The sequence below is a fragment of the Pseudovibrio sp. Ad37 genome (genome assembly GCF_001623075.1).
Lineage (GTDB): Bacteria > Pseudomonadota > Alphaproteobacteria > Rhizobiales > Stappiaceae > Pseudovibrio.
In genome coordinates, this window is record NZ_LMCF01000212.1 from 1 (window position 1) to 54,770 (window position 54,770).

The following is a 54,770-nucleotide window of genomic DNA, read 5'->3' on the forward strand; positions in this document are numbered from 1 at the left end:
ACTGACCGACCGGACACTTCGACCATCCCGTAAAACAAGACGGCGGATCTTGGCTGCACTTTCCATCAATATCACCCGTTCATGCCCCGCGCTAAATGCACGGATCCTAACAAACAGGTGGGTCAATCTTAAACGCTCATAACCCACCTAACCGGGTCAATTTTGCATGCCGATTCACAATTTTAAGGTTTAGCGCCATACGCCTTACAACAAAAAATTGTAGATCCTATCTAGCTGTTGCTAATGCTCTCTGCATCGCACGCCGGAAGTTGCGTTTCATCCGGGCATCCGCAGTCTTTCGCGCACCCTCTTCAAAACGCAGGCGCGGTTGATAGTCTGCGCTCTTCTCATAGGCAATCAGCAGCTTTAAACCCGTGCGGCCCTTAGTGCCCCGCGATCCGTTGCGCCGCTTGCCGCGCTTAGGCCGCTGCCAGATCCCCTCAACACCGTTGATCTCACCTTGAAACACATCCGGTCGCTTCAACAACCGGTCAATGCTACGCCGTGGCAGGTTGCCATACTTGTTGAGCCGCTGAGAGAATGGCACCGCCAGCGCCTTGCGCTTTGGCCTTCTGGTTCCACCTTTCTCCTGCAGCTCCAAATAATCCGCTTGCCTATCCTTGAAGAAGACAACAGCCGAGAGGTTACGCTTGCTTGCCCGCTTCAGTGCAAGGCCGCGCTTGGTGAAGGGTGTAGGACGGTCCAGCCGCCTACTCAGAGCTTTCTCACTATTGGCTTTGATATCCTGCGCAGTCTCATTCAGCGCCAAGCTGATCGCATAGGGCACCTGCCGCTCTTCCGCTTTGGTCAGCCCCTTGGCGACCTCACTAAAGTTTGCGGTGTAGCGGATCATAGCGCCCTCAACGAAAAAGCGCCCCAAGCCGTGCAGGCTTGAAGGCGCTAAATTCCAATGTAGAGGAGTATTGTGCTTTGAGTGCGCACACGTCAACCCCACCCGCTCACAACAACATCGGCTCAGCTATGTAATCTTTAAGATCCAGCCCGAAATAGAACTTCCTACGCCTATGAAATATCGTCGGTTTCTGGTTCTGAGCATCAAACCTGAACCAAGCTGAATTTCCTTTCTCATCATCTGGGGTTCCCTCAACCCAGCGCATCTTACCAATGGGAACAACATCAGAACAACAGCCCATAAACCTTTGAGATTGCAGAGAAAACAACCAATCCGAATCGAAAAGCAGCCATGTTGGAGCCAATTGGCACAAATGCAGTATCAGAGCGTGCAATAGTCGCCGGGTCCAAGGCGGGTTTGTGATGATCGCCTGCGCTCCCTGCAGGTCCTCTTTTGTCAGCCTGAAAGCGTTTTTCTTTATTATCCCCCGCCGCTTTGGGTCCAGATCATAGGCAGCCAGACACTCAAGCCCTAAAGCGTCCAGCTGCCCTATCAGATCCCCACGCCCCGCGCATGGCTCACAGTATGTCTCAACGCCCTCAAGAAAGGGCGCAAGCGCCTGCCCCGCCCGTGTATCCCAAGTGAAATACTGATCAAACTTGCGGCGCGGAAAATCTGAGTGCTTGCCCATGCAACACCTCTAAGCATCAACTAACACTAGCCATCGCCCCAGCAATCCAGCTCTTCATCAGCTAAATATTCAGCATCCGACTTGCCCCAGTGGTGATTTTCAGAGCCAAAGTCACACTTTTCAGCATCACAGAATGCATCTAGCGTAATGCGGGCATGCTTCTCAGCTTCCGCCTCACTCAACCCTGCCCGCAGCATAAATCGTGCAGCCATGCAGCTCACAAATTCGCTTTCAGAAAGGATATTCTGCAGGTCTTCCATGGGTTCACCTCCCAGGTTTCGCCAGATCCGCAGGCGCTTGCCAACAAGGGTATCCGGCGCGGTTACTGCCAAACCCAGGTGGAAGGCCGCACGGGTTAAACCATCCCGTAAAAGCTGCCTCACATAGTCCTGAGTTTTGCGAAGTGGTTTTGCGCTCTCCCGGTGCTCCCTGCTTTCCTCAAACAGCAAGGCCACCTCATTGGTGGACATGGAACGCCCGGCGATGGAGAACACGACAACGGCTTGATCTGGTCCAAGCGCCTTTGCAATTTCCTTGATTTTCCGGGTGGCATCGCTGGTACTCACAAACAGCCAATCACGGTCTGCACCGCCCCCGTCAACAACCGGCTGAGCATAGTCGATGGATCTTGTCTGCCCGCCTTGCTCAATCATCAAAGCGCTGATCTGGCACGCAACCCGGTATTGCAAATCAGAGAGCAATCCTTTGCTGCGCATGTGCTCCAATGCGCTTGCACGTGTGTAGCTGCGCTTGTCCTGCGCTGGCTTCCTCTTCTTCCGGCTTGGCTTACAACTGGTCATCTGCCACCTCTTCACGTGCCTCAATCTCTTTTGCGATCATTACGGCAAGCCTGTTCCTGCGGTTCGCAATCGAACTCGCCATGATTTGAACGCGATGATTTGCCGGTAGTTTTTCAAGCTTGCTGTTGTACTCACCTCTGAGAACGTCCAGCGCTTCTTCCATCTGCTTTGCTATGCGGGCATCACGCTGCATGGTGGCCACCACAAACGGTTCAACCTCCTCCATGGAAGGCACCCGTTTTTCTCTGCGCACAAAATCAATCAGATCAGCATGCCAACCAGCCAACGCCGCAGACGTGGCAAGCTTTGCATCCTGATTAATCAAAACCCGCACCGCCACATCCTCCGGCCACGGATACCCAGCCCGCACCGGGTTAGATTGCCCGGAATCCCTGGCTCTCAATCGCTCTTGTGCTGATTTGCAAGCTGCTGTGATTGTTCCCACATAAGGCCATGTTGAAGAGGTTGCCCGCTCAATCAGACTGGACGCCGCCGCCTTCAACACATCCTCAGAAAACCCCGAGAGCTTTGTCGAGAGGCTGGAAAAATACGCCTCCGGGTTGGTGCCGGGTGTTTTCTTAAAGCTGCCCTGCATCGGCTCAACAAAGCAGGTTTTCACAAGATCGCCGGGCGCTGCCATGGCTTCACCCTCCAAAAACGCGATCTATAGCGGCATTGGTTGCCCGCTCATCTGCAGCACATTTCCGCGCCCGCATTTGCGCCGCTTTGCGACCATCTGGAATGAACTTTGGATTGAGCTGACCCTGCGCTAAACGGCTGTTTTTGGCGGCTAACACAGCCCGCGTGAAATAATTTAAGCTTCTCACAGGGTCAGGCGCGGCCCCAAGAACCATGTGCAAGGTGGGCTTCACGTCTAACTCAAGGTCGCACCCATTCACGGCCCAGCCCCAGGCAGGCTCAAGGCCGCCACGCAAGCGCCCTGCAGCCGGATCTAGCCCAATTTTGCGTAAAAACGCCCGCAAAGGCACGATAAAGCGCTGCCCTATGCCCTCCACATCCTCAGTCGGGTGTTGGGTGTCCTCAGCATTTCTGCAAAAAGACCTACTCGCAGCCGCTTGTTCTTCTTCATCTTTAGTTATTAAAGACTCGTTCTTATAGGTGTCTAATTTTGGAGGCACCCCCTGCCTATTTTTGCATAGTTTTTGTTCCCCTCGGGCAGTCACATGTTCACCAATCGGGCCGCTCTCCATCAAATCCGGCTCTTCGCAGTCAATCAGATCCTTATTGATGACTTTGTAGGTGTGGGAGCAGTCACCGCCATCAGGCCGCTCACCGCGTAAAATCTTCAACCAGCCTGCAGCCACCAGATTGCTGATCGCCTTTTGAATTGTGTAACGCACAACCCCAAGCTGGCGGGCCATCTTCACTTGGCTGCGATACGTCAAACCATTGCCATCAGTGGAGCAGCACAGGACGCCCAACACCTGAATATCGCGCGGCCGCAAAGTTAAATCCCCAAACACACCGGCCGGGATAATAGACAAACGGGAACCGTCTCCGGGACTAGGCATTTTAAAACCTCCTGAGCAGTGCGGATAATTGGATAAGTGAGAACTAGAAAATCAGTGGCGGAATACGCGCTCTGATTACGCAGGGATTGAAGCTAACAAGGTGACTTGTAACTATACCCTCAGAACAGCCCTAGCGGCTTGTGGCGGTCACGGTCCCATAGCTTTCCGTCTCCCCTTACCACGTCTCCAATGAAAGAGATGGCGTGGCAGTTCTATATTGGCGGCAAGCGCCAACTGTTCCATCTCATGAAACCACGAAGCAGGAAATTGCCCTCGCACAACGGCAGCGCTTACAGCGCCCGACTTAACCCCGAGAGCATCTTGAATATTCTTCCTGCCAAGCGTTTGAGCGATTTCGCGTGCGTTACACATGTGATAAAAATCAACGTTTCATAGATTATAGTCAACACCATAAATACAACATAGTCTACATTTATTGGATTATGATAGAATGCGATCCATGACTAGAAGAGTGATTTCAGGACGTTACGCGGATTCCGCAATACGACTTAGAGCTGTGAGAAAATACTTCGGTATGAACCAGAAGGATTTCGCGGCAAATGCCGACATTCAATACAAATCCTACAATCAATGGGAAACCGGAGACTTCCGCGTCTCAATACCCGGCGCAATAAAGCTGCGTGAGCGATATGGGATCTCAATGGACTTCATATATTTAGGCAACATTGATGCATTGCCCACCAAAATGGCCAATGAACTCATGTCCATATTACGAGACAATACCTCTAATAAATCGAACGATAATGGGGACGATTGAGCCCCTTTTAACAACAACTGGAAGCGTTCTTCTTGGTCCAAAACGACCTCCCACATCCCCTAAGTGTCCGATATTTAACAACGATGATTCGTTTACTTGGCGTTAATAAACCAATTAGAATTGCAATGCACACAAGACCCTCGTTGAGCAATTCCAACGCATCAGTGAACTCTTTTCACCCTTCATCAGAACACTCTGAATTTTCTCAACACTAAAGATTCTTTCCATACAAAGAGCAGCTATTTAAGTGCGCAGCTCTATACCCCTGAGTGCGTCAAATATTTGCATCAATCAAAAGAAGGTCAACTAATAAATCTACGTTTCGTGGATTACATTGATTGACAATCCACATTTCATAGATTTATGCTTTCTGTATGTTCTGCATTTTGTGGATAATCTGCTTCGCAAAGCAAGAACCTGATTACGAGATTAATCTCTGCCATCAATGACAGGAGTAGTCATGCGTACTTTTGATTTGACGAATACCCATTGCCCTCAAAGCGAGCACAGCCTTTCAAGCTATTATGGCTTACTTCAGCCAGAAATATTCAGCCTCGAACGGTTGGTTGAGGCTGCGCCCCTCTCTTTGAGCGAGCGCGGCGAACTTGCGCAAATTATCGCCATCCGCTTTTCCAGCGGGGCAAACCGCGCCCTTTCCATTGCTCCAACTCAGTGAGGTTCAACATGGCACCTCGCAAAACCACCCCAGAAGCGGAAACAGCATCCGAAGATACCAAGCAAGCACAAACCACCAAAGCTGCAACCACCAAACCTAAGGCCAAGACCACCCCGGCAAAGACTGCCCCGAAAAAGGCAACACCAGCCAAAACACAAACCGGGTCTAACAGCTCCGGCATTGCCGCCGATCATCTGCAAAGTTTCTTTGATCGCATTGAGCGGCTGGAAGGCGAGAAGAAGGGCATTGCCGACGACATCAAAGACGTATTTGCGGAAGCTAAGGGTAACGGGTTTGATGTGCCGACCATGCGGGCAATTCTGAAAATCAAAAAGCAGAAGCCATCAGAGCGCGAAGAGAAGGAGTCCATGCTGGACCTCTACATGCACGCCCTTGGCATGCTGGAAGGCGATCTGGACGAAGCCCAACAACTTGGCATAGACGCAGCAAGCTCAGGCAAAGCAGTCACGGACAATCTCTATATGACCGAAGATCCACGCTTCAAAAAATGGGAACAAGGCTGGCAAATGCAAACCGCCTTTCTGGCAGCACAAGACAACCAGTAAGCCTCAGCGATCAAAGCCACGGGAGCGGCGCAGGTCATGCAGCCCAACAACCAAAATCAAATAAAGCTGCCTGCGGCCCCTCCTCTCCCCACACGGGAAGACCTAGAAACCGCCCTCAACCTCTTCGCCAAACTCGTCGACAAATACGGCACCGATTACCTCCCCTTCTTCTTACGCATAGAGCGGGAACTCACCGCACTGGAAGAAGAAAAAGACGCACTTTCACGCGCAAGAGCGCGGGCGCGTTTGCAGGGCTCTACAAGGCGAGCCTAAATTGGGTCAACTGGAAAGCAGCCGGACTGCGGACTTTGCTGACCTTCGCTGCGGCGCGAAAGCTCAGGCAACTGAGAAGCCTTTGCCAGCATCCAGGGCCATTAGCTGCCGTTCAGATCATTCTATCAGGAGTTGAGGTGGGCGACCATATGTTCGCTCATGAGTTAAATGCACAAGGCAATAATAGTCATCTTTATCCAACTTCTCACGGCTCTTGTATCAGTAGTTCGAGCATACTCTTACAGATAGCTGCGTTGTATCATAGAAGATCAAAATGAAATCTAGTTGCGTTTCGAAAAGGCTGCATAGAGGGATGTCTTGAAAGAGTGAAGGCGACACTATCGTGAGTTAAGAACTGTGTAGCTGCCATACAAAGTCAAAGACCTCCACCGGAGGTGGAGGTCTTTGACTACAACTAAAGCACAGCGAGAAAATCGTCGGGCTGTTTTACTCGCACCAAACCTTTAAACAAAGGCAAAATCGTCTTGATGTAGATCGGAAAGCGTAACACCACCAAGAGTGACGGAAGTACCTTCAGCAATCGTTATCATGGTATTAGCACCACTTTGAGCAGCTGCAGCTAATACCGCATCGAAATCAGAGAACAAAGATGCCTCAAATCTAATCACATCTGACGGCCCACTCCCGGCGGCAAAGTCGCCAATGAGATCATGACCAGTATCGCCAGAATTGAATACAAAGGTGTCATTGCCTTCCCCACCATAGATACTGTCATCCCCCATTCCTCCATCAATCGTATCATCGCCACCATTACCCAAAAGCCTATCAGCCAGATCTCCGCCCTGTAGAGTTTCACTTGCCTCACTCCCTCTAATCTCCACAGGAGACAAGCCAACATAACCAGTTTCTACAGTTCCTTGGGCCTCAAACACAGTGCCATCAGGACCAGTGTAAGAGCCATCGGCGTTCTGAGTGAAGATATAAACTGCGCCAGCATCATAAGCTTTGTCATCGTCATGATCTTCGCCAACGATAATAGTACCGTCCGCTGCGATGGACACACATGTGGTATACCCGTCAAATTCTTCCCCGTTAATGGGGGACAGATCATAACGGGTGTAAGCATTTGGCCCGTCTGGCACATAGACAGTAACAAACTCCTTTTTACCTGATGAATGTTGTCCAATTGCGATCACGCCCTTAGAGTTCATGGCAAGTGATCGAGCAGTATCATCTTCAAATTTTGAAATAGAGTAATTGCCCTCACCATCAGGTTTATAAACGAAAATTGCATCTGTGCCGCCCACAACAAAGCTACCATCGCTTTCAACTACTACTCGGCCGCCAAAATTGTTACTCATATCAGGATCTTTGAACACCTGCTCACGATATCCTCCCTCGCCGTCCTCTGTAAATATGCTCAATCGGCCTCGGCCTCCTACAGTTATTACTCCCTCATCATTTACTTGGACACCTATGTCATATGGATAACCAAAGTTTGGAATCCCCCGAATAGGAAGGCTAATTTGCGAATACTCACCCATCTCATCGGGCGTAAATATTACTATCCGGTTTTTGGAATTTCCAAAGGCCGAAGCAACGATAACTCCATCATCGTTGATTGCGAGAGTTCTACCGAGAAAGTCCTCTTTTCGCCCATCTGACGCGGTCAGCTTAAGTTGCTTAAAGCCAGTTTCACCAATCGGAGTTACAACATAAACTGAACCAGAATCTTCTCCCATATCGTCATCTTTATATGCACTTATCGCCATAATACCTGAATTGTTGATCGCAGTAGAACTGCCGAATAAATCACCTGCCGATCCGCGATAGGCCTGAAGTTTAGTCTCACTCAAACCACCCTCCTCATCTGGTGTGTAAACGTAGGCCGAACCAGAAAGATCACCCTTGACATCATCTCCGAAAGCCCCAACAACAATTGTGCCGTGATCATTTATCTGCGCTGAATGACCGAAATAATCCTGCGCCGCCCCGTCAGAGGCTATAATCTTAACTGGCTGAATGAGTGCTTTACTTTCCCCATTTACAGTCACAGTCACCGTCTCTGAAGAGGTGGCTCCAGCTTCGTCTTCTACCGTGTATGAAAAAGTGTCGATTGCACTCTCATTCCGATCTAGATCGTCGAAGGCCCCATTGGTATCATAAGTAAAGGTGCCATCTTCGTTTATGGTCACAGTGCCTTTGGTCGTGCTTGTTTGCACGGTTATTGTGTGAGTGTCGTTGGTGTCCGGATCCATAAAGTCTGGCGTGATCACAAGTGAGCTGCTTTCACTGGTGCTCACATTCATCGCGGAGGCAATTGGCCCATCATTTTCACCAGTGACGGTGATTGTAATCGTGGAGGTATGGCTTGCCCCAAAACTATCAGTGACCGTGTAAGTAAAGGTCTCAAGCTCGGTTTCACCTTCAGCCAAATAGTCAAGGGCTGCCCCGGGCACATAATCGAACACACCACTCTCAGTTTCGGTCAGTGTGCCTTTCAGCCCATCTGTATTAACCGTCCATGTATGGCTATCTCCCGCATCCGGATCATGATAGATCGCACGAAAGATGATCTTGCCGTCTTCCTTAGCAGAAAAAGCGAATGGAAAGGTGACCGGAGCGGTATTAGGATCCATCCCCGTCACAGTAACTGTTACGGTCTCAGTAGAGCTGTCTCCTGCGGCATCCGTTACCGTGTATGTGAAGGTGTCAGTTGCTGTTTCACCAGCATTAAGATGATCGAACTTTCCATCGGGATCATATGAAAAAGTGCCATCAGCGTTGAGGGTTACAGAGCCTACAGTACCAGTAGTATCAATAGTAACCCCATGGCTGTCAGATGCATCCTGATCTGTAAATTCAGGAGCAATCACAATTGCAGTCCGCTCATCCGTTTGCTGTTCCAATGCGGCTGCAACAGGAGCATCATTTTGGCCTGTGATGGTAAGCGTGACAGTCGATGTGGTGCTTTCCCCGGCACTATCAGTGATGGTATAGGAAAACGTATCAGTCGCTGTTTCACCTGCCTTTAGATAATCGAAAGCAGTTCCCGGATCGTAATGAAATTTATAATCGCTCATAACGGTTCCGGTACCGATCATTTCATCAGTATTCAGCGTAAGAGTATGAGTATCCAGGAGATCTGCGTCCTGGAAAATGACCCGGATCGCGATCACTCCATTTTCGTTTGTATTCATCTGAACTGGATAGGAAATTGGTGCGGTATTAGGCATTTGAATCAGTGTCCTCATAGAAATACACACTGATGTTGACAAATCCTTCCAAAGCTTACAATTGCACAATGAATACATTTCCACCCTAAATTGTGCAGAGCTCTAAGTTACCAGCGAGCAATTCAAGCAAGTGTGGCCTGCTTATGGTGAGAATGAATAAGGCAGCGAATACAGATTTTTGTATGAACCGATCATCAAACGCAAGCATGAGGCATAACTGCGATCAAGGTTAGAGCTGGTGTCGAATATCGAAAAACGAATTTTGGATGAGTGGTTGGTATGATCACTCGGTGACCAGCAAACCAAATCGACCTATGGTTGAAGGTCACGCGCAGACCGGAACCACTTGGATTTGCATGAATGTCAGCAATTGGTCACGAGCGGCTTGCTGCACCCGCGAAGGCAAATCGTGTGGCGTATGACTGCAATGGGCTCAAACAAGCAATTCTCGCGACTTAATCCGGCCAGCAAGAACTGGCACTATTTCCCCCTCAACCTCTCAAACACCTCCATAGAAAACCCAAGCTGTATCTTCCGCAGCTCCCCGGCACGATACGCCATTGACCCACCATCGCCATATTCCGGCCGGTCAATAGCGTGCCCCATCAACAGGCAGCGCAGCTCATAATCCAGCTTAGCTTCCTTCATACGGGTTTCAAAGGCATGGCGCAGCGAATAAATCCGGTGGTTCTCAGAGGGCAGTAACCCTGCCCGCCGGAAAGCCTTCATAGCCGTTGCGGAAAAGTTATTTTCCTTGTCCACGTAGCGCGGAAAGCCCTCAGGTGCCCGCCGCATTGCCTCATAAGACACGCCGATCAGAGGAATATCACGCACGCTGGATTCCGTTTTAATGGCGCGATCCGGCTTAAACTTGATGGAGATATAAGGCACCTTGGCATCAAGATAGATCTGCTGTGCGGAAATATTGCAAAGCTCGGAAGGGCGGCAACCGGTTTCAATACACGCCAGCACAATCAGGGCTGCATCTCTATTCAGCGAAGCTAGCGCCCCAGGTTCAAGAATTTTCTGCTGTATCCAGGAGGCAGGGAAAGGCGGCACATCCTGCCGCAAGGCTTTGGGACTGCGGAAATTGAGATTCCTAAAGGGATTCTCTCGCTCTTCCTCCCCGACCCTCTCAAAGTAAGAGCTATAGAGCTTGCGCATGTTGCCAACATCGCGATTGGCGGAATTACCGGAAAGCGGCTTTTCCCCGCCCTTGCCGGTCACACGATCTTGCCACCAGTTGAAAAACTGCAAGGCATCCTCACGGGTCACCTCTTCCAGATCTATATCGCCAACAATCTTGATAAAATTGCTCACAGCCCGGTTTTTGACTTTTTCATAACTTTTCTTCTGAGCTGCACTCATGCCCTTTTGCTCATCCGGTGCAATCTCAGCTAAATAAACGTCCATAGCCTTAGAAACCGTCACAGAAGGGCGTTTGGCAGTACCAAGCAATGCTTGCGCATCAGATTGCAAACCAGCCTCAGGCCGCCGTACCAACGCCAATGCACGCGCCACCACATCCACCACGGGGGCCGCTTCCAGCTCGTAGGCAGGCTTAAACACAAAACCAAGCGCAAGCGCACGATGTTGCGCCGCCTTGTAGTTTGCATCAGCAACATCCAGCACAGCTTCACCACCGCCATGCAGAGACAACCAGTAAAGCCGGTCAGCTTCTGCAAGTGCATCACGCCGCGCACAGGCCTCTTCTAAGGATGATGTTTCGAGAGAGAGTTCAATTTTGCCGCGTTGGTCTAAATGCGCAACCTTTTTAGGCACGCGCCTGATGTAGTACCAGCGACGACCCCGCAACTTTAGGTATTTGTCTGACCCCTGCATAAAACCCCCAATTTGCAAATGTAGGGCAGTTTGTAGGGCAATTTGTAGGGCAAAAAGTGCGGCTTAGTAAACCCGCAAAAACAAAAACGGCGCTTTGCTAAGTAATATCAATCACTTAGCAAAGCGCCGGTTGGTGCGGCCGAGAAGACTCGAACTTCCACGGGTGTTACCCCACAGCGACCTCAACGCTGCGCGTCTACCAATTCCGCCACGGCCGCAAAACCTTGGCTTGCCTCCGGTTTGTTTGGCTCGTTGGCCTCGCCCCGTCGGCTGGTGAGCGGTGATATAGCCAACCCCTCGAACCTGCGCAAGTACCCTTTTTCAAAAATTCACAGCGCAGAGGAAAAAAATCGAAAAAACCTCTTTTAGACGGGCACTTATCCACTGCACGAGATATTTCAGATCCGATCTTCCATGTTTACAGGCCGCATATCCACAGCACGCTGCAATACCTTTGTGATGACAATGCCAACTTTATCGCCAACCACAGTCACCTGCCCTTCAGCAACAGGTGTACTGTTTGCCAAAATCGTAACATCATCAGCTTCATGGGTGTCCAGCTCAATCACCGCACCACGCCCCATGCGCAATAATTGATGCACTGGCATTTCAGATTTGCCCAGCACCACTGATATGTCGACGGAGATATCATCGAACCTGTTCATCTCTGCCTGCCTCCATCTGAGGGAATAAAATGCACCCGTCTCATCTCTGTGAGTTGGTGCCCTGTTATTTTTAGTGTAGACGCTTACATCTCATTAGGGCAAACCAACTAACCGAAATCCGCAGATCATTTTGGGATAACAACATGGCCGATCGTCAAACCCTTAAAACAGACTTCTTCCCCCTGGAGGGATCTCCCCCTGTTGAGTGGGTGATCGACGACGATCTCGTGCCTTACGAAGTTGCCCAGAAGGAAATGAAAGAGCGTGTTGCCGCAATCGCAGCTGGCGAAGCGAACGAACGCGTCTGGCTTTTGGAACACCCGCCCCTTTACACAGCAGGCACAAGCGCCGATCCAGTCGACCTGATCGCCAAAGATCGCTTCCCGGTTTATGAAACAGGCCGCGGAGGGCAGTATACTTATCACGGTCCCGGACAACGTGTTGCTTATGTTATGCTCGATTTGAAGCGACGCCAGCAAGACGTCCGCGCCTTCGTCGCAGCATTGGAAAAATGGCTCATCGACACCCTATGGCAGCATCACGTCCGCGGAGAACGACGCGAAGATCGCGTTGGTGTCTGGGTTCAGCGCCCTGAAAAAGGCAAAGACGTAGAAGACAAGATTGCCGCCATCGGCATTCGCCTGCGCAAGTGGGTAACGTTCCACGGCATCTCACTGAATGTAGACCCAGACCTGGAGCACTTCACAGGCATTGTCCCCTGCGGCGTGCAAAAGCATGGCGTCACCAGCTTTGTAGATCTTGGCCTTCCGCTCACAATGCCAGAGGTGGATATCATCCTGCGCGAACAGTTCGAAGAGATCTTTGGCGCAACGGAATCCTTTGGCCCGTCCGGCCTCGTTCAAAAAACTGAGAGCGAATAACTAGTACTCAATGCGGAAAGCCCCCTTCTCCTCAGGGGCATCCGCCAGCAGTGTTACCGCTTCAACTTGTGCCCCGACTGGCCCTTGCTGAACAGCCATCAGCAAGGCATCCACTTTCTCCGGATCACCGGTGACAACTGCCTCCACCGACCCATCTTCATTGTTCTTGCACCAACCGGAAACACCGAGCATTCCGGCCTTTTTATAAAGCCACGCACGATACCCAACACCCTGCACCAATCCCGTGATGGAACAGTGTTTGGTTTTCATTGGTATCTCCCGGTGCGCTTAAGGGCTTCACAGATAAAGCTTTTCTCGATTCAGAGGGCGAAATTGGCAACACTGCCCAGTCTCACCACAGCCCTAGATTGCAAGCCATAAAAAAAACATCAACTCCTATATCTAATAGGCAGACCTTTAGGAGAGACTTTATGAATTTTCTCAAATCTCGCCTGACTGCTCCTTCATTCTCCGCAGTCATGATTTTTCTACCAGCTCAAGCCTTTGCTCAGGCCGATTTCACCAGTCAGTTCAACGAGATCATAGAAAAGGCTGATTATGAAACCGACATCATATCTTTTGTAAGCAACACTAAGCAGAACCCGGAAAACAATCAGGCAAAGCTCGCATTGGGTGCCCTGCAGTTCCTCAATGCTCTCCAAGGCATTCAACAGGACCTATACAAATACGGCGCCGGAAACACATCCCCGAACAGAAGCCTGAAATCGGTCCTCCCCATTTTCAGAATCCCGGTTGCCCTAAACCCAACGCCAGAACCCGTTACCTACAACAAGACAAGGGAAATGCTGGAGAAATTCGTGTCTCAGCTGGAACAGGCAAACGAAACTTTGAACGGGATATCAGAGCAGCCTGTGAAGCTTACGGTAGACCTGTTGAAGATCGGCCTAGATGCAGACAACAGCGGAACCGTGGAACCCCACGAAAACCTCGCCACAATTCTCTCAGGCCTTTCCAGAAGAAGCCCGTTTCAGCTTGAGGATGATACAACAACGTTTCCTATCAGCTTTGACAAGGCGGACGCAAAGTGGCTACAGGGATATTCTAACCTACTCATGTCAATGGGTAATTTCCTACTCGCCTTTGACTATGAGAACACCTACGACCTGACCTTTCATAGCGTCTTCGGCCCATCAGCAACCACTTACGGCCAGCAGCTGGAGGAAAGGGGCAAAGCAGACAACGGGCGCGGCTTTGGTTCCTTCGCTACCCCAATCAACTTTCTGCATTCCATTAACTGGACTTTAGAGAACCCCTATCGTCTCAAGGCAACACGCCAAAACCTCTTGAAGGTAATGCAACTGAACTACGAGACATTGGATCTCATTCAGCAAGAATCCGATGACGACAATGAATGGTTACCAAACCCCAATCAGACCAGCCCGTTTCAGGCCCTCCCTGTCACACAAGAGACCATCGACAGCTGGTTGGAAGCCGTCAAAGCCTCCGAACAGGTACTGAACGGAGAGCTTTTGATTCCGTCTATGGTGTTTGAAGGCGGGATCAATATGAAGACCTTCTTCGAAACCGCAAAGACCTTCGATCTTGTGCTCTTCATCACCGGACCAAACTCCGTTGACTATGTGCAACAAGGCCCTGTTTGGGAAGGAAATTTCATGCGCACAATCACACGCCCAATGGGACGCAACTTTGGCTCTTTTGCGGTCTGGTTCAACTGATTGCTCACACAAAGAAAAAGCCCGGCAACTTGGCCGGGCTTTTCAATTAGTTCTGCTTGCGCTCCACATGCACCGTATAAAGCGATGCGCCAATGATCAGCGCAGCCCCAAGCCACAAGTTGCCCGGTGGTACCCAGCCAAAAATAAGGAATCCACAAAGCACATTAAGCGGCAACTTGAGATGATCAAACGGCTGCAGATAAGCTGCATCGACCTTCTCATAGGCCATAGCCAATGAGCCTTGCGCAATCGCCCCCAAAAGCCCCGCCAGAATAATCAACCACCACATACTCATGCCAACTGGCATTGCCAAACCACCTGGAGCCAGGAAAGCCAGGACGAAATTAACTGGTGTCAGCAGTAGAAGAAGATAGAGCGTAACAGATTGCGGGCTCTCACGCTCTTCCAGCTTCTTCATACAAAGAATAGAAGAACCCCACAGCAGAGCAGCGATAATCGGCAGGAAAGCAACCAGCTGAAAGGCATCATCCCAAGGACTCAGAATAATCATGCCACCCATAAAGCCGACAGCTGTCGCCGCCCAGCGCTGCCTGCTTGCAGTCTCACGCAAGAACAACGCCGCTCCAATAGTCACGAAGAACGGAGACGTCATCAGAAGTGCAATCGCCTGCCAGATCGGCACGCCATTCGCCAAACCAGCCACCCAAAACTGAACGCCCAGTGCCGCCAGAAAGACGCGGAAGATATGCAGCGCCAGCTGTTCTGTGTGCAGTCCGTCAACACCAATGCGCCAGATCACTGGCAGCATCGCAACAAGCGAGATCAGGTATTGCCAGAAGGTTGCGCTGGTAGAACTCAACCCCTGCACCATCGTCAGATACTGCATGGCGGAGTTGGTGATAGCAAAAGCCGCACCAGCAAACACCATCCAGCTTGCGCCCACAACAGCTGCGGACGCACGAGTAGAACTGCGTGTTGAGCTCATGCACGCACCTCAAATTCAGTCGGTAAAAACGGATTAAACATAAGAAATCTTTCTGATCCAAAGGGCCAACAACAGCCACGTTTCATTGAATCAGGACGCGCAAGCCAACAGTGCTCTTCTAAGCACCCTTCACCTACATTCTCTTTCATCCGGACTATAACCGTCGGTTCCGGGTTCTCACCGGATCTGCTGACCCTTCCTGAATATGGAAGGCGCTCGCGGACTTATGGCACGAAGGCCCATCACCACCGGTAGGGAATTACACCCCGCCCTGAGAATTATCTCCCATCATTGGGAGACCTGTTTTCTAACAGATTCTCAGGAAATTGCGAGTTGTCTTTCAGTCTAACTGAAAACACGTTTGTGAACGGACTGTCACCCCAATACTGCCTCGCAACCTGATGCCAGGAGAGCTGCTATCGCAGATCCCATTGGCGCAGTTCCTCACGGTATGTTTCGGGAAAATCCCAGTGTTCTGCAGCTTCTAAAACACCTTCCCACGCTTTTACGTGAGGCTTACCCGTCCGCACAGTGCGGCTCATATACATAATGGCAGATTTATTCTGCCCACCGCTGCGAACCGGAAGAAAGACCTTGTCCAGACCCTTGCGGAAAAGCGCCTCTGCGCCATCCACAATTGTAATTTCTCCAATGCGGCAATCCCACAGAACACCGTGAACACGCTTCCCCGGCGCTTTCACCATGGAAGGAACGCCTTCAGACGTCACGATAAAGCGATAGCCATCCATGGAAGCTGGCCCCAGCGCTTTGGCTTGCGGGCAACGACTTGCCATGGTTTTCGGGTTCATCAAGCGGCCATAAGCGAAATAAATCGGCATCAATTCAACTCATTACAAAGAAGGTCAGGCGACAAGACTGTCAGCAAGGTGAGCGGCAAGCTCTTCACGCGAAGCAACCACTATATCAGCTCCGCAATCTGCAAGCTCACTTTCAGAGCCATAGCCCCAAAGCACACCAACGGAGCGGACGCCATTTTCCTTCGCTGCGATAATGTCGTGCTTGCGATCACCAATCATAAGACACTGAGAGGCGTCCAGATTTTCTTGTTCCAACAGATAGGCCAAAAGGTCCACCTTGTTGCCACGGGTCATGTCCAACTCGCAGCCATAGGTTTTCTCAAAAAAACCATCCATCTCAAAGTGCGCGACAATCTTTTCCGCATAAACCCAAGGTTTGGATGTGCAAACAAACAAGCGATCTCCGCGATCCTTAGCAGCCTGCAGCAGCTCAATGATCCCATCGTAACGCACGTTTTCATAAAGCCCAACGGTGGTGAAACGCTCACGATAAAGGCGAATACCCTCAAGGATCAGCTCTTCATCTTCCGTATTCAGAAGTTGGCGATAGGTTTCTGTGAGAGGCGGCCCGATGACGAAAGCAAGATCTTCAGCGGGAGGAACGTCGAGGCCAAGCTTTTCAAGCGCGTATTGAACGCTCGTTACAATGCCGACAAAAGGGTCTGTCAGCGTTCCATCTAGATCAAAAAGCAGAGTGCGCAAAGCCAAATCCTCAACATAGGAATTGGCTTCGCACCAACTCCTTATTCAAATTCCATGATAACAGCATCAACTGCCAGACTGTCACCCGGTGCAGCCTTGATAGCGCTTACCACACAATCGCGTTCGGCCCGAAGCACATTTTCCATTTTCATGGCTTCAACAATGGCCAGCTGCTCTCCAGCTTTCACTTCCTGCCCTTCTTCTACATGAAGAGAAACAACAAGGCCCGGCATTGGGCAAAGCAACAGGTTGGATGTATCCGGTGCAACTTTCTCAGGCATCAGTGCTGCAAGCTCAGCATTGCGAGGCGTCATCACCTTGGCAACAACAGAATAGCCTTGCCAGTCCAGCTGGTAACCATTCTCAACAGACCGCACTTGGGCACTTACAGCACGATCACCAACGTGACCTTTCCAAAGCATATCGCCCGGAACCCAGGAGGACGCAACGCGTTCGCGAGCACCACCCTCAACACACACATCAATATCAAGTGGTGTTGCCGCCATGCCTTCAATCAATTCAGCATCCAGCTTCTCACCATTGATGAGAACGCCCCACTCACGGCGCACACCGCCATGATGCGGACGCAGGCGACCCGGCAAGTGATCCAGACGCTCACGCTCGATCAGATGCATGGAAAGAGCAACTGACGCCAACACATTACGAGCCTCAGCATCAGGAGTAGCTGGCTCAAACCCATCAGGATATTCATCAGCAATAAAGCCGGTTGCCAATTGACCCGAACGCCAGCGCGGATGCTTCATGAGAGATGCAAGAAACGGCACGTTGTGCTGGATGCCATCCACCTGAAACTCATCAAGTGCAGTGCTCATGCCTTCGATCGCTTCAGCTCGTGTCGGCGCATAGGTCACCAGTTTTGCGATCATCGGATCGTAGAACATGGAGATTTCAGAGCCTTCCACCACGCCAGTATCATTACGCACCACATAAGCACCGTGATCACCTTCTGCAGGCGGACGATAGCGCGTCAGGCGGCCAATGGATGGCAGGAAGTTGCGGTACGGATCCTCAGCATAGATACGACTTTCAACAGACCAACCATTCAGCTTGACCTCTTCCTGCTTCAAAGAAAGCTCTTCACCAGCTGCAACACGGATCATCTGCTCAACCAGATCCACACCAGTGATCAGTTCAGTCACCGGATGTTCCACCTGAAGGCGGGTGTTCATCTCAAGAAAGAAGAAGCTCTTATCCTGTCCAGCAACAAACTCAACAGTACCCGCACTGTCATAGTCAACAGCCTTGGCAAGCGCGACTGCCTGCTCACCCATCTTGCGGCGAGTTTCTTCGTCCAGCAAAGGAGACGGCGCTTCTTCAATCACCTTCTGGTTACGACGCTGAATGGAACATTCGCGTTCACCCAGATAAACCGCATTGCCGTGTTTATCGCCCAGCACCTGAATTTCAATATGGCGCGGGTTCTCAATAAACTTCTCGATGAAGATACGATCATCGCCAAAGGAGCTGATAGCTTCAGACTTTGCGCGCTCGAAGCCATCCATGGCCTCTTCATCATTCCAGGCAATACGCATGCCTTTACCACCGCCACCAGCGGAGGCCTTAATCATCACCGGGTAACCAACCTCAGAGGCAATCCGCTTGGCATCTTCAGGGCTTTCAATCAGCCCCATATATCCAGGTACAGTGGAAACATCAGCTTCCGCCGCAAATCGCTTGGAGGTGATCTTATCTCCCATCACCTCAATCGCTTTTGGATTGGGGCCGATAAAGACAATGCCTTCCTGCTTCAAACGCTCACAGAATTCTGCGCGTTCGGAAAGAAAGCCATAACCTGGATGAACAGCCTCAGCACCGGTCTGCTTACATGCTTCAATAATCTTGTCGATCACAAGGTATGATTTCGCTGCAGCCGGCTCACCAATGTGAACGGCCTCATCAGCCATCTCCACATGAAGCGCATCCCGGTCCGCATCGGAGTAAACAGCAACCGTTTTGATCCCCATCGTTTTTGCCGTTTTGATAACACGGCAAGCGATTTCCCCACGGTTTGCGATCAGAATCTTTGAAAACATGCCCATCCCACATACACACCTTCTTTATTTACAGTGCAGGGTTGTAGGCATCTCTACGCACTTCCGCAACCTCACAATAGGGCGAAGAACCATCGCACTTTCGTAGGGGCAATGGATGCGCAGAGCATCTAAATTTTGACGGACTTTCACCCGAATAAAGAGCATTACCTTCTAAAATGCGTTGAGTTTCTCTCTCACCTCTGGCAACACAGTTTTCCAACAGTCAGAAAGTCCTCAGGAGCCAAACAATGAATGAAAACAAGATTTTTCTGGAAGGCCTGTCTTTCTATGCATTCCATGGTCTCCATGATGAAGAAGCCAAATTGGGTCAACGCTTTATCATTGATCTGACCTGTTGGGCCGATTTTGAAAAGGCAACTGTTTCAGATGACTACGAAGACACCATCTGCTACGGCACCCTTGCGAAAACTGTCGAGGATGTTGTGACCAACTCCCGCTTCAATCTGCTGGAACGTCTTGCCGGAGCTATCTGTGAGGCCGTTTTCGCAATGGATCAGCAAATCTCCAAGATCACTGTGAGAGTGAATAAACCCTCTGCGCCAGTGCCGGTTCATACAGGCGGGTTTGGCGTAGAAGTCACACGTACACGGCCAGCAGCAAAAAGTTAAATCAACGGCATCTTCTTTAGAACCGACTAACCACCGCTCACCTTGATACTCGCACTTTTGGGCTATTGCCTTCAAAACATATGGAACTGCGGCGTTCACGCCTGCATCAACATCTGCTTTGTAAGGCAACTGATCCCATGCGTAATGCCTCCACCACCATTATTGCCAGTAGTCTCATAACTCTGTTGTGGGTAGCCTCAGCCAATGCTCAGGCGCGCCCGGATGCAAGGAGCCTGACTTGTGAACAGGCCAAGCAGCTGGTCAACAGCCGTGGAGGCGTCGTCCTGACCACAGGCCCGCGAACCTATGAGCGCTTTGTGAGCAACATCAGGTATTGCCTGCACAACGAAGTGCTTCGCAGAGAGTGGGCCCAGACCAAAGACAACAACTCCTGCCAGATCGGTTATCGCTGCTCACCACGCACACGGCAGAACCAGTAACAAAGGAGGAGACTATGCGGATATCAACATTACTCGTTCTTTCGAGCACTCTGGCCCTCATAGTTTCCACCACTGCACAGGCACGGCCTGATACTCGGCAAATGTCCTGTCTGGAAGCCCGCTCTGTCGTGCAACGCGCCGGCGGCATTGTATTGAGCACTGGCGTCCGTACCTACGATCGGTTCGTCGCAGGACTCCAGTTCTGCCAGCCTTACGAACGCTTGATGAGCCGTTGGGTTCCCACGAAAGACCAGAAGCGCTGTTTCATCGGCTATTCATGTGAACCGGGTTACAACAGCGGCGAAGGACCATTCGGCTCTGATATCTTCGACTGAGTCCTCTGAAGATCCACGTTTCGAGCAAATACACTGCAGTTGCACCACAAAACGCAGCTGCAGTTACCCACATTCGAATCCTTCATCCACATCCTGCGAAACTCACCTTGCCTGTTCAGCATGACCAACAAGCGGTTGAGAACTCCTTTCTGCACCACCATCAAGCAAAAATGTGCGCTTGATCACAGACAGGTAAGTAATCCCCAAGAACACGAACACACGAATTCGTTATCGGCCAAAATTCAGAGTTGTGAAAAGAAAATTTTGTGTTCCAAAACACATCTTACTCAAAAATTTCCAGTAAACATACAATCATCAACGAACAACAACAAACCACAAACACCAAAACACAAAGCATACAACAAAAATAAGCTTGAACAAAACAATATAACTACAAGTTACAAGATATAAGGCGGCACGGAGTTGCCTTGTATCAGTCTAAATTGAAAAGACACGCCGAAATAACAACCAACATCGGCAAAACCCCATCAGGAAGACTGCTCCTCCCGGTCTTTCGCTCTGAAAATGACTAGAACTGAAAGTAAAACAAATGAAAAAGATCGCTCTGACCCTATCCGTACTTGGCCTCGTATCTGCTGCTTCTATCGCTCAGGCTGCTCTGGTAAACACCGGTGACCTGACTGCCTCCCAGGCAAAGTCACTCGTACAGGACAAAGGCGCAATCGTCCTCGCAACTGGCCCAGGCCTCTATGACCGCTTCGTTGCAAACGCTTCTTACTGCGCCTCACACGAAGAAACACAGCGCGCTTACGTCGTAACCAAGGACTCCAACAGCTCCCTCATCGGTTACACCTGCGTCGTCGAAAACAGAGATAACTAAGCCTCTAATACGCCTCAAGTTAGAGGGCCTCCCCCATCAGCCTCTTAGGGAAAGACTGTTCCTCCCAAGTCTTTCTCTCCCCAAATAACACAAATTAAAAATTGAAAGTAAGACCAATGAAAAAGATCGCTCTGACCCTTTCCGTCCTCAGCCTCGTCTCTGTTGCTTCTGTTGCTCAGGCTATGAACGCTCCACGCACCAATACAACTGACCTCACAGGGTCTCAGGTAAAGTCTCTGGTGCAAGAAAAAGGTGCGATCGTTCTCTCCACAGGTCCAGGCCTTTATGACCGTTACGTAGCAAATGGCTCTTACTGTAGCCCAAGCGAAGAAACACAGCGCGCCTACGTTGTTACAAAAGACTCCAACCACTCCCTCATTGGTTACACCTGCGTGGTCGAAAACGACGAAAGATAAGACCTAACTCGCCCCAAGTTAGTCCCCCTTCCCATCAAAAAAACCCGGCCTTCTCACGAAGGCCGGGTTTTTTTGTTATTCAGCTCGATCAGACAACAGTCCTTAGAGCGGGATGTTGTCGTGCTTTCGCCAAGGCATCTGCTGGTTCTTGGTCCGCAACATCGCAAGCGCTCTCGAAATGCGCATCCGTGTAGACTGCGGCATGATCACCTCATCAATGTAGCCACGCTCCGCAGCAACAAATGGGTTCGCAAACCGATCTTCATAATCCTTGGTGCGCTCGGCAATCTTCTCAGAATCACCCAGCTCGTTGCGATAGAGGATCTCAACGGCACCCTTTGCACCCATCACAGCAATCTCAGCAGATGGCCATGCATAATTCATATCACCACGAATGTGTTTGGAGCTCATCACATCATACGCGCCGCCATAAGCTTTACGCGTGATCACTGTGATTTTCGGAACAGTCGCTTCACCATAAGCAAACAGCAGCTTTGCGCCATGCTTGATCAACCCACCATATTCCTGCGCAGTCCCTGGCAAAAAGCCCGGGACATCCACGAAGGTTACCAGCGGAATGTTGAAGCAGTCACAGAAACGAACAAAACGCGCAGCCTTCCGGCTTGCATCACTGTCCAGAACACCCGCAAGAACCATTGGCTGGTTGGCGACAATACCAACTGTGCGTCCTTCGACGCGGCCAAAGCCAGTGATAATGTTTCCGGCAAAGCTTTCCTGAATCTCAAAGAAATCCTGCTCATCGACAGTCTTTAGGATCAGTTCCCGCATATCATACGGTTTGTTCGGATTATCCGGAACCAGCGTATTGAGGCTCTCATCCAAACGAGATGGATCATCATAAACGGAGAGTTCAGGCAGGGGAGCCTGATTGTTCATCGGCAGATAATCCACCAAACGACGAATCTGCAGCAACGCTTCCACATCATTGTCAAACGCACCATCGGCGATGGAAGATTTGGTCGTGTGAATGCTCGCGCCGCCAAGTTCCTCAGCCGTCACAGTCTCATTGGTCACTGTTTTCACAACATCAGGACCAGTGACGAACATGTAGGAGGTATCGCGCACCATAAAGATGAAATCGGTCATGGCAGGTGAATACACATCACCACCAGCACATGGACCCATAATCACAGAAATCTGCGGAATAACACCAGATGCCTGAATGTTGCGCCAGAATACCTCACCGTATCCACCGAGCGCAGCAACACCTTCCTGAATACGAGCACCACCTGCATCAAAGATCCCGATGATCGGTGCGCGGTTCTGCAGCGCCATATCCTGGATCTTCATGATCTTCTCGGCGTGTGTCTCAGACAGCGATCCGCCAAACACAGTGAAGTCTTTCGAGAAGAGGTAAACGGTACGGCCGTTGATGGTTCCCCAACCAGCAACAACACCATCCCCAGGGAAGTGCGTTTCCTCCATACCAAACTCAGTACAGCGGTGCTGCTTGAACATATCGAATTCTTCGAAGGAACCTTCATCTAGCAGAATTTCAATGCGCTCTCGTGCGGTGAGTTTTCCGCGTTTGTGCTGCGCATCAATTCGGCGTTGTCCCCCACCAAGCCGCGCTTCATCACGTCTTTTTTCTAATTCAGCTAGAACTTCCTTCATCAGATATCTCAGCTCCCAATCTAACTGAGTTATCTCCTAGCACGCCCCTACGCACAAAAACTAGTAAGCCGTTGGATTGAGAAGCCTCATGCAATGCAACTGATTACTGCCTCAACCCAACAACCAATAACCCTTGGGAAACCAAGCATTCTTTGATGCTTTGACAGCTAAAACTCACTCTGCCTCATCAGCACTGCCAGCATTGAGCAATCCATATTTTTCTTCGCCTATTTTCTCAAGAAGCTCCAATTGAGTCTCAAGGAAATCACAATGGCCTTCTTCATCTGCCAGTAAACTGTCAAAAAGAGCCATTGTCACGAAGTCACCTTGCTGCTCACAGAACACACGAGATTCGCTGTAATACACAATCGCTTCACGCTCCCCTGCCAGATCTGCTTCCAGTACTTCCTTCACTGAGGAACCGATGCGTAAGGGCGCGATATGCTGCAGGTTTGGGTGCCCTTCCAAAAAGACAACTCTTTCCACCAACCGATCCGCATGATGCATTTCTTCAATCGATTCAGCCCGCTCTTTCTTTGCGAGTTTGGTGTAACCCCAATCTTCAAGAAGTCTGAAATGCACCCAGTATTGATTGACAGCTCCAAGTTCCATGGAAATGGCTTTGTTCAAACGTTCAATGACACCGTCTTTTGCTCTCATGAGTTCTCAGTGCAAGCACTGCTCCTTAGGGAATGCAGGTGAAACACAACTCGTTTTGAACCGACCCTAAAACGAGCTTTGATCCAGTAAACATAGATCAGCCTAACCCGCCGCCAACCCAAATCCCCTATCGTTCCTAATGAAGCGCTAGTCTGAAACAAACAACTTTAACCCAACAAAAAAGAGCTGCCCAACAGGACAGCTCTTTCTAATCAAAACAAACGGTTAGGCGAACTTATTCGCCAGCATCAGCCGAGTTTGCATTCAACGCGCCGTAGTGCTGTTCACCAATTTTCTCAAGGAGATCCAGCTGAGTTTCAAGGAAGTCAATGTGACCTTCTTCATCAGCCAATAGATCATCAAACAGCTTCATGGTGACGTAATCACCTTCAGCATCACAAATCTCACGGCTCTTCTTATAAGAGGTGCGAGCTTCATGTTCACCAGCAAGATCCGCTTCCAGAACTTCCTTAAGATTGGTGCCGATCTTCAAAGCGCCAACAGTTTGCAAATTTGGATGACCACCAAGGAAGAGAATGCGCTCAATCAGCTTGTCGGCATGTTGCATCTCTTCAACGGATTCTTCGCGCTCTTTCTGCGCCAACTTTCCAAAACCCCAGTCATCCAGCAGGCGGTAATGCAGCCAGTACTGGTTGACGGCACCAAGCTCCAGTTTCAGAGCTTCGTTAAGCCGCTCAATAACTTTCTCATTATGTTTCATCGGCGGAATTCCTCAATATTCTTGATTAGGGCAGTATTTGGCGATGTTTTCGTTATTACGAAAGCCCTGAACTCATATGTGCAGCAAGAGTGCATAGTTCAACAGATTCGATGGTAACACGGCAAATGAAATTCACTTGCCCACATACTACAAACTATTGATTTCTTTATACGATATCAGGAGAAGCCACAACACCAACAAAAAAGCACAGCCAAAAGCCGCGCCTTAAGACAACTTTGCAAAGAATAAGCCTTAGCTTTCTTCTGGTGCTCCAACGAGAATAAGCACTGCTGCGTTGAACTCGTCGTTTTTGAAACGCCGAATACGAGCAGCCTCTTCATCCTGCCCCCACTGCTCAATGTTCCAATCTTCATCAACATGAGCTGCAGACCAGACAACATCCGCCTCAAAGGCTTTTTCAGCCAGCGCCAGCGCCAGCAAAGCAGAACCGCTAATGGACGTCACTGTATGGATCGCAGTTAACTGAAGCGCATCATATTTGCCCAGTTGCGCGCGATAGGCAGTTGTCACCACCTCATCTTGAGCAACATGCATAATCCCTTCAACGAGCTTGAAGCGACCAGCAAACAACTTCTCCGCCCAATCCAAGACTGGGTCCCACTGATTTTTCTGGCGAGTGACCAGCTCTGCAGGAGAAGCTGCGCGGTAACACAAATGATCATTTCCGGCATACCGTGTGATCTCGTCTGCAACTTCCGCAAACTTGTCTTCAACGGCATCAATCGCAGAATGGGCGATGCGCGTCAGCGGCATCGTCGCCGGATCAATCTCTTCTTCCTGCAGCTCCCATTCGGCAGCCACGCCTTCAGCAATCACTTCATCCTTAAACACCAGCGCATTGCGACCAGGTGTTTTAATAGAGCGTCCATCCAGCAAAACAGCGAAGACGTCATCTTTCAGCTCAACGCTCACACGCTCATAAAAGCGTTTCGGTAAGTTCCGTTTGGTGTGCTCACGTGCAGCCTGAACAGCATCAACAGGCCCTTTTGCAATGTCATCTGCAATCTGCTCAAAAATGTCACGCATTATGCAACTTCCTTATTCCATTTGAAATGCTCACTAAGCACCGGAATGAGTTCCTTAAACTGATTGATAACATAGGTGGCTCCAGCGCTCTTCACATCTTCAGCGCTGTGATAACCCCATGTAACTCCGACAGATTTCACACCTGCATTGCGCGCCATGTGCATATCAAAAGTCGTATCACCAATCATAATCGTGTTTTCCAGATCAACACCAGTTTCGCTCATCGCCTGAAAAATCATACTTGGATTCGGCTTGGATGGCGCAACATCTGCTGTCTGCATGGTGGTGAAAAGCCCTTCCAGCTCATGCAAGCTGATCAGGTGCTTCATACCGCGGGAGTGCTTGCCTGTTGCGATACCAAGAAGCACATCCTCCCGGCTATCCAACTCTTGCAAAGCATCAATCGCCCCCTCATAAAGGGGATCATAATCACGCCCCTTGGAACGCATTTCCCAGACGATCTGCTGGTATCCCTTGACCATCTGCTCAATCAAGTCCGGGTCATTCCGCCCCAGCAATTGCTCAAACGCCACATCCAGTTTCAGGCCAACCGTTGCAAGAATTTCATCTCGCGATGGCATAGGCAGATCGACAAACCGATACGCTGCAGTAAAACCAATCATGATATTGTCTTGGCTATCCGCAAGCGTGCCGTCGCAATCAAACACAATGAGATACATGAAGATCAGCCCGTAACTTTGCTATTACTTATTCTGGTTCATTGATGTCCGGATCATAGTCCTTCACATCCATACCAAGCAAGTTCCAGGTTTGCTGCATATGCGATGGCAGCGGAGCAGAAACATCAATCACACCATTGCCTGACGGATGCGGGATCATAATCCGGCGCGCCAGCAGATGCAGCTTGTTCTGGATGCCACCGGGAAGCTCCCAGTTCTTTATATTGAAGTACTTTGGATCACCGACGATAGGGCAACCAATATGCGCTGCATGGGCACGCAGCTGGTGCGTACGGCCAGTTACAGGCTTCAGTGACACCCAGGAAAGCTTCTGACCGGACTGTTCAACCACATTGTAAAGGCTAACTGCGTGCTGTGCTTCATCATCACCATGACAGGCAACACGCATGCGCTCTTCACCCTCATCACGCGCCAGATAGGTCGAGATACGACCCTGACGCGGTTTTGGCACGCCAGCAACCATCGCCCAGTAGATTTTACGCGTGTTGCGATGACGGAATGCCTTTGTCAGCTCCTGAGCTGCACGGCGGGTCTTCGCAACCAGCAAAATACCGGAGGTCTCACGGTCAAGACGGTGCACCAGACGCGGCTTATCGCCCTTCTGGTTGGTGAAGGCATCAAGCATACCATCCACGTGACGCGTCAAACCTGAGCCACCCTGCACAGCAAGGCCAGCGGGCTTATTCAGTACCATCACATGCGCATCTTCAAAGAGCATCATCTGCTCAATGGCTTCACGGTCACTGTCAACCAACTTGCGCGGACGAGGTCTGGCATTCTTGCGGTCATCAGCAGCCAGCTCAACACCGAGCGGTGGAATGCGGACTTCTTGCCCTTTTTCCAATCGGGTGGAGCTTTCGGCACGTTTGCCATCTACGCGAACCTGCTTGGTGCGCAGCAGTTTCTGCAAGCGGCCAAAACCAAGTTCCGGGAAGTTTTCTTTAAACCAGCGATCAAGACGCATGCCTGCTTCGTCGGCATCAACGCGGCGCATCTCAATTTTAACTGGGCTGCCACCGTTGTTTTGCGGCGCTGCTTTGTTCTGGGAGCCACTCATGGGTGAAGGTCCTGACTTCTAACGCGGCGGCAGCACGAAGGGTGCGCCAGCCGTTCCTATTAAATCCGTTGGCGCTCATTTGGCAGCTGAAGGCAAAACATGCAAGTCTTTCACGCAGATTCAGCCCCTAAAAACGAAAAACCATCAAGTTTCTATGAGTTTTTGCGGGCAACTTGCAAATTAGGTGAGAACCTGCCGTGTGAGATAAAGACCGACAAACAAGGCTGAAACGGAAAGAATAAGCGAGACCAACACATAAGCGGCGGTCGCAATAGGTTCTCCGCGTTCCCACAGCACAGCAACATCCAACGAGAAGGTTGAGAAGGTGGTGAAACCACCAAGGAAACCCGTCGCGATCAGATAACGCAGCTCAGAAGAAGCGCTTAGTCGCTGAGCAAGAACCTCAACAAAGATCCCCATCAGCAATGAACCAAGAATGTTTACGGTGACAGTGCCCCACGGAAATGAAGGGCCTAGAAGACGAAGTCCGGCCATTGAAACCAGATGCCGACAAACCGCTCCTGCCCCGCCACCAAGTGCTATCAGGATGAGATTTTTCATGCATTCTCCCTATCGGATTTTGAATGGCATGTCTTGCACAAATTGCACAGTAACTAACATCCCTTAGAGAAGACCTCGTCAACCTTCTCACGGCAAGCTTCCACCAACTCTTCATGATCCTCCAGGTGCGCTTCTTCTTCATCCAGAATATCAAGGAATATCGCGCGCAGGTTCATGTCATCACCAGGAGCAATCCGCAGAGCTGACCCGTGGCACTGATGATAAACATCCCGCAGTAACCTCACCAGCCGCTCTGCAGCGTTGAGCCGCCCCCACAGATAATCATGCTCGCGCCATCCGCGGTTGAAGAAGGCACCAAACATCTGCAATTGCGCGCCTTTCAAATCAACGCCACCAGGACAAAGCAATTGCGCATCCTTTGGACTGATGCGCCCCACCTCAATCTTACGAAGTTCAAAAGCATCGAGCGCCTGCTGAACCGGAAACATACTGGTGTCGAAGAACGGAAAGCCGATATAACCTTCAAGAATACCTTGTGCCGCCTTCAGATCACCTAGCTTCCCAACTCCCTCAAACACAATGGAATCTGTCAGTTTATCAAGGTCGGCAAGGCCCATGCGAAGGCTGAGAACCCCAAGCACTTTGCGCACTGTCTCCAACTGCGGCGAAACTTCTTTCAGCAGCGTCGCAAGGTAGATGGTCTCTGTGCCATAAAACTCCTCGGACCAACGGCTCCGCAAGTTGGCAATCTGCCCATAAAGTTCACGCTTAAACACATCCAGATGGCGCGCAAACTCAACAGACCCAGCAATCTCTTCATGGTGATAGAACTTGTTGATCTGCTCGATCAAAAACCGCAGCTGACGAATGCGATAGTCAACATCAAGGCTCTTCAGCTCACGAAGTATCTTAGCCTGATCCCGCTGCGCTTCCCCCTCCTCTTCTTTGGAGAAGGTCAACGCATTCACGACCACTTCTTCCACGCTTTCCCAGGACCAGAGAGCAACCTCCTCGCCCTTTTCAACGCACCCCTCTTGCTGTGTGCCGGAAAGCTCGGAAATCAACAAGACAACCCGGTGGGCAAGATGCCCCAAACGAAGCTGAAGATAACCGGCATTGGCGAAACCAGATTGCTCCATCGCCGCCAGCTCAGCCCCTTGCCGCACAACTGAGAAGTCACCCTCAGTCTCCGGCAGGCTGCCATGCTTTTCAAGCAACAGCTGCACTTCATGGCGGACCATCGGCAATGCAGCTTCAGCCACTTCCTGAATCCGCCGCACCTTCATGTTGATCTGCTCAATCTCCTGCAGCTCATCACCAATCGGTTCATTCCGCGGAATGTGAGCTAACGATGCGAAAATGCTTTTGAAGAAGCCCGGAGGCTCTGGCTCTGCTGGCACATCACGGTGTGAGAAGGGCAACGGATCCAGATAAAGCAGACGACGCACCACTTCGCGAGCAGCAGGTCGTTGGGCAATGGAACCAATAAGCGGTTCGAAGGGCTTGTTCATCACCAACGACCCATCAATGAAGATACGCTCCCCTTCTGCATCGCAATTGGCATGAAGCACGTTGGTTAAGAACGCTTCACGCCCGCTCCACTCAAGACCCTGACGCTCAAGAACGCCATCCATCTCCTCAGCACTCATAGGCGGAAAGGCTCCAGGGAAACTAGAGGTCGCTCTCGCAGCAAAGACCAGATCAGGAATACACTCCGCACTCATCTGGCTATGCAAACCGCTGGACACCCGATGAATGGCATTGAACTTTACAATACGTCGATGATCCAACTCCTCAATAAACTCAGGATCATGCAACGCAATACGCCGCAACACACCGTGAAAATCCGTGAGTGTCACGAACAGCTCCAACCGCTGTCCGTAAGGGATCAGCGTCTCCCCGCGATCCTCTTCATCCATTGCGCGGCACGCATCCACCAGCCACCCTGAGTATCGCTCACCTGAGAACGGCGGCGTAAACCAACGCGAACTGATAAAATCTCGCAGTTTGGTGCGCGTTTCCTTGTTCTGAGGAACATCAGTCCCAAGGAAAACCAAAAGCTTATCCAATATTGGTGCCAGCACCCGCTTGGCATGTTTGCTGACCCCGGATGTTTCATTGGCCAGCTTGTCAACATCAGCAAGCGATAGCCATAGATCGCTGTGATGCTTGAGCGGTAGATCATGCGCCAGTGCCCGCGCCAGCATGATCGCATTCACACCTCCGGCAGACGCGCCAGAGATTGCATCAATCACAACCCGCAGGTCCAGCTGTGGCCCAAAACTTTCAAGAAGATCGAAATAGGATTTCGCTGAGCCTTCGAGAGTGACATCACTCTCAACACCGCGCTCACGGTCCCGCCGCAACTGATGCAACGCATGGGAAGCACGCTGAAGATTTAGGAGTTCACGGGTGACACCGTGCATGTAGATGGCGAGTGAAACCCCGCCATACAGCACCAGTCCCAATCTCAGCTCAAGTTGCCTCATGCATGCACCAGAATTCGCTTAAATAAAGAAGTCAGAGTATGATGCGCAGATATAAATGAACGCACCAAGCTCAGATGTCAGTGTGCGAATTAGGATGCCCGAATGCAATCGGGAAACCCAAACAAAGTTACGTGTAGTTTATGTGTAGTCTTGAAAAGTGACCGCCAGTTTTCAGAAAAGGCGAGACAACGAGTTCTGCTATTGCGTATCAACGAGAACCCAGACAAACGGCCCTAGGCAGTGCCACGCTCTTTTCTCAAGCGATCCCAATAGCTCAACCGTTTTTGAACATCACGCTCAAACCCACGAGCATTCGGCTCATAATACTTTTGCCGACCCATCTTCTCAGGGAAATAATCCTGACCAGAAAACGCATCTGGCTCATCATGATCGTAGCGATAACTTTCACCATACCCCATCTTCTTCATGAGCGTGGTCGGTGCGTTCAGGATGTGCTTTGGCGGCACAAGAGATCCATGTTCCCGCGCATCCATGCGAGCAGCCTTATAAGCCAGATAAGACGCATTCGATTTAGGGGCCGTTGCCAGATAGACCGCAGCCTGAGCCAGCGCATACTCCCCTTCTGGTGACCCAACCAGCTGAAACGCGTGACGTGCAGCATTCACCTGCACCAGCGCATTGGGATCAGCCATGCCAATGTCTTCAGAAGCCATCACTGTCAAACGGCGGATGATGTATAGCGGATCTTCTCCGCCCTCCAGCATCCGGCACATCCAGTAGAGCGCCGCATCCGGGTCCGACCCGCGAATGGACTTATGAAGCGCAGAGATGAGATTGTAATGCCCGTCCTTGGTCTTGTCATAGATCGGCGCACGTCGCTGCACCACTTCCGCAAGGCGTTCCGTGTCGAAAATCTCGTCATCGCCAGCCGTACGCCAAACGTCTTCCGCCAAAGTCAATGCAGACCGACCATCACCATCTGCCATACGCACGAGTGATAGACGCGCATCCTCATCCAGAGGCAAGTCACGCCCCATCACTTCTTCCGCGCGTTTGAGCAAATCAATCAGCGCATCTTCATCAAGTGAATGGAACGTCAACACATGCGAACGGGACAGCAACGCGGCATTCAGCTCAAAGCTCGGGTTCTCAGTCGTTGCTCCCACCAGAGTGATGGTGCCATCTTCCATCACAGGCAAAAAACTATCCAGCTGAGCGCGGTTGAAGCGATGGATCTCGTCAACAAACAGCAAAGTCCGTTTGCCGGAAATCTGACGTCCTCTAGCACGCTCAAAACACTTTTTGAGATCAGCAACACCGGAGAAAATGGCAGAGATCTGCTCAAATTCCAGTTCCGTAGCATCTGCAAGCAAACGGGCAACCGTGGTCTTACCGGTACCCGGAGGCCCCCAGAAGATGAGAGACCCCAGAGAGCCGGACCGCAGCATGCGGCTTAAAATACCAGCGTCACCCAAAAGGTGGCCTTGTCCGACAACATCCTCCAGAACACGAGGCCGCATGCGATCTGCAAGCGGCCTGTCTTCCAGCTGATCCATCCCATTGGCGGAAAAAAGATCACTCATGGTCTCTCAACATTCCTCTAAACTGTTCTGGAGAGTAAAACTCTCAAAACAGCATTATCGCAAACTTACCTGTCGTAGCTGACCATCACGTTTGAAAGTGATGTTCCAGGTGCGCTGCTTTTTGCCGGTCAGCTTGGAAAGGTCTTTGGTGCTTTGAACTTCAGCGCCATTGATCTCAACCACGATATCACCGGGTTTAAAGCCGACATAGGCAGCAGTACTACGAGCTTTAATATCAGCAATTACAACGCCTGAAAACTCGTTGTACATGCGCAACTCTTCAGCCACAGCAGGAGAAAGATTCATAACCCGTACACCAGTAAATGGCGAGTTCCCTTTGATCTCTCTTTCATCTCTAGCCACAGTTTCCGGCGCACGCTCAAGGCTGATCTCGACAGCAAAGGCCTCACCACCGCGCAGCATCTCAAAACGCGTGACACCACCAACTTTCTTTGTAGCAAGACGGTAGCCATAAGCATCTGGATCATCCACCTGAGTGCCACCAACAGACATGATCAGGTCGCCGACACGAATACCAGCACGGTCAGCTGGGCTTCCTTCCTGAATACGTGTCACGAGAACCCCGCTAGGACGCTCCAGCCCCAGGCTGGCAGCAATATCAGAGCTGACTGGTTGCACACTGGTTCCAACCCACGGGCGGCGCACGATACCGCCCTCATCAGCAGCTGAAGCAACCACTTCCACCATATTGGCAGGGATTGCAAAACCAATACCGTTGGAGCCACCGGAACGCGAGAAGATCGCAGTGTTCACACCAACAAGATGACCGTTTAGATCAACCAGCGCCCCACCCGAGTTACCCGGATTGATGGCGGCATCTGTCTGAATGAAGAACTGATAGTCCGAGACACCGACCTGATTTCGCGCAACAGCGGAGACAATACCCTGCGTCACGGTCTGTCCAACACCAAACGGGTTCCCAATCGCCAGCACCAGATCACCCACCTCAAGTTCATCAGAGTTGGCAAACGGCACAACAGGGAACGCCCCTTCTGCGTTGCGCACCTTCAAAACGGCAAGATCTGTGCGCTCATCCATCAAGATGATATCGGCATCAAACTCACGTCGATCAGAAAGTGCCACACGCACCTCATCAGCGCCCGCGATAACGTGATGGTTGGTAATAATCGTGCCATCAGCAGAAACGATCACACCAGAGCCCAAAGAGCTTTGAACGCGGCTGCGCGAACGAGGTGCGAACCGATCGGATTGCTCACCAAAGAAACGACGGAAGAACGGATCATCAAAGAATGGAGAAACTCTGCGGCGCTCTTGCACGGTACGACTTGCGTACACATTCACCACCGCTGGCGCGACCTTCTTCACAATAGGAGCGAAGGAAAGTGAAATCTCGGCTTGAGATGTTGGAACAGTCTTTTCACTGGCCAGTGCACCAGTGCTTTGCGTTGCCACAACGCCAGTAGTCCCAAGAACTGCACAAAAAAGCAGATGAGCAGCTGACTTCCTGATTTGACCCATTCTTAAATCCCTTCGGCAAGAGCCCCCAGTTCACAATGATTTTCTTTCAAAAAATTTGGGAGCAGCAGGTTACAGATAAGTCTGCAATATGGAAATGAAAAGGCCAATCTGTCGGTTTTAAGCAGCGAGCTCGTATCCCCGAAAACTGCATGTGGATTTCAAACTAGTAACAGTTTGAGTGCACTAAAAAGATCACACCTGCTCAAAACGCAAAACGCCGGGTCACCCCGGCGCCTTACTCATCTCGATAAAACCTGACAGAACTTAGGCTACCCGGATATTCTCAAGGTATTCTTCAACCATGCTCTTCAGCTCTTCGGACTGGTGTGTCAGTTGATTTGCAGCACCAAGAACGTTTTCCGCTTCATGGCCCGCATCACTTGCGATCATGCTCACACGGGTAATAGCCTGAGCAACCTCAGAGCTACCAGACGTTACCTGCTGAATGTTGCTGGAGATATCTGTTGCGGTTACAGCCTGTTCCTGAACAGCACCTGCAATCGCAGTCGCCGCTTCATTCACGTCACCAATAACCGTGCTGATTTCCTTGATAGCCGCAACGGCTTTCTCCGTCTCAGCCTGAACAGATTGGATCTGAACACTGATCTCGCCAGTTGCCTGACCAGTCTGGTTCGCAAGGCCCTTAACTTCGGATGCAACAACCGCAAAGCCTTTACCAGCTTCGCCTGCACGAGCAGCCTCAATCGTCGCATTCAGCGCCAACAGGTTGGTCTGATCAGCAATATCATTGATGAGAGACACAACTTCACCAATGCGCTGCGCAGCTTCCATGAGACCGTTTACAGACACCTCAGCCGCAGCAGCCTTCTCAGCCGCTTGTTTGGAGACGTCAGCAGAACGACGGACCTCGCGGTCAATTTCACCAACAGTTGCAGAAAGCTCTTCAGCAGCACCAGCAACAGCCTGAAGATTCATCAGGGACTGTTCAGAGGCAGAAGACACCGTCTGTGCCTCAGTGTTGGTCTGCTCAGAGATGCTTGCCATACTCTTCGCGGTGGTTTCCAGATTACCGCCAGCGTCAGTCACAGTGGTCAGGATGTCTCGAACGCCAATATCAAAGTTCTCGTTCAAGGCATCCACGCGTTTCACGCGCTCTTCCTGTTCATGTTGCTCACGCACCTGTTTCTCATCCAGCTCTCTTGCACGGACAAGACCAGCCTGGAAAGACTGAACAGCTCGACCAATATCGCCGATCTCATCCTTACGCTGAGCAGAGATAATCTCCACATCCAGATTACCGTTCGCAATCTTATTAAGATTGGATGACAGGCGATTAAGCGGAGTAGACAGACTACGTGCCATGAAGATGCCAATTGCAGCAACAACCGCCAACACAACCAATCCGCTGATAATGATTTCTTTGGCGAGTGCATGCACAACAGCCAGCGCTTCGCTCACATCAGTCTTTGCGACAATAACAGTCGGCAGTTTTTCAAAGCCAAGTGGCAGGGCCAGAATAAACTGTTCCTTCACTTCCGCAAAGCCAACATTGCTTTCCAGGTTCGCCTGCAGGTCTTCAACTACTTTCGCAACAACCTCTGGATCATCTTTCTTCACCAGCGCCGTTGGCACATCAGACAAAACCTGATTGGAAAGGATCGCGCCATCAATGCGTGCCAGATAGGTCTGACCAGTCTCACCCATGTTCTCACGATTTTGCAAAACGCTATCGAAGAACTCAGAGCCGAGACGAATGGCGATCACACCCTTAAAGGTGACCTGATTGAAGTCTTCAACAAACACAGGAGCCGAAATCAAAAGGGATGCAGAATTTCCATCAGGCGCATATTGAGCAATCTCAGAATAGACCACATCGCCTTCAGTGGCTTTTGCCGCCTTGTTGAATTCCTGACTGAGCAATGTACCGGATAGCTTGCCATCCTTCACGCTCTCAAGAAACTCTGAGGACTTGGTCGCAGAATAGATAACCAGACCATTTGCATCCATGATCAGGATGTCCGCATAACCTCCACCGGTTACACTCGCCACAAAGTCTGGATGAACAACAGCATGACGCCAGGAATAAAGCGTCTTGTTACCATTCCCAGTCAGCTGCAGACGATCAGCAACAGACGAGCCACTCTTTTGGAAGTAGCTAAGGATATCATCCTTATCTGCACTCAGAGAATCCATTGAGGCCAGCAGGTCAGTCATGGTGACGCGCATGGCGCTACTCTTGACCAGACGCTTGATATCGCTATCAACGCGCTCCAGTTTTTCATCGAGAGTATCCCGACGAGCCTGTGCCACGAGTACGAGCTGTGTCTTGCTCGCTTCAGTCAGCGCGCTCTCAGCACGCGTATACCCAAGGAATGCCACAACGGCACTCGCAATAATTGCAAGCCCAACCATAATGAATGGAAGACGAACAGCAATACGATTAAAATAATTTTTGACTCTAGGTGAGGATACAGAGCCGCTCTCATCAGATTTAGAACGCATATTTGCCCCCGAGTAATACGTTGGGAGTATAGTCGGGCTATAGTGTTAATCTCCGCTTAAAACAAATATTTAAAATGCTTTTCAAATCGAAGAAAAATTGAAATACCGATATGATTTAGCTGTGTTTTCTCACAAAACTCGAAGCACGCTGTACTATCATAAGTTGCGGTACCAACCTGACACGAACAATCCAGTTCCACCTGTCAAAACTCACGTAACGCGAACTATTTCATCAGATTCGTTCTGCAAAAACTGAGGGCCTCTAAGCGAATTTCATTCAGGCAACAAAAAAGGGCACCCGAAGGCACCCTTTTTCAAATCGCTTATGCGAAAAGCTTATGCAGCAGCTTCAGCTGTCTCAGCAGCTTCTTCAGCAGCAGCGCGTGCACGATCTGCAGCGCCCTTAGCTTCTACGTCGCGCTCAACCAGCTCGATAACAGCCATTGGTGCATTATCACCATGACGGAAACCAGCTTTCAGCACGCGAGAATAACCACCCTGACGGTCCGCATAACGCTCTGCAAGGGTATCAAACAGCTTTGCTACCATTGCAGTGTCACGGATCTGGGAAATTGCTTGACGACGTGCATGCAGGTCGCCGCGCTTGCCCAGAGTGATGAGCTTCTCGATGATTGGACGCATCTCTTTTGCTTTCGGAAGCGTCGTAACAATCTGCTCATGCTGGATGAGCGAAGCTGCCATGTTAGCGAACATCGCTTTACGGTGGCTTGACGTCCGATTGAGCTTGCGGCCGGAATTACCGTGGCGCATGGCCCTCTCCTTTGTTAAGTCAATTACGATCTAGTAGATCAGATCGTCGGAACCTCACGCAGCGCGCTCGGTTCCTGTTCCTTTAATATTGGTGGTCTTCGTAGCGCTTAGCGAGCTCATCGATATTTTCAGGCGGCCAGTTTGCCACTTCCATACCGAGATGCAGGCCCATTTGCGCCAGAACTTCTTTGATCTCGTTGAGAGACTTACGACCGAAGTTCGGTGTACGAAGCATTTCTGCTTCTGTCTTCTGAATGAGATCGCCAATATATACGATATTGTCGTTCTTCAGGCAGTTTGCCGAACGTACAGACAACTCAAGCTCATCAACCTTCTTCAGCAGTGCTGGGTTGAACGCAAGTTCCGCGACTGTGTCTTCCTGAACTTCACGCTGTGGCTCTTCGAAGTTCACGAAGATAGACAGCTGATCCTGCAGGATACGAGCAGCAAATGCTACTGCATCTTCAGGGATCACAGATCCGTCAGTTTCAACAGTCAAAGTCAACTTATCATAATCAAGAACCTGACCTTCACGGGTGTTCTCAACCTTATAAGAAACCTTCTTAACCGGAGAATAAAGGCTGTCAACCGGAATCAGACCGATTGGAGCGTCTTCTGGGCGGTTAGCGGCAGCTGGAACATAACCCTTGCCGGTGTTTACAGTGAATTCGATGCGAACTTCCGCACCTTCATCAAGGTTACACAGCAGCAGACCTGGGTTAAGAACCTCAACGTCACCTACAGTTTCAATATCGCCAGCGTAGACCGCACCAGGACCCTGCTTACGCAGAACCATACGCTTTGGTCCCTCGCCTTCCATGCGAAGCGCGATTTCCTTGATGTTCAGGATGATGTCAGTCACATCTTCACGAACGCCAGGAATAGACGAGAACTCATGGAGAACGCCATCAATCTGAACCGCTGTCACTGCAGCACCCTGAAGGGAGCTAAGCAGAACGCGACGCAGTGCGTTACCAAGAGTCAGGCCGTAGCCACGCTCAAGAGGTTCTGCAATCACAGAAGCCTTAAAGCGTGCATCATCGCCAGCACGAATGTCGAGTTTAGTTGGCTTGATAAGCTCTTGCCAATTTTTTTGAATAGTCACGTTCATAAACCCTCTGGCTTTCCCGTTGACCTAAAAGTCAACTAATCCTTGCCTGGGTGGAAAACTAGCCTAACGAACTGTTAGACGCGGCGACGCTTGCGTGGGCGGCAACCATTGTGCGGGATCGGAGTTACATCACGGATAGATGTAATAACGAAACCTGCAGCCTGAAGCGCACGCAGAGCGGATTCACGTCCAGAACCTGGACCACGTACTTCTACTTCGAGAGTACGCATGCCGTGTTCAGCAGCCTTACGACCAGCGTCTTCGGCAGCGACCTGTGCAGCATAAGGGGTAGACTTACGAGAACCCTTAAAGCCAAGCGCGCCGGCAGACGACCAAGAGATCGCATTGCCCTGAGCATCGGTGATGGTGATCATGGTGTTGTTGAACGTAGAGTTCACATGCGCGACACCTGAAGAAATGTTCTTCCGTTCGCGACGACGCACGCGCGTCGATTCTTTAGCCATTATATTTCCTAACTTCGATATCTACACCGCCGTATAGCCGGCGGCTCCACCGGATAACCGGCTAGTTATTTCTTCTTACCAGCGATCGCCTTAGCAGGGCCCTTACGGGTGCGAGCGTTGGTATGAGTGCGCTGACCACGGACAGGCAGACCACGACGGTGGCGCAGGCCACGGTAACAGCCAAGGTCCATGAGACGCTTAATATTCATTGCAGTTTCACGACGAAGATCACCTTCAACGGTGTAGTCAGCGTCGATTGCTTCACGGACTTTAAGAACTTCTGCATCAGAAAGTTCGTTAACGCGACGTTCTGCAGCAATACCGACTTTATCGGTGATTTCCTGCGCGAACTTCGCACCAATGCCATGAATGTACTGCAGCGCGATAACTACGCGCTTATTCGTCGGAAGGTTGACGCCAGCAATACGTGCCACGTTTATTTTCTCCAATTACGAGGGTACGTTTGTTCCCTCTCCCATTTTTTTGCCGATAACACACCTACAACCATACAGGTTGAGGGCGCACCATCACACAGCAAAAAGATCAGCCTCGGTTTCCCAAGGAAAACCGGCGCCAATCGATTATGGTGTCGATGTGCGCCGGCTATACTTTATTATAAAGGCAAGCGCAAGCGCCTGCCTTCAAAAAGCACGGATTAAACCGTGCTCAAAATCGTATCGATCTCTGAAGCAACCTCGTCAACGGACTTCATGCCATCAACGCCCATCAGCATGTTCCGCTCACCATAGTACTTGATAAGCGGGGCTGTCTGCTCGTTGTAAACTGCAAGACGTTTCTTCAAAGACTCTGCATTGTCATCGGATCGAGCTTCCGCGCTTTCACGAGCACGTGTTTCGATACGCTCAAGAAGGATACCTTCATCAACCTTCAGCTGCACAACAGCATCAAGTCTCTGGTCCTTCTTCTCAAGCAGTTCGCCAAGAGCGTCAGCCTGAGCAATGGTGCGTGGGAAACCGTCCAGAATGAAGCCTTTTGCACAATCAGCCTGATCAATACGATCAGAAATGATGGAACAAATCAGGTCATCAGAAACCAGGTCACCACGTGTCAGAACATCTTTGACCTTCAAGCCGACTTCGGATTCAGCTGCAACAGCTGCACGAAGCATGTCACCAGTAGAAAGCTGGACAATACCATGCACCGCAACAAGTCGACCTGCCTGAGTGCCTTTACCAGCACCAGGAGGGCCAAGAAGAATCAATCTCATCTACGTTTCCCCCTCAACTTCGTTTTCTTCACCAAGCCCTCGTACTGATGAGCAAGAAGGTGCCCCTGGATCTGAGAAACGGTATCCATGGTGACGCTAACAACAATGAGCAGAGACGTACCACCGAAGTAGAACGGAACACCCGTTGCTGAGATCAGGAACTCTGGCAACAAACAAATGAGAGTTATGTATATTGCACCGACAACCGTAATGCGAGTTAGCACATGGTCAATGTACTGCGCAGTACGTTCGCCTGGACGAATTCCTGGAATGAAGCCACCATGCTTCTTGAGGTTGTCTGCTGTCTCCGATGGATTGAAAACAATCGCGGTGTAGAAGAAGCAGAAAAAGATGATTAATGCTGCATAAAGAGCCATGTAGGCTGGTTGACCGTGTCCCAGCAGCGCAGTGATTGTTGTCAACCACGCCATCGAACCAGTGGAATCACCGGTTTGGAAACTGGCTACAGTCGCTGGTACCAGCAACAAGGAGCTCGCAAAAATCGGTGGAATAACACCAGCCGTATTGAGTTTGAGTGGCAGGAACGATGTGTTCCCCTCAAACATCTTATTGCCCTGTTGGCGACGTGGGTACTGAATCAGCAAACGTCGCTGTGCACGTTCCATGAAGACGATAACGCCGATAACCACCACAGACAGTATGATAACTGCCAAAATGATTGGAGTTGCGAGCGCGCCCTGACGACCAAGTTCCAAAGTGGAAGCAATCGCAGAAGGAAGCCCGGCAACAATACCGGAGAAAATGATCAAAGAAATGCCGTTACCAATACCGCGAGAGGTGATTTGCTCACCCAGCCACATCAGGAACATAGTACCACCAACAAGGGTAAGAACTGTTGCAATACGGAAGAACCAGCCCGGATCGATAACAATGTTCGCGCCAGCCTCAAGACCAACGGAAATACCGTAGGCCTGGAAGGTTGCCAGAATCACTGTACCAAAACGTGTGTACTGGTTAATTTTTTTCCGGCCTTGCTCACCCTCTTTCTTCAGCTGTTCCAAAGCAGGAACAACAGAAGTCATAAGCTGGATGATAATCGACGCAGAAATGTAAGGCATGATGCCGAGGGCAAAAATAGCCATACGCTCGACAGCACCACCGGAGAACATGTTAAACAGGCCAACAATGCCAGTTTGTACGTTTCCGAAGGCCTGTGCGAGCGCGTCAGGATTAATTCCAGGCAGAGGGATATAGGTTCCGAATCGATAAACCAAAAGCGCGCCTAGCGTGAACCAGATCCGCTTCTTCAGTTCCTCGGCTTTAGCAAAGGCAGAAAAGTTAAGGTTTGAAGCAAGTTGCTCGGCAGCAGAAGCCATTCCGCGCTCCGGTCAGTTTGGATACACCCCGAAAAAAGACAAGGCTGTTAAGCCTTGCCTTCCTTGATTACGACCTTGCCACCTGCTTTTTCAACTGCTGTAACAGCAGTTTTGGAAGCACCAGCAATTTCGAAAATTACAGCAGTTTTCAGTTCACCGTCGGACAGAAGGCGTACGCCATCCAGAACGCGGCGAACAACGCCTGCTGCAACAAGTGCTTCAACAGTCACCGTCGCGGAAGCGTCAAGCTTACCAGCGTCGATTGCTGTCTGAACACGACCCAAGGACACAATGTTCAGGTCCTTAGCAAAGATATTGGTGAAGCCGCGCTTTGGAAGACGACGATGCAATGGCATCTGCCCGCCTTCAAAGCCCTTGATAGCAACACCCGAACGGGACTTCTGACCTTTGACACCACGGCCGCCAGTCTTGCCCTTACCGGAACCGATACCGCGTCCTACGCGGGTTCGGTCCGAAACAGCACCCGGGTTATCCCGGAGTTCGTTGAGCTTCATGATAGTTCTCCCGGTCCGCTTATGCTTCGTCTAAAACGCGAACCAGATGCTGAACCTTACGGATCATGCCGCGTACTTCTGGAGTATCCTTCAGAGTACGACGACGGTGCATCTTGTTCAAGCCCAGACCAATCAACGTAGCACGCTGACTAGCAGGACGGCGAAGCGGGCTACCGATCTGTTCGACTGTTACAGTCTTTTCAGTATTAGCCATGACACTAACCCTTGTTCTCAGTCAGCAAAAGCGAGGCTTATGCCTCAGCCTTTACTGGCGCCGCATCATCGTTGTCACGACGACGAGCCTGCAAGGAAGATACCTTGAGACCACGACGTGCTGCAACAGAACGCGGGCTGTCTTCTTTTTTCAGTGCATCGAAAGTCGCACGAACCATGTTGTACGGGTTGGAAGTACCAAGGGACTTCGCAACAACGTCCTGGACACCAAGTGTCTCAAACACAGCACGCATTGGACCACCAGCGATGATACCGGTACCGGCAGGTGCTGCACGAAGTACAACTTTACCTGCGCCGTGACGGCCTTCAACATCGTGGTGAAGAGTACGACCTTCACGAAGTGGCACACGAACCATAGTACGCTTAGCAGCTTCCGTTGCTTTGCGGATGGCCTCTGGCACTTCACGAGCCTTACCGTGACCAAAGCCAACGCGGCCTTTCTGATCACCAACTACTACAAGAGCGGCGAAGCCGAAACGACGACCACCCTTTACAACTTTAGCGACGCGGTTGATGTGAACGAGCTTATCGACAAATTCGCTGTCGCGCTCGTCACGATCCCGGTTATCCTGTCTCGCCATAATAATGTTTCCCGTTCTCTAGGAGCACCAAAAGGCGCTGATCAGAAGCTCAGACCGCTATCACGTGCTGCATCTGCCAAGGCCTGAACACGGCCATGATAGATATAACCACCACGATCAAACACGACTTCTTTGATACCAGCAGCAATAGCGCGTTCAGCAATAAGCTTGCCTACAGCAGCAGCAGCATCTTTATTGCCGCCGTTTTCTACTTTTACGTCTTTCTCAATGGTAGACGCGGACGCAAGGGTTACACCCTTGGTATCGTCGATGATCTGAGCGTAAATCTGCTTGGATGAGCGGAAAACGGACAGCCGAGGACGACCATTCGCTACCTTTTTGATCGAACGGCGCACACGGGCGCGACGACGTTCGAAAGAATTTCCATTCGCCATGGTCCGTACCGTTACTTCTTCTTGCCTTCTTTACGAACGATGAACTCGTCCGCATAACGAATACCCTTGCCTTTGTATGGCTCAGGTGGGCGATATTCACGAATGTTCGCGGCAACCTGCCCTATCTGCTGCTTGTCAATGCCGTTGATGACAATTTCTGTCGGCTTCGGACATTTGATTTCTACACCCTCAGGAATGTCGAACTTGACATCATGAGAGAAACCAAGAGCAAGATTAAGGGTCTTACCTTGAACCTGTGCACGGTAACCAACACCGGTAATCGCCAGCTGCTTTTCGAAGCCGGAGGTCACACCTGTGATAAGGTTAGCGACCATGGTGCGGGACATACCCCACAAAGAACGCGCAGTCTTTGACTGGTTGCGCGGATCAAGACGGATACCATCATCCGCCATATCGACCGAAACGAGATCGTTGACCACGAAGGAGAGTTCCCCCTTCGGGCCTTTAACGATAACATTCTGGCCGTTGATCGTTGCCGTTACCCCGCTTGGCACGGGGACTGGCTTCTTGCCAATTCGAGACATAAGATCAACCTGTCTGTTATTTTAGTTAATCGTGCAATGCCGCGTCAGAAGACGCGACAAAGTACTTCACCACCCACATTTTTCTCACGTGCATCGTGGTCTGCCATTACGCCCTGAGGAGTAGACAGAATAGATACACCCAAGCCGTTTGCAACGTGTGGGATGTTCTTGACTGAAGAATACACACGACGACCAGGCTTAGATACGCGCTCAATGGTGCGAATCACTGGTTCACCGTCGAAATACTTCAACTCAATTTCAAGCTCAGACTTGCCTGCACCGAAGTCAACAGCGGTATAACCGCGGATGTAACCTTCAGAAATCAGAACGTCCAAGATGTGCGCGCGCAACTTAGAAGCAGGTGTGCTTACTTTAGATTTGCGACGCATCTGCGCATTACGGATGCGCGTGATCATATCCCCGACTGGATCGGAAATCGACATAGCAGTAACTCCTTACCAGCTCGACTTCACGAGACCCGGGATCTTGCCCAGGGAACCCAACTCACGAAGCGCAATACGCGACATCTTAAGTTTGCGGTAGTAACCGCGTGGGCGACCTGTGACTTCACACCGGTTGCGTACCCGTGTAGGCGCGGAATTGCGCGGCAGCTTTGAAAGCTTCAGCCGTGCATTGAAACGCTCCTCCAGGGACAAGCTCTCGTCCTTGGCCATGGCCTTCAGGGCAGCACGCTTGTCAGCATATTTACTAACAAGAGCTACGCGCCGCTTGTTTTTCTCGACCGCGCTTTTCTTCGCCATCGTCTGTCCTCGTTCCTTTCCCGTATACCGCTTTTATTTGCGGAACGGGAAGTTGAACGCGCGCAGCAGTTCACGCGCTTCGTCATCGGTTTTAGCATTGGTACAAACAACAATGTCCATACCCCACATTTGATCTACTTTATCGTAGTCAATTTCAGGGAAAACAATGTGTTCTTTAAGTCCCATAGCGTAGTTGCCACGTCCGTCGAAGCTTTTCGGATTCAAGCCACGAAAGTCACGTACACGCGGAAGCGCGATTGTGATCAAACGATCCATGAATTCGAACATCTGGTTACGACGAAGTGTAACTTTAGTACCCAGCGGCATATCTTCACGAACCTTGAAGGTCGCGATAGATTTTCTAGCACGGGTAATAACCGCCTTTTGACCAGCAATCAAGCTAAGATCTTCAGCAGCGATACGAGCCTTCTTGCTGTCACCAACAGCTTCACCAACACCCATGTTCAAAACGATCTTTTCGACCGAAGGGATCATCATTGGGTTGGTGTAGTTAAACTTCTCCTGAAGCTCACCACGCACCACATCATTGTAGTGCGCCTTGAGCCGTGGAGTGTAAGTAGCGTCAGCCATCAATCACGTCTCCTGAACGCTTAGCGACACGAACAGTGGCGCCTGCATCATTAGTCGTGAAACCGACGCGGGTCGGCTTGCCATCCTTAGGATCAGCAATGGCAATATTGGAAAGCTGAATTGGAGCTTCCTTTGTGATGATACCACCTTCGCTCTGTTGGGTCTGGCGCTGGTGACGTTTCACCAAGTTAACGCCACGCACGACAGCGCGGTTGTCAGATGGAATCATCTGGAGAACTTCCCCAGTCTTTCCTTTGTCACGACCGGCAATTACGACGACTTTGTCGCCCTTTTTGATCTTCGCGGGCATCAGAGCACCTCCGGCGCAAGCGAAATGATCTTCATGTGATTCTTGCCACGCAGTTCACGAGGAACTGGGCCAAAAATACGTGTTCCGATCGGTTCTTTGTTGTTGTTGATCAGGACGGCAGCATTGCTGTCGAACCGGATCACACTGCCGTCAGCACGACGGATGTCTTTAGCCGTGCGTACGACGACCGCTTTCATCACGTCGCCCTTCTTTACACGACCCCGAGGAATTGCTTCTTTGACGGAGACAACAATGATGTCGCCAACGCCAGCATACTTCCGTTTGGAGCCGCCGAGCACTTTGATGCACATGACACGACGTGCGCCGGAATTATCGGCTACGTCGAGGTTAGTTTGCATCTGAATCATGACTCGTCGCCTTGTTCTTTCTCAGCACTCTAAAAGTTAGAAATGCTGGATGCGTTCACTAGCTCGCTGCTTCCGTAGAAACAACGGTCCATTTCTTATTCTTAGAGATTGGAGCACACTCTTCAATTTGAACGGTGTCGCCAACCTTGTAAGAATTATTTTCGTCATGTGCACGATACTTCTTCGTACGGCGCACAACTTTTTTCAGCAAAGGGTGGGTAAAGCGACGCTCTACCTTCACCGTTACTGTCTTTTCGTTCGCATCGCTAACAACGACACCCTGCAAAATACGCTTTGGCATCATTAGCTCCTTATGCGTTGTCAGACACGCGCTTGTCGCGCAAGACTGTCTGGATCCGCGCAATGTCCCGGCGAACCTGACGGACACGAGCGGTGTTTTCGAGCTGACCAGTTGCTCTCTGGAAACGCAGGTTGAACTGTTCTTTTTTCAGCTCTTCCAGGTTTGCCTTGAGCTCATCTGAGGTCTTAGCTCTTACGTCGCTAGCCTTCATGGCCTTTTCCTTTCGATGTCCGATTACTCACCAATGCGCTGGACGAACCGGCACTTGATTGGGAGTTTAGCAGCGGCCAGACGCATTGCTTCACGAGCAATATCTTCAGACACACCGTCCATTTCGAACATGATGCGACCAGGTTTCACCCGGCACGCCCAGTACTCAGGAGAACCTTTACCCTTACCCATCCGAACTTCAGCCGGCTTGGAGGACACAGGAACGTCCGGGAAGATTCTGATCCACACGCGACCCGCACGCTTCATGTAACGGGTCATTGCACGACGGGCAGCCTCAATCTGACGAGCGGTGATCCGCTCTGGTTCCATGGCTTTCAGGCCAAAGGCACCAAAATTGAGGTCCGTACCACCCTTGGCATTGCCATGGATGCGGCCCTTGTGCTGCTTGCGGAACTTAGTACGCTTTGGTTGCAGCATCGTTTTCTCTCGCTTTAATAGTTAAGCCGTGTGAAGGCGCTGCTTACGCAGCGCGCTCACGCCGACCGCCACCTTGGCGTTCGCTCTTGCCACCACCTTCAGTCGCACGACGTTCAGAAGCCATTGGATCATGCTCAAGGATTTCGCCCTTGAAGATCCAGACTTTAACGCCACACGCACCGTAAGCGGTGTGTGCTGTAGCAGTGCCGTAGTCGATGTCTGCACGAAGAGTGTGCAGAGGCACGCGACCTTCACGGTACCATTCGATACGTGCGATTTCCGCACCACCAAGACGACCACCGCAGTTAATACGGATGCCCTGGGCGCCAAGACGCATTGCAGACTGAACTGCACGCTTCATGGCACGGCGGAAAGCAACACGACGCTCGAGCTGCTGAGCGATAGATGCTGCAACAAGCGCTGCATCGGTCTCCGGCTTGCGCACTTCAACGATGTTGAGGTGCACTTCCGAATTTGTCATCTCGGACAGCTTCTTGCGAAGGCGTTCGATGTCTGCACCTTTTTTACCGATAACAACACCTGGACGACCAGAGTGAATAGTTACACGGCACTTTTTGTGCGGACGTTCAATGACGACCTTGGATACAGCAGCCTGCTTAAGTTCTTTAAGCAGATATTCGCGGATGCGAAAATCTTCATGAAGAAGATCGCCGTATTCGTTCTTGCTAGCAAACCAGCGAGAGTCCCAGGTACGGTTGATGCCAAGACGAAAACCGATTGGATTAATCTTCTGACCCATCAGGCAGTCTCCTCAACTTCCCGAACCACGATAGTCAGGTTGGAAAACGGCTTTAGGATCCGTCCAACACGACCACGAGCTCGCGGCTGGAAACGCTTCATGACAAGCGCTTTGCCAACATAAGCCTCGGCGACGACAAGATTGTCGACGTCGAGATCATGGTTGTTTTCCGCATTAGCAATAGCAGACATCAAGGTCTTCTTGACGTCGCCTGAAATGCGCTTACGGGAGAAAGTCAGATCAGCAAGTGCTGTACCAACCTTCTTACCGCGAATGGATGCAGCAACGAGGTTCAACTTCTGCGGGGAAACCCGCAGCATGCGGCAAACCGCCTTTGCCTCGTTGTCTGGGAGCATCCGCTCATGCTTCTGCTTGCCCATCGCTACTTCCTCTTTGACTTTTTGTCAGCGCCATGGCCGTAGTAGGTACGAGAAGGAGCGAATTCGCCCAACTTGTGCCCAACCATGTCTTCACTGATCAAAACAGGAATGTGCTTTTGACCGTTATAGACGCCAAAAGTCAACCCCACAAAGTGCGGCAGAACGGTAGAACGTCGGCTCCAGGTCTTAATGACCTCATTCCGGCCGGATTCACGAACCTTATCCGCTTTCTTCAGGAGGTAACCGTCAATAAACGGCCCTTTCCAGATCGAACGTGCCACGATCCGTTCCTCTTACTTCTTACGCGCGTGACGAGACCGAACGATAAACTTATCGCTGGACTTGTTACTGCGTGTGCGCTTGCCTTTGGTCGGCTTGCCCCAAGGGGTAACCGGATGACGTCCACCGGAGGTGCGACCTTCACCACCACCATGTGGGTGATCGACAGGGTTCATCGCAACACCACGAACGTGTGGGCGACGACCCAGCCAACGGGAACGACCAGCCTTACCAAGGTTGATGTTCGCGTGGTCCTGGTTGGATACCGCACCAACGGTAGCCATACAGGTGCCAAGAACGCGACGCTGTTCACCGGAAAGCAGACGGATGACTGTGTAACCAGCATCACGACCAACGATCTGAGCGTAAGCACCAGCTGAGCGAGCAATCTGCGCGCCTTTGCCTGGCTTCATCTCGATGTTGTGGATGATGGTACCCACTGGAATAGAAGCCAGAGGCATAGCGTTGCCTGGCTTAATATCCACAGCTTCACCAGCTACAACCTTATCGCCAGCAGCAAGACGCTGTGGTGCAAGGATGTATGCCTGCTCGCCATCATCATAAGTGATGAGAGCGATGAAAGCGGTGCGGTTTGGATCGTATTCCAGACGCTCAACAGTACCGACAACGTCGAATTTACGACGCTTGAAGTCGATCAGGCGGTAGGTACGTTTGTGACCACCACCAATGTTGTTCGCAGTCTTACGACCGTGGTTGTTACGACCACCGGACTTGGACAGACCTTCAGTCAATTTCTTGACTGGCTTGCCTTTCCAAAGATCAGAACGGTCTACCTGGACCAGCTGACGACGGCCAGGAGATGTCGGATTAAATGTCTTAAGTGCCATTTTGTCCTACCCCTTACAGACCGGTCGTCACGTCGATGGACTGACCATCTTCCAGAGTGACCACAGCTTTTTTGAAGTCGTTCTGTTTGCCGACAACACCTTTGAAGCGCTTGGTTTTACCCTTGCGAACCAGTGTGTTGACTGCTTTGACTTTTACGCCAAACAGAGCTTCAACAGCTGCTTTGATTTCCGGTTTTGTTGCAGTGAGAGCAACCTTAAAAACAACCTTATTCTCTTCAGAGGCAAAAGTAGCTTTCTCGGTGATCACCGGAGATACGATTTTGTCGTAGTGAACGAGCTTGCTCATTAGAAGCGCTCCTCCAAAGCTGCAACTGCCGCTTTGGTCAGGACCAGCGTATCACGACGAAGAATGTCGTAAACGTTGATACCCTGTACCGGCAGTACATCTACGAGTGGAATGTTACGAGTAGCCAAACCGAAGTTTGCATCTACTTCAGAACCGTCCACGAACAACGCACTGTTCAATCCGAGAGAACCGAGCTGATCCTTCAGAGCCTTGGTTTTGGCTTCTGCTGATTTCGCATCCTCAACAACAACAAGGTTGCCAGAAGCTGCTTTTGCAGACAGAGCATGCTTCAGACCCAGAACACGAACTTTTTTAGGAAGCTCATGAGCGTGCTCACGCACAACTGGACCAAATGCCCTACCACCACCACGGAACTGAGGTGCTTTACGGTTACCGTGACGTGCGCCGCCAGAACCTTTCTGGCGTACGAATTTTTTGGTGGTACCATTAACTTCGGAACGACCCAAAGTTTTATGTGTACCAGCCTGGCGCTTTGCAAGCTGCCAGCGAACAACACGCTGGATTAGGTCGATACGTGGCTCGAGACCAAAGATCTCGTCAGACACTGTGATCGAACCCGCTGCGTTACCGCCGAGGGTTTTAACCTCGAGTTCCATCACTCACCTTCCTTCCCGGCTTCAGCCGCTGCAATAGCAGAGTTCTGACGGAATGCACCTGGTACAGGAACGTTCTCTGGCAGAGCCTTCTTAATTGCATCACGAACCAGGATCCAACCGCCTTTAGAGCCAGGTACAGAACCTTCAACCATGATCAGACCACGTTCTACGTCAGTACGTACAACTTTCAGGTTCTGAGTGGTTACGCGTTCAGCACCGAGGTGTCCGGCCATTTTCTTGCCTTTAAACACCTTACCTGGATCCTGACACTGACCGGTAGAACCGTGCGCACGGTGTGAAACAGACACACCATGAGAAGCGCGACCACCACCGAAGTTGTGACGCTTCATCGCACCAGCAAAGCCCTTACCGATAGAGGTGCCGGTTACATCCACGAACTGACCGTTAAGGAAGTGGTCAGCTGTAAGCTCAGCACCAACTTCGATCAAGTTCTCTTCAGAAACACGGAACTCAGCGAGTTTGCGCTTAGGCTCAACTTTTGCAACTGCAAAGTGGCCACGCATCGCGCGGTTCGTGTTCTTAACTTTTGCCGCACCCACGCCCAACTGAAGCGCAGTGTAGCCGTTCTTGTCTGCCGTCCGGTGAGCAACAACTTGACAGTTGTCTAGACGCAGTACTGTAACGGGCACGTGTTCGCCTGCCGCGTTATAGATACGGGTCATACCCACCTTCTGTGCGATCACTCCAGAACGCATTACTGTGTCCCCTTGCCGCACTTAGAGCTTGATCTCGACATCAACGCCAGCAGCCAGGTCGAGCTTCATCAAAGCATCTACTGTCTGTGGTGTTGGGTCGACGATGTCCAAAAGACGCTTATGAGTGCGCATTTCGAACTGATCACGGCTCTTTTTATCAACATGCGGTCCGCGAAGTACTGTGTACTTCTCAATCCGCGTCGGCAACGGAACTGGTCCACGCACTTGTGCGCCGGTCCGTTTCGCCGTGTTCACGATTTCCTTAGTGGAAGCGTCAAGAACACGGTGATCAAACGCCTTCAGGCGGATCCGTATATTCTGACCGTTCATGACTAATCCTTAACTGAGCAAGGCAACTGCGGTTTAACACAAGATCAAACCGCAGTTCGAACTCAATTCTTATTCGATGATTTCAGCTACAACACCAGCGCCGACGGTACGACCGCCTTCACGGATAGCGAAGCGCAGACCATCTTCCATAGCGATTGGTACGATAAGTTCAACTGAAACAGCAACGTTATCACCAGGCATCACCATTTCTGTGCCTTCTGGCAGAGAAACAACACCAGTCACATCAGTTGTACGGAAGTAGAACTGTGGACGGTAGTTGGTGAAGAATGGAGTGTGACGTCCACCCTCTTCCTTGGTGAGGATGTATGCCTCAGCCTTAAACTTAGTGTGAGGAGTAACGGAACCTGGTTTACAAAGAACCTGGCCACGCTCAACGTCTTCACGACCAACACCACGGATCAATGCACCGATGTTATCGCCAGCTTCACCCTGATCGAGCAGCTTGCGGAACATTTCAACACCAGTAACAGTGGTCTTAGATGTATCTTTAACGCCAACGATCTCAACTTCGTCACCAACGTGAACGATGCCTCGCTCTACGCGACCGGTTACAACAGTACCACGGCCAGAGATAGAGAACACGTCTTCAATCGGCATCAGGAATGGCAGATCGCGTGGACGGTCAGGAGTTGGGATGTATTCGTCAACTGCAGCCATCAGCTCTACAATTTTGTCTTTGCCGATCGCGTCATCGCGGTCTTCAAGAGCAGCAAGTGCAGAACCAGCAATGATTGGAATATCATCGCCTGGGAATTCGTAGGAAGAAAGAAGTTCACGAACTTCCATTTCTACGAGTTCAAGCAGTTCTTCGTCGTCAACCTGGTCAACTTTGTTCATGAAGACAACCAGAGCAGGCACACCAACCTGACGAGCGAGCAGGATGTGCTCACGTGTCTGAGGCATTGGGCCGTCTGCAGCGTTAACAACGAGGATCGCGCCGTCCATCTGTGCAGCACCAGTGATCATGTTTTTCACATAATCAGCGTGGCCTGGGCAGTCAACGTGTGCGTAGTGACGAGCTTCGGTCTCATACTCAACGTGCGCAGTGGAGATAGTGATACCACGTGCGCGCTCTTCAGGAGCACCGTCAATTTCGTCGTATGCTTTAAAATCACCAAAAGATTTAGTAATCGCAGCAGTCAGCGTAGTTTTGCCGTGATCAACGTGGCCGATTGTGCCGATGTTGACGTGCGGCTTATTACGTTCAAATTTTTCCTTCGCCATGGGCGTAGCTCTCTATTTAATCGTAGTTCCGTCGATCAAGGCTTGAAGCCAATAAAAGACCCCAAGGATTCTGTTAGGATACCTTCAGCAAAGAGCGAGAAGAGATTGGAGCGGGTGAAGGGAATCGAACCCTCGTATTCAGCTTGGAAGGCTGCTGCTCTACCATTGAGCTACACCCGCATTACCAATTTCAAGTCGATGGTGGAGGAGGTTGGATTCGAACCAACGTAGGCATAGCCAGCGGATTTACAGTCCGCCCCCTTTAGCCACTCGGGCACTCCTCCGAGATCGACTAAAATTCTCTAAAAGAGAACTTTTTGAAACTCGTTTTGCCAAACACGCCGCTTAACCGCTAAGCAGTTGCGCCGCGTCCTGTGGCGCGGTTTATGCCGCTGAGAACGCCATCTGTCAACGCCTCTTTTGCATGTGCCTGTGCAAAATCAACAAGGCAGTTAGTTTTCCCCCTTTTTTGTCGGAGAACTAACCGACGGAATCTACGTATGACCTTGCTAAATCACAGCTCTTCACACCAAACCCGGCAATTTTGGTGCAAATTCTTTTTTTGGCAAAGTGAAAAGATTCCACACATGAACACCCTCTCAAATTCACTAGACCTGCTCTTTTTATATAAGCAGCAAAAAAGGAATGTTTAGTCTCCCCTCTTTATTCCCTTGAAGCGAAAACATCACCGGAGTATCGAGAGGCTATGAGCAACTTTAAAAAACAAAAGAGCGCAGGCGGCAACCGCTGGAGCCCTGAGCAAAGCCCAGAGCGAGGCAATGATCGCCCCCATGAGAAAAGCCGGCCCGATGGAAAACCGTCTGGTGGATTTTCAAAGGGCAAGCCCTGGCTGAAGAAATCAGCTGCTGAAGACGGCCCTTTCTATATATATGGACTTCACACCATTGAAGCCGCCTTTAGAAATCCAGAACGCACTCGCCACAAGCTCCTCATAACGCAAAATGCATTACGGCGGCTGGAAGAGCGTAATCTGAAGATTGACGTTCCGGTTGAAGAAGCCAGCCCCCGCAACATCGACAAGCTGGTTGGCAAAGATGCCGTCCATCAGGGCGCTGCGCTGCTGGTGGATGCCCTTCCTGAATATGGACCGGAAGAACTCCAGGACGGTCAGCTCGTTCTGGCACTCGATCAGGTCACCGATCCGCACAATGTCGGCGCCATCCTACGTTCCGCTGTCGCCTTGAGTGCTGACGCTGTTGTCACCACCCGCCGTCACGCACCTGAAGAAGGCCCGGTCCTTGCCAAAACAGCAAGTGGCGCGCTGGATATGATCAAACACGTCCGCGTCCCGAACATGTCTCGTTTTGTCGATGAAATGAGAGACAAAGGCTATCAGGCAATCGCATTGGACAGCGAAGGCCCGAACTCCGTCGAAAATACAACATTCACGGATAAGACCCTGCTGGTCCTCGGCTCAGAAGGAAAAGGTGTACGTGAAGGCGTCCGCAAAAACTGCGACGCCCTCGCCCGCTTGGACATGCCGGGAGAGATCAAATCCCTAAACGTCTCCAACGCCGCGATCCTATCCCTCTACGTCGCTCGCATGAAAATGGGGCTGTCCTAACCGACAGCCTCCGGACGCTGGACCTGTCTCCGGATGGAAGCTCAGCTACCAAAGTAAAACACAGCCAAAGTTGCTACTCGCGATAAACGCAAAATGTCAGCCTCTGATTTCCATCAGGGACTGACATTGCAATGTTTCATCAAAAAGGTCTTCAACAACTCAGACCTAGAGCATGTTTCAATCAAGAACGATGCTATCTGGCTTTGTAGGAACAGCGGGTACTGTGATGTAGGAAAAACCCTCTCGGGTATGGCACGCCATACACTCTGAGCTCATAACCGCAACAGCCTCTTCAAAAACTTCAAAGTTCTGAGTTTTAACCGCCTCGTCCAAATCTCCAAAAACGTTCTCACGAAATATATTGATGGAAGCGGCTCGTTTGGTGCGTGCCGTAGCAACTCGATCCATCATTTTTTCCATGGCCTCGATTTGATACTCTGCAAACTCCCATTTATCTTGCTTGCCTGCCCAGTACATAGTTTGGAAGCGGTAGGCAATTTCTGGCATCCAGTGTGATGTGCCCGGCGTAATTTTCACCAATGCTTCCAATTGCTCTTCTGGAGTTCCTGTTACTCTCCAATCAGGAGCCTTTTCTGCATGCGCCAGATAGCTTGAAGAATACACAGTGCCTGTCAAAAGCAATGTCAGGCTCAAAATAGGGATGCAAAGCGCAGATGCTCGTTTCATACGGACCTCGGGGGAGTGCTAAAATTGGCAGAAACCACTGAATGATGAGTTGACACCTCACCCAGCGTTGTCTTCGCAAGAAGAGTAAAAAATGATCAGTATTTACACAGACCTCACTTGCTTGAGCACTGACTACCCACCTTACTTTAAGGCAGATTTAAGCGCTCAGTTTTGTGGGATTCTGCGAAATAGCTTTCGAAAGACCGCCGCGGCTTTGGCTGGCAGCTTGGCGCTTTTTGCTTGCTGTAAATTGTTGTATTGCTTGCCGACAGCAATCAGCCCCACCATGCCCTTGCCGAAATGTGGAAGACATTTATATCCATAAACACCTTCCTTCGTCAGCGTGAGGTCATAAGTCGCCTTAAGCCTGCTCCGCCAGGGCGATACTCCTGCAGGTATCATCCCGGAAATTGAGACGGTGTTGTGAGTTCCTCTGACATTCACAAACCGCACGGTATCGCCGACTTGTGCTTCCAGATAGGCAGGGCTGAAGAAATCCCGATCCATTCTGATTGTATGGATTGCACCTGCGTTAGAACCGGTTACTGAGAGTAAAAAGGAAACGAGCGCTGGCATTAAAACAAGCGTACTTCTTTTATTCATGAAGATTGTCTCATGTTTTTTGATTTTGCATGGGGCAACGGTTTTCACCGCTATCTAACTCCTGAATTTGCTCAAGAGACCCGGCAACCGATAAAGCCCTTGTTTTAACGCAGTTTTAGGAGCGCTCCGGTTTCGCAGGCGTACGAGACCGCTGAAACCCTCCATTCAGGAGCATCGCAGCCGGCATGACGGCCTTGGATGAAATTTTATGATTATCGCTCGGTCTTCCGGTCTTAAAGCAGCGAAATTACAGAGTAAAAGACCTTCACTTCAGGAGGTTAA

The 54,770-nt window shown here is 50.7% G+C and carries 67 protein-coding genes, 3 tRNA genes and 1 riboswitch (1 of these 71 running past the window's edge); of the genes, 12 read left to right on the forward strand and 58 right to left on the reverse strand.

What is annotated here, in order from left to right; all coding sequences use genetic code 11:
- Positions 1-226: 226 nt before the first annotated feature.
- From PsAD37_RS21715 to PsAD37_RS21735, 5 genes are all read right to left on the reverse strand, one after another.
- Positions 227-853 carry a hypothetical protein gene (locus PsAD37_RS21715; protein ID WP_063297904.1) on the reverse strand — a complete coding sequence of 209 codons (627 nt, stop codon included), beginning with the start codon at positions 851-853 and terminating at the stop codon, positions 227-229.
- Positions 854-959: 106 nt separating this feature from the next.
- Positions 960-1,544, reverse strand: coding sequence for a hypothetical protein (locus PsAD37_RS21720; RefSeq protein WP_063297905.1), 585 nt, complete (start codon positions 1,542-1,544; stop codon positions 960-962).
- A 26-nt stretch (positions 1,545-1,570) separates the two neighbouring features.
- Positions 1,571-2,344 carry a hypothetical protein gene (locus tag PsAD37_RS21725; RefSeq protein ID WP_063297906.1) on the reverse strand — a complete coding sequence of 258 codons (774 nt, stop codon included), beginning with the start codon at positions 2,342-2,344 and terminating at the stop codon, positions 1,571-1,573.
- Positions 2,331-2,984 (reverse strand): hypothetical protein, encoded by a 654-nt coding sequence (locus PsAD37_RS21730; RefSeq protein WP_063297907.1) that lies wholly within the window; start codon positions 2,982-2,984, stop codon positions 2,331-2,333. Before PsAD37_RS21730 ends, PsAD37_RS21725 begins: the two co-directional genes overlap by 14 nt.
- A 4-nt stretch (positions 2,985-2,988) precedes the next feature.
- Entirely contained in the window at positions 2,989-3,876 is an 888-nt protein-coding gene (locus PsAD37_RS21735; RefSeq protein ID WP_063297908.1) for a helix-turn-helix domain-containing protein, read from the reverse strand.
- 535 nt (positions 3,877-4,411) lie between these two features.
- Between PsAD37_RS21735 and PsAD37_RS29650 the strand changes: the two genes are divergently transcribed.
- From PsAD37_RS29650 to PsAD37_RS21760, 4 genes are all read left to right on the forward strand, one after another.
- Complete coding sequence (locus PsAD37_RS29650; protein ID WP_063297910.1) at positions 4,412-4,654, forward strand: helix-turn-helix transcriptional regulator; 243 nt, start codon at positions 4,412-4,414, stop codon at positions 4,652-4,654.
- A gap of 460 nt (positions 4,655-5,114) precedes the next feature.
- A complete protein-coding gene (locus PsAD37_RS21750) occupies positions 5,115-5,330 on the forward strand; it encodes a hypothetical protein (RefSeq protein WP_063297911.1) in 216 nt (71 codons plus the stop codon).
- 8 nt (positions 5,331-5,338) lie between these two features.
- The gene (locus PsAD37_RS29540; RefSeq protein ID WP_084408046.1) at positions 5,339-5,896 is read left to right on the forward strand and encodes a DUF2312 domain-containing protein; all 558 of its coding nucleotides are present in this window, start codon (positions 5,339-5,341) and stop codon (positions 5,894-5,896) included.
- 36 nt (positions 5,897-5,932) lie between these two features.
- The gene (locus tag PsAD37_RS21760) at positions 5,933-6,169 is read left to right on the forward strand and encodes a hypothetical protein (RefSeq protein ID WP_063297912.1); all 237 of its coding nucleotides are present in this window, start codon (positions 5,933-5,935) and stop codon (positions 6,167-6,169) included.
- 464 nt (positions 6,170-6,633) lie between these two features.
- Here PsAD37_RS21760 and PsAD37_RS21765 read toward each other — a convergent pair whose 3' ends face one another.
- The 4 genes from PsAD37_RS21765 to PsAD37_RS21780 all read right to left on the reverse strand — a co-directional run bounded on the left by PsAD37_RS21765 (position 6,634) and on the right by PsAD37_RS21780 (position 11,873).
- A complete protein-coding gene (locus tag PsAD37_RS21765) occupies positions 6,634-9,366 on the reverse strand; it encodes a VCBS domain-containing protein (protein WP_063297913.1) in 2,733 nt (910 codons plus the stop codon).
- Positions 9,367-9,846: 480 nt separating this feature from the next.
- Complete coding sequence (locus PsAD37_RS21770) at positions 9,847-11,208, reverse strand: DUF6538 domain-containing protein (protein ID WP_063297914.1); 1,362 nt, start codon at positions 11,206-11,208, stop codon at positions 9,847-9,849.
- A 131-nt stretch (positions 11,209-11,339) separates the two neighbouring features.
- Positions 11,340-11,426 (reverse strand) — tRNA-Leu (locus tag PsAD37_RS21775).
- A gap of 180 nt (positions 11,427-11,606) precedes the next feature.
- Entirely contained in the window at positions 11,607-11,873 is a 267-nt protein-coding gene (locus PsAD37_RS21780; RefSeq protein WP_063289457.1) for a FliM/FliN family flagellar motor switch protein, read from the reverse strand.
- 143 nt (positions 11,874-12,016) lie between these two features.
- Between PsAD37_RS21780 and lipB the strand changes: the two genes are divergently transcribed.
- The gene (gene lipB, locus PsAD37_RS21785; RefSeq protein WP_063297915.1) at positions 12,017-12,754 is read left to right on the forward strand and encodes a lipoyl(octanoyl) transferase LipB; all 738 of its coding nucleotides are present in this window, start codon (positions 12,017-12,019) and stop codon (positions 12,752-12,754) included.
- Here the strand turns inward: lipB and PsAD37_RS21790 are convergent, their stop codons facing one another.
- The gene (locus PsAD37_RS21790) at positions 12,755-13,024 is read right to left on the reverse strand and encodes an acylphosphatase (RefSeq protein WP_063297916.1); all 270 of its coding nucleotides are present in this window, start codon (positions 13,022-13,024) and stop codon (positions 12,755-12,757) included.
- A 161-nt stretch (positions 13,025-13,185) separates the two neighbouring features.
- Between PsAD37_RS21790 and PsAD37_RS21795 the strand changes: the two genes are divergently transcribed.
- A complete protein-coding gene (locus tag PsAD37_RS21795; RefSeq protein ID WP_063297917.1) occupies positions 13,186-14,451 on the forward strand; it encodes a hypothetical protein in 1,266 nt (421 codons plus the stop codon).
- A 46-nt stretch (positions 14,452-14,497) separates the two neighbouring features.
- Here PsAD37_RS21795 and PsAD37_RS21800 read toward each other — a convergent pair whose 3' ends face one another.
- From PsAD37_RS21800 to PsAD37_RS21815, 4 genes are all read right to left on the reverse strand, one after another.
- Positions 14,498-15,397, reverse strand: a complete 900-nt coding sequence (locus PsAD37_RS21800) for a DMT family transporter (protein ID WP_063297918.1) — start codon at positions 15,395-15,397, stop codon at positions 14,498-14,500.
- Between the two features lie 133 nt (positions 15,398-15,530).
- A riboswitch (FMN riboswitch) is annotated at positions 15,531-15,680 on the reverse strand.
- 133 nt (positions 15,681-15,813) lie between these two features.
- Entirely contained in the window at positions 15,814-16,236 is a 423-nt protein-coding gene (locus PsAD37_RS21805) for a gamma-glutamylcyclotransferase family protein (protein WP_063289460.1), read from the reverse strand.
- 24 nt (positions 16,237-16,260) lie between these two features.
- Positions 16,261-16,917, reverse strand: a complete 657-nt coding sequence (locus PsAD37_RS21810) for an HAD hydrolase-like protein (RefSeq protein WP_063297919.1) — start codon at positions 16,915-16,917, stop codon at positions 16,261-16,263.
- Between the two features lie 41 nt (positions 16,918-16,958).
- Positions 16,959-18,971, reverse strand: a complete 2,013-nt coding sequence (locus PsAD37_RS21815) for an acetyl/propionyl/methylcrotonyl-CoA carboxylase subunit alpha (protein WP_063297941.1) — start codon at positions 18,969-18,971, stop codon at positions 16,959-16,961.
- Between the two features lie 248 nt (positions 18,972-19,219).
- Here PsAD37_RS21815 and folB point away from each other — a divergent pair, with 248 nt between their 5' ends.
- The 5 genes from folB (at position 19,220) to PsAD37_RS21840 (ending at position 21,632) form a co-directional block, all read left to right on the forward strand.
- Entirely contained in the window at positions 19,220-19,600 is a 381-nt protein-coding gene (gene folB / locus PsAD37_RS21820) for a dihydroneopterin aldolase (protein ID WP_063297920.1), read from the forward strand.
- A gap of 137 nt (positions 19,601-19,737) precedes the next feature.
- Entirely contained in the window at positions 19,738-20,040 is a 303-nt protein-coding gene (locus tag PsAD37_RS21825) for a hypothetical protein (protein ID WP_063297942.1), read from the forward strand.
- 14 nt (positions 20,041-20,054) lie between these two features.
- On the forward strand, positions 20,055-20,375 hold the full coding sequence (locus tag PsAD37_RS21830) for a hypothetical protein (RefSeq protein WP_153039843.1): 321 nt from the start codon (positions 20,055-20,057) through the stop codon (positions 20,373-20,375).
- A 550-nt stretch (positions 20,376-20,925) separates the two neighbouring features.
- Complete coding sequence (locus PsAD37_RS21835; protein ID WP_063297921.1) at positions 20,926-21,216, forward strand: hypothetical protein; 291 nt, start codon at positions 20,926-20,928, stop codon at positions 21,214-21,216.
- Positions 21,217-21,332: 116 nt separating this feature from the next.
- A complete protein-coding gene (locus PsAD37_RS21840) occupies positions 21,333-21,632 on the forward strand; it encodes a hypothetical protein (protein WP_063292666.1) in 300 nt (99 codons plus the stop codon).
- Between the two features lie 102 nt (positions 21,633-21,734).
- Here PsAD37_RS21840 and PsAD37_RS21845 read toward each other — a convergent pair whose 3' ends face one another.
- The 41 genes from PsAD37_RS21845 to PsAD37_RS22045 all read right to left on the reverse strand — a co-directional run bounded on the left by PsAD37_RS21845 (position 21,735) and on the right by PsAD37_RS22045 (position 51,897).
- Positions 21,735-23,267, reverse strand: coding sequence for an acyl-CoA carboxylase subunit beta (locus tag PsAD37_RS21845; protein WP_057463407.1), 1,533 nt, complete (start codon positions 23,265-23,267; stop codon positions 21,735-21,737).
- 174 nt (positions 23,268-23,441) lie between these two features.
- Entirely contained in the window at positions 23,442-23,927 is a 486-nt protein-coding gene (bfr, locus tag PsAD37_RS21850) for a bacterioferritin (protein ID WP_063297922.1), read from the reverse strand.
- A 235-nt stretch (positions 23,928-24,162) separates the two neighbouring features.
- On the reverse strand, positions 24,163-24,648 hold the full coding sequence (gene bfr, locus PsAD37_RS21855; RefSeq protein WP_063297923.1) for a bacterioferritin: 486 nt from the start codon (positions 24,646-24,648) through the stop codon (positions 24,163-24,165).
- A 252-nt stretch (positions 24,649-24,900) separates the two neighbouring features.
- A complete protein-coding gene (locus tag PsAD37_RS21860; protein ID WP_063297924.1) occupies positions 24,901-25,695 on the reverse strand; it encodes an ATP12 family chaperone protein in 795 nt (264 codons plus the stop codon).
- A complete protein-coding gene (locus PsAD37_RS21865; protein WP_063297925.1) occupies positions 25,695-26,375 on the reverse strand; it encodes an HAD-IA family hydrolase in 681 nt (226 codons plus the stop codon). Before PsAD37_RS21865 ends, PsAD37_RS21860 begins: the two co-directional genes overlap by 1 nt.
- A gap of 28 nt (positions 26,376-26,403) precedes the next feature.
- A complete protein-coding gene (locus PsAD37_RS21870; protein ID WP_063297926.1) occupies positions 26,404-27,453 on the reverse strand; it encodes an RluA family pseudouridine synthase in 1,050 nt (349 codons plus the stop codon).
- A 180-nt stretch (positions 27,454-27,633) separates the two neighbouring features.
- Positions 27,634-28,014, reverse strand: coding sequence for a fluoride efflux transporter CrcB (crcB, locus tag PsAD37_RS21875; RefSeq protein WP_063297927.1), 381 nt, complete (start codon positions 28,012-28,014; stop codon positions 27,634-27,636).
- Positions 28,015-28,067: 53 nt separating this feature from the next.
- Positions 28,068-30,464 carry a patatin-like protein gene (locus tag PsAD37_RS21880; protein ID WP_063297928.1) on the reverse strand — a complete coding sequence of 799 codons (2,397 nt, stop codon included), beginning with the start codon at positions 30,462-30,464 and terminating at the stop codon, positions 28,068-28,070.
- A 233-nt stretch (positions 30,465-30,697) separates the two neighbouring features.
- On the reverse strand, positions 30,698-32,008 hold the full coding sequence (locus tag PsAD37_RS21885; RefSeq protein WP_057463415.1) for a replication-associated recombination protein A: 1,311 nt from the start codon (positions 32,006-32,008) through the stop codon (positions 30,698-30,700).
- A gap of 54 nt (positions 32,009-32,062) precedes the next feature.
- Positions 32,063-33,508: a DegQ family serine endoprotease gene (locus PsAD37_RS21890; RefSeq protein ID WP_063297929.1), complete on the reverse strand. Its 1,446-nt coding sequence runs from the start codon at positions 33,506-33,508 to the stop codon at positions 32,063-32,065.
- A 264-nt stretch (positions 33,509-33,772) separates the two neighbouring features.
- Entirely contained in the window at positions 33,773-35,971 is a 2,199-nt protein-coding gene (locus tag PsAD37_RS21895; protein WP_063297930.1) for a methyl-accepting chemotaxis protein, read from the reverse strand.
- Positions 35,972-36,307: 336 nt separating this feature from the next.
- A complete protein-coding gene (rplQ, locus tag PsAD37_RS21900) occupies positions 36,308-36,742 on the reverse strand; it encodes a 50S ribosomal protein L17 (RefSeq protein WP_057463418.1) in 435 nt (144 codons plus the stop codon).
- Positions 36,743-36,824: 82 nt separating this feature from the next.
- The gene (locus PsAD37_RS21905; RefSeq protein ID WP_057463419.1) at positions 36,825-37,853 is read right to left on the reverse strand and encodes a DNA-directed RNA polymerase subunit alpha; all 1,029 of its coding nucleotides are present in this window, start codon (positions 37,851-37,853) and stop codon (positions 36,825-36,827) included.
- Between the two features lie 74 nt (positions 37,854-37,927).
- Complete coding sequence (gene rpsK / locus PsAD37_RS21910) at positions 37,928-38,317, reverse strand: 30S ribosomal protein S11 (protein WP_054664941.1); 390 nt, start codon at positions 38,315-38,317, stop codon at positions 37,928-37,930.
- Positions 38,318-38,382: 65 nt separating this feature from the next.
- The gene (gene rpsM / locus PsAD37_RS21915) at positions 38,383-38,751 is read right to left on the reverse strand and encodes a 30S ribosomal protein S13 (protein ID WP_063297931.1); all 369 of its coding nucleotides are present in this window, start codon (positions 38,749-38,751) and stop codon (positions 38,383-38,385) included.
- Between the two features lie 221 nt (positions 38,752-38,972).
- Positions 38,973-39,545 (reverse strand): adenylate kinase, encoded by a 573-nt coding sequence (locus PsAD37_RS21920; protein ID WP_063297932.1) that lies wholly within the window; start codon positions 39,543-39,545, stop codon positions 38,973-38,975.
- The gene (secY, locus tag PsAD37_RS21925) at positions 39,542-40,882 is read right to left on the reverse strand and encodes a preprotein translocase subunit SecY (RefSeq protein WP_063292673.1); all 1,341 of its coding nucleotides are present in this window, start codon (positions 40,880-40,882) and stop codon (positions 39,542-39,544) included. The genes PsAD37_RS21920 and secY overlap by 4 nt, the downstream gene beginning before the upstream one ends.
- A 47-nt stretch (positions 40,883-40,929) precedes the next feature.
- The gene (gene rplO / locus PsAD37_RS21930; protein WP_063297933.1) at positions 40,930-41,397 is read right to left on the reverse strand and encodes a 50S ribosomal protein L15; all 468 of its coding nucleotides are present in this window, start codon (positions 41,395-41,397) and stop codon (positions 40,930-40,932) included.
- Between the two features lie 19 nt (positions 41,398-41,416).
- Positions 41,417-41,611, reverse strand: a complete 195-nt coding sequence (rpmD, locus tag PsAD37_RS21935; protein WP_057463423.1) for a 50S ribosomal protein L30 — start codon at positions 41,609-41,611, stop codon at positions 41,417-41,419.
- A gap of 37 nt (positions 41,612-41,648) precedes the next feature.
- Positions 41,649-42,212 carry a 30S ribosomal protein S5 gene (gene rpsE, locus PsAD37_RS21940; protein WP_063292674.1) on the reverse strand — a complete coding sequence of 188 codons (564 nt, stop codon included), beginning with the start codon at positions 42,210-42,212 and terminating at the stop codon, positions 41,649-41,651.
- Positions 42,213-42,253: 41 nt separating this feature from the next.
- Positions 42,254-42,607, reverse strand: coding sequence for a 50S ribosomal protein L18 (gene rplR, locus PsAD37_RS21945; protein WP_057463424.1), 354 nt, complete (start codon positions 42,605-42,607; stop codon positions 42,254-42,256).
- Between the two features lie 11 nt (positions 42,608-42,618).
- Positions 42,619-43,152 (reverse strand): 50S ribosomal protein L6, encoded by a 534-nt coding sequence (gene rplF / locus PsAD37_RS21950; RefSeq protein ID WP_063297934.1) that lies wholly within the window; start codon positions 43,150-43,152, stop codon positions 42,619-42,621.
- Between the two features lie 44 nt (positions 43,153-43,196).
- Positions 43,197-43,595 carry a 30S ribosomal protein S8 gene (rpsH, locus tag PsAD37_RS21955; RefSeq protein WP_057463426.1) on the reverse strand — a complete coding sequence of 133 codons (399 nt, stop codon included), beginning with the start codon at positions 43,593-43,595 and terminating at the stop codon, positions 43,197-43,199.
- A 12-nt stretch (positions 43,596-43,607) separates the two neighbouring features.
- Positions 43,608-43,913 carry a 30S ribosomal protein S14 gene (rpsN, locus tag PsAD37_RS21960; protein ID WP_057463427.1) on the reverse strand — a complete coding sequence of 102 codons (306 nt, stop codon included), beginning with the start codon at positions 43,911-43,913 and terminating at the stop codon, positions 43,608-43,610.
- A gap of 33 nt (positions 43,914-43,946) precedes the next feature.
- A complete protein-coding gene (rplE, locus tag PsAD37_RS21965) occupies positions 43,947-44,504 on the reverse strand; it encodes a 50S ribosomal protein L5 (protein ID WP_057463428.1) in 558 nt (185 codons plus the stop codon).
- Positions 44,497-44,814 carry a 50S ribosomal protein L24 gene (gene rplX / locus PsAD37_RS21970; RefSeq protein WP_057463429.1) on the reverse strand — a complete coding sequence of 106 codons (318 nt, stop codon included), beginning with the start codon at positions 44,812-44,814 and terminating at the stop codon, positions 44,497-44,499. Before rplX ends, rplE begins: the two co-directional genes overlap by 8 nt.
- Entirely contained in the window at positions 44,814-45,182 is a 369-nt protein-coding gene (gene rplN, locus PsAD37_RS21975; protein ID WP_057463430.1) for a 50S ribosomal protein L14, read from the reverse strand. The genes rplX and rplN overlap by 1 nt, the downstream gene beginning before the upstream one ends.
- 58 nt (positions 45,183-45,240) lie before the next feature.
- Complete coding sequence (gene rpsQ / locus PsAD37_RS21980; RefSeq protein ID WP_057463454.1) at positions 45,241-45,483, reverse strand: 30S ribosomal protein S17; 243 nt, start codon at positions 45,481-45,483, stop codon at positions 45,241-45,243.
- A gap of 10 nt (positions 45,484-45,493) precedes the next feature.
- Positions 45,494-45,694: a 50S ribosomal protein L29 gene (gene rpmC, locus PsAD37_RS21985; RefSeq protein ID WP_063289479.1), complete on the reverse strand. Its 201-nt coding sequence runs from the start codon at positions 45,692-45,694 to the stop codon at positions 45,494-45,496.
- A 23-nt stretch (positions 45,695-45,717) separates the two neighbouring features.
- Positions 45,718-46,131 carry a 50S ribosomal protein L16 gene (gene rplP, locus PsAD37_RS21990; protein WP_057463432.1) on the reverse strand — a complete coding sequence of 138 codons (414 nt, stop codon included), beginning with the start codon at positions 46,129-46,131 and terminating at the stop codon, positions 45,718-45,720.
- 43 nt (positions 46,132-46,174) lie between these two features.
- Positions 46,175-46,891, reverse strand: a complete 717-nt coding sequence (gene rpsC / locus PsAD37_RS21995) for a 30S ribosomal protein S3 (RefSeq protein WP_057463433.1) — start codon at positions 46,889-46,891, stop codon at positions 46,175-46,177.
- Positions 46,891-47,271 carry a 50S ribosomal protein L22 gene (gene rplV / locus PsAD37_RS22000; protein WP_057463434.1) on the reverse strand — a complete coding sequence of 127 codons (381 nt, stop codon included), beginning with the start codon at positions 47,269-47,271 and terminating at the stop codon, positions 46,891-46,893. Before rplV ends, rpsC begins: the two co-directional genes overlap by 1 nt.
- 2 nt (positions 47,272-47,273) lie before the next feature.
- On the reverse strand, positions 47,274-47,552 hold the full coding sequence (gene rpsS, locus PsAD37_RS22005) for a 30S ribosomal protein S19 (RefSeq protein WP_057463435.1): 279 nt from the start codon (positions 47,550-47,552) through the stop codon (positions 47,274-47,276).
- Positions 47,553-47,564: 12 nt separating this feature from the next.
- Positions 47,565-48,398, reverse strand: coding sequence for a 50S ribosomal protein L2 (rplB, locus tag PsAD37_RS22010; protein WP_057463436.1), 834 nt, complete (start codon positions 48,396-48,398; stop codon positions 47,565-47,567).
- A 13-nt stretch (positions 48,399-48,411) separates the two neighbouring features.
- Positions 48,412-48,705 (reverse strand): 50S ribosomal protein L23, encoded by a 294-nt coding sequence (locus PsAD37_RS22015; RefSeq protein WP_057463437.1) that lies wholly within the window; start codon positions 48,703-48,705, stop codon positions 48,412-48,414.
- The gene (gene rplD / locus PsAD37_RS22020) at positions 48,705-49,322 is read right to left on the reverse strand and encodes a 50S ribosomal protein L4 (protein WP_057463438.1); all 618 of its coding nucleotides are present in this window, start codon (positions 49,320-49,322) and stop codon (positions 48,705-48,707) included. Before rplD ends, PsAD37_RS22015 begins: the two co-directional genes overlap by 1 nt.
- On the reverse strand, positions 49,322-50,038 hold the full coding sequence (gene rplC / locus PsAD37_RS22025) for a 50S ribosomal protein L3 (protein WP_057463439.1): 717 nt from the start codon (positions 50,036-50,038) through the stop codon (positions 49,322-49,324). The genes rplD and rplC overlap by 1 nt, the downstream gene beginning before the upstream one ends.
- Positions 50,039-50,059: 21 nt before the next feature.
- Positions 50,060-50,368: a 30S ribosomal protein S10 gene (rpsJ, locus tag PsAD37_RS22030; RefSeq protein WP_008547405.1), complete on the reverse strand. Its 309-nt coding sequence runs from the start codon at positions 50,366-50,368 to the stop codon at positions 50,060-50,062.
- Positions 50,369-50,437: 69 nt separating this feature from the next.
- Positions 50,438-51,613, reverse strand: coding sequence for an elongation factor Tu (tuf, locus tag PsAD37_RS22035; RefSeq protein ID WP_063297935.1), 1,176 nt, complete (start codon positions 51,611-51,613; stop codon positions 50,438-50,440).
- A gap of 106 nt (positions 51,614-51,719) precedes the next feature.
- Positions 51,720-51,793: transfer RNA gene (locus PsAD37_RS22040), tRNA-Gly, on the reverse strand.
- Positions 51,794-51,812: 19 nt separating this feature from the next.
- Positions 51,813-51,897 (reverse strand) — tRNA-Tyr (locus tag PsAD37_RS22045).
- A 422-nt stretch (positions 51,898-52,319) separates the two neighbouring features.
- Here PsAD37_RS22045 and PsAD37_RS22050 point away from each other — a divergent pair.
- Positions 52,320-53,198: an RNA methyltransferase gene (locus tag PsAD37_RS22050; RefSeq protein WP_063297936.1), complete on the forward strand. Its 879-nt coding sequence runs from the start codon at positions 52,320-52,322 to the stop codon at positions 53,196-53,198.
- Between the two features lie 177 nt (positions 53,199-53,375).
- On the opposite strand, the gene PsAD37_RS22055 is transcribed toward PsAD37_RS22050, so the two are convergent.
- The 3 genes from PsAD37_RS22055 to PsAD37_RS22065 all read right to left on the reverse strand — a co-directional run.
- Positions 53,376-53,885: a hypothetical protein gene (locus PsAD37_RS22055; protein ID WP_153039844.1), complete on the reverse strand. Its 510-nt coding sequence runs from the start codon at positions 53,883-53,885 to the stop codon at positions 53,376-53,378.
- Between the two features lie 165 nt (positions 53,886-54,050).
- Positions 54,051-54,536: a plastocyanin/azurin family copper-binding protein gene (locus PsAD37_RS22060; protein WP_063297938.1), complete on the reverse strand. Its 486-nt coding sequence runs from the start codon at positions 54,534-54,536 to the stop codon at positions 54,051-54,053.
- Positions 54,537-54,758: 222 nt separating this feature from the next.
- Positions 54,759-54,770 carry the end of a HAMP domain-containing sensor histidine kinase gene (locus tag PsAD37_RS22065; RefSeq protein ID WP_063297939.1) on the reverse strand. 1,023 nt of this gene lie beyond the right edge of the window, so 12 of the gene's 1,035 nt are visible here — the last part of the coding sequence; the start codon falls outside the window, past its right edge; the stop codon is at positions 54,759-54,761.

Coding starts and splice junctions, on each gene's coding strand:
- PsAD37_RS21715 (WP_063297904.1), bottom strand. CDS start 853: ATGATCCGCTACACCGCAAACTTTAGTGAGGTCGCCAAGGGGCTGACC.
- PsAD37_RS21720 (WP_063297905.1), bottom strand. CDS start 1,544: ATGGGCAAGCACTCAGATTTTCCGCGCCGCAAGTTTGATCAGTATTTC.
- PsAD37_RS21725 (WP_063297906.1), bottom strand. CDS start 2,344: ATGACCAGTTGTAAGCCAAGCCGGAAGAAGAGGAAGCCAGCGCAGGAC.
- PsAD37_RS21730 (WP_063297907.1), bottom strand. CDS start 2,984: ATGGCAGCGCCCGGCGATCTTGTGAAAACCTGCTTTGTTGAGCCGATG.
- PsAD37_RS21735 (WP_063297908.1), bottom strand. CDS start 3,876: ATGCCTAGTCCCGGAGACGGTTCCCGTTTGTCTATTATCCCGGCCGGT.
- PsAD37_RS29650 (WP_063297910.1), top strand. CDS start 4,412: ATGAACCAGAAGGATTTCGCGGCAAATGCCGACATTCAATACAAATCC.
- PsAD37_RS21750 (WP_063297911.1), top strand. CDS start 5,115: ATGCGTACTTTTGATTTGACGAATACCCATTGCCCTCAAAGCGAGCAC.
- PsAD37_RS29540 (WP_084408046.1), top strand. CDS start 5,339: ATGGCACCTCGCAAAACCACCCCAGAAGCGGAAACAGCATCCGAAGAT.
- PsAD37_RS21760 (WP_063297912.1), top strand. CDS start 5,933: ATGCAGCCCAACAACCAAAATCAAATAAAGCTGCCTGCGGCCCCTCCT.
- PsAD37_RS21765 (WP_063297913.1), bottom strand. CDS start 9,366: ATGCCTAATACCGCACCAATTTCCTATCCAGTTCAGATGAATACAAAC.
- PsAD37_RS21770 (WP_063297914.1), bottom strand. CDS start 11,208: ATGCAGGGGTCAGACAAATACCTAAAGTTGCGGGGTCGTCGCTGGTAC.
- PsAD37_RS21780 (WP_063289457.1), bottom strand. CDS start 11,873: ATGAACAGGTTCGATGATATCTCCGTCGACATATCAGTGGTGCTGGGC.
- lipB (WP_063297915.1), top strand. CDS start 12,017: ATGGCCGATCGTCAAACCCTTAAAACAGACTTCTTCCCCCTGGAGGGA.
- PsAD37_RS21790 (WP_063297916.1), bottom strand. CDS start 13,024: ATGAAAACCAAACACTGTTCCATCACGGGATTGGTGCAGGGTGTTGGG.
- PsAD37_RS21795 (WP_063297917.1), top strand. CDS start 13,186: ATGAATTTTCTCAAATCTCGCCTGACTGCTCCTTCATTCTCCGCAGTC.
- PsAD37_RS21800 (WP_063297918.1), bottom strand. CDS start 15,397: ATGAGCTCAACACGCAGTTCTACTCGTGCGTCCGCAGCTGTTGTGGGC.
- PsAD37_RS21805 (WP_063289460.1), bottom strand. CDS start 16,236: ATGCCGATTTATTTCGCTTATGGCCGCTTGATGAACCCGAAAACCATG.
- PsAD37_RS21815 (WP_063297941.1), bottom strand. CDS start 18,971: ATGTTTTCAAAGATTCTGATCGCAAACCGTGGGGAAATCGCTTGCCGT.
- folB (WP_063297920.1), top strand. CDS start 19,220: ATGAATGAAAACAAGATTTTTCTGGAAGGCCTGTCTTTCTATGCATTC.
- PsAD37_RS21825 (WP_063297942.1), top strand. CDS start 19,738: ATGCGTAATGCCTCCACCACCATTATTGCCAGTAGTCTCATAACTCTG.
- PsAD37_RS21830 (WP_153039843.1), top strand. CDS start 20,055: ATGCGGATATCAACATTACTCGTTCTTTCGAGCACTCTGGCCCTCATA.
- PsAD37_RS21835 (WP_063297921.1), top strand. CDS start 20,926: ATGAAAAAGATCGCTCTGACCCTATCCGTACTTGGCCTCGTATCTGCT.
- PsAD37_RS21840 (WP_063292666.1), top strand. CDS start 21,333: ATGAAAAAGATCGCTCTGACCCTTTCCGTCCTCAGCCTCGTCTCTGTT.
- PsAD37_RS21845 (WP_057463407.1), bottom strand. CDS start 23,267: ATGAAGGAAGTTCTAGCTGAATTAGAAAAAAGACGTGATGAAGCGCGG.
- bfr (WP_063297922.1), bottom strand. CDS start 23,927: ATGAGAGCAAAAGACGGTGTCATTGAACGTTTGAACAAAGCCATTTCC.
- bfr (WP_063297923.1), bottom strand. CDS start 24,648: ATGAAACATAATGAGAAAGTTATTGAGCGGCTTAACGAAGCTCTGAAA.
- PsAD37_RS21860 (WP_063297924.1), bottom strand. CDS start 25,695: ATGCGTGACATTTTTGAGCAGATTGCAGATGACATTGCAAAAGGGCCT.
- PsAD37_RS21865 (WP_063297925.1), bottom strand. CDS start 26,375: ATGTATCTCATTGTGTTTGATTGCGACGGCACGCTTGCGGATAGCCAA.
- PsAD37_RS21870 (WP_063297926.1), bottom strand. CDS start 27,453: ATGAGTGGCTCCCAGAACAAAGCAGCGCCGCAAAACAACGGTGGCAGC.
- crcB (WP_063297927.1), bottom strand. CDS start 28,014: ATGAAAAATCTCATCCTGATAGCACTTGGTGGCGGGGCAGGAGCGGTT.
- PsAD37_RS21880 (WP_063297928.1), bottom strand. CDS start 30,464: ATGAGGCAACTTGAGCTGAGATTGGGACTGGTGCTGTATGGCGGGGTT.
- PsAD37_RS21885 (WP_057463415.1), bottom strand. CDS start 32,008: ATGAGTGATCTTTTTTCCGCCAATGGGATGGATCAGCTGGAAGACAGG.
- PsAD37_RS21890 (WP_063297929.1), bottom strand. CDS start 33,508: ATGGGTCAAATCAGGAAGTCAGCTGCTCATCTGCTTTTTTGTGCAGTT.
- PsAD37_RS21895 (WP_063297930.1), bottom strand. CDS start 35,971: ATGCGTTCTAAATCTGATGAGAGCGGCTCTGTATCCTCACCTAGAGTC.
- rplQ (WP_057463418.1), bottom strand. CDS start 36,742: ATGCGCCACGGTAATTCCGGCCGCAAGCTCAATCGGACGTCAAGCCAC.
- PsAD37_RS21905 (WP_057463419.1), bottom strand. CDS start 37,853: ATGAACGTGACTATTCAAAAAAATTGGCAAGAGCTTATCAAGCCAACT.
- rpsK (WP_054664941.1), bottom strand. CDS start 38,317: ATGGCTAAAGAATCGACGCGCGTGCGTCGTCGCGAACGGAAGAACATT.
- PsAD37_RS21920 (WP_063297932.1), bottom strand. CDS start 39,545: ATGAGATTGATTCTTCTTGGCCCTCCTGGTGCTGGTAAAGGCACTCAG.
- secY (WP_063292673.1), bottom strand. CDS start 40,882: ATGGCTTCTGCTGCCGAGCAACTTGCTTCAAACCTTAACTTTTCTGCC.
- rplO (WP_063297933.1), bottom strand. CDS start 41,397: ATGAAGCTCAACGAACTCCGGGATAACCCGGGTGCTGTTTCGGACCGA.
- rpmD (WP_057463423.1), bottom strand. CDS start 41,611: ATGGCTAATACTGAAAAGACTGTAACAGTCGAACAGATCGGTAGCCCG.
- rpsE (WP_063292674.1), bottom strand. CDS start 42,212: ATGGCGAGACAGGATAACCGGGATCGTGACGAGCGCGACAGCGAATTT.
- rplR (WP_057463424.1), bottom strand. CDS start 42,607: ATGGCGAATGGAAATTCTTTCGAACGTCGTCGCGCCCGTGTGCGCCGT.
- rplF (WP_063297934.1), bottom strand. CDS start 43,152: ATGTCTCGAATTGGCAAGAAGCCAGTCCCCGTGCCAAGCGGGGTAACG.
- rpsH (WP_057463426.1), bottom strand. CDS start 43,595: ATGTCGATTTCCGATCCAGTCGGGGATATGATCACGCGCATCCGTAAT.
- rpsN (WP_057463427.1), bottom strand. CDS start 43,913: ATGGCGAAGAAAAGCGCGGTCGAGAAAAACAAGCGGCGCGTAGCTCTT.
- rplE (WP_057463428.1), bottom strand. CDS start 44,504: ATGGCTGACGCTACTTACACTCCACGGCTCAAGGCGCACTACAATGAT.
- rplX (WP_057463429.1), bottom strand. CDS start 44,814: ATGCCCGCGAAGATCAAAAAGGGCGACAAAGTCGTCGTAATTGCCGGT.
- rplN (WP_057463430.1), bottom strand. CDS start 45,182: ATGATTCAGATGCAAACTAACCTCGACGTAGCCGATAATTCCGGCGCA.
- rpsQ (WP_057463454.1), bottom strand. CDS start 45,483: ATGCCAAAGCGTATTTTGCAGGGTGTCGTTGTTAGCGATGCGAACGAA.
- rpmC (WP_063289479.1), bottom strand. CDS start 45,694: ATGAAGGCTAGCGACGTAAGAGCTAAGACCTCAGATGAGCTCAAGGCA.
- rplP (WP_057463432.1), bottom strand. CDS start 46,131: ATGCTGCAACCAAAGCGTACTAAGTTCCGCAAGCAGCACAAGGGCCGC.
- rpsC (WP_057463433.1), bottom strand. CDS start 46,891: ATGGGTCAGAAGATTAATCCAATCGGTTTTCGTCTTGGCATCAACCGT.
- rplV (WP_057463434.1), bottom strand. CDS start 47,271: ATGGGCAAGCAGAAGCATGAGCGGATGCTCCCAGACAACGAGGCAAAG.
- rplB (WP_057463436.1), bottom strand. CDS start 48,398: ATGGCACTTAAGACATTTAATCCGACATCTCCTGGCCGTCGTCAGCTG.
- PsAD37_RS22015 (WP_057463437.1), bottom strand. CDS start 48,705: ATGAGCAAGCTCGTTCACTACGACAAAATCGTATCTCCGGTGATCACC.
- rplD (WP_057463438.1), bottom strand. CDS start 49,322: ATGGAACTCGAGGTTAAAACCCTCGGCGGTAACGCAGCGGGTTCGATC.
- rplC (WP_057463439.1), bottom strand. CDS start 50,038: ATGCGTTCTGGAGTGATCGCACAGAAGGTGGGTATGACCCGTATCTAT.
- rpsJ (WP_008547405.1), bottom strand. CDS start 50,368: ATGAACGGTCAGAATATACGGATCCGCCTGAAGGCGTTTGATCACCGT.
- tuf (WP_063297935.1), bottom strand. CDS start 51,613: ATGGCGAAGGAAAAATTTGAACGTAATAAGCCGCACGTCAACATCGGC.
- PsAD37_RS22050 (WP_063297936.1), top strand. CDS start 52,320: ATGAGCAACTTTAAAAAACAAAAGAGCGCAGGCGGCAACCGCTGGAGC.
- PsAD37_RS22055 (WP_153039844.1), bottom strand. CDS start 53,885: ATGAAACGAGCATCTGCGCTTTGCATCCCTATTTTGAGCCTGACATTG.